At 67.0% G+C, this 56749-nt stretch carries 52 protein-coding genes and 1 pseudogene (1 of these 53 cut by a window edge); 12 read left to right on the top strand and 41 right to left on the bottom strand.

Translation table 11 applies throughout. The features are described from left to right. From ACPYOD_RS05505 to ACPYOD_RS05460, 10 genes are all read right to left on the bottom strand, one after another. Positions 1-781: the 5' portion of a GNAT family N-acetyltransferase gene (locus ACPYOD_RS05505; RefSeq protein ID WP_481300722.1), read on the bottom strand. It extends 353 nt beyond the left edge of the window; only the first 781 of its 1134 coding nucleotides appear in the window; the start codon lies at positions 779-781; its stop codon lies beyond the left edge, outside the window. Then, the gene (locus tag ACPYOD_RS05500) at positions 778-2325 is read right to left on the bottom strand and encodes an oligosaccharide flippase family protein (protein WP_481300721.1); all 1548 of its coding nucleotides are present in this window, start codon (positions 2323-2325) and stop codon (positions 778-780) included. The genes ACPYOD_RS05505 and ACPYOD_RS05500 overlap by 4 nt, the downstream gene beginning before the upstream one ends. Beyond that, positions 2322-3854, bottom strand: a complete 1533-nt coding sequence (locus ACPYOD_RS05495) for an AGE family epimerase/isomerase (RefSeq protein WP_481300720.1) — start codon at positions 3852-3854, stop codon at positions 2322-2324. Before ACPYOD_RS05495 ends, ACPYOD_RS05500 begins: the two co-directional genes overlap by 4 nt. Before the next feature lie 260 nt (positions 3855-4114). Further along, entirely contained in the window at positions 4115-5119 is a 1005-nt protein-coding gene (gene galE / locus ACPYOD_RS05490) for a UDP-glucose 4-epimerase GalE (protein WP_481300719.1), read from the bottom strand. Then, the gene (locus tag ACPYOD_RS05485; protein ID WP_481300718.1) at positions 5116-5949 is read right to left on the bottom strand and encodes a dienelactone hydrolase family protein; all 834 of its coding nucleotides are present in this window, start codon (positions 5947-5949) and stop codon (positions 5116-5118) included. The genes galE and ACPYOD_RS05485 overlap by 4 nt, the downstream gene beginning before the upstream one ends. After that, the gene (locus tag ACPYOD_RS05480; RefSeq protein WP_481300717.1) at positions 5946-6722 is read right to left on the bottom strand and encodes a serine aminopeptidase domain-containing protein; all 777 of its coding nucleotides are present in this window, start codon (positions 6720-6722) and stop codon (positions 5946-5948) included. The genes ACPYOD_RS05485 and ACPYOD_RS05480 overlap by 4 nt, the downstream gene beginning before the upstream one ends. 2 nt (positions 6723-6724) lie before the next feature. Further along, positions 6725-8095 carry an outer membrane beta-barrel protein gene (locus ACPYOD_RS05475; protein WP_481300716.1) on the bottom strand — a complete coding sequence of 457 codons (1371 nt, stop codon included), beginning with the start codon at positions 8093-8095 and terminating at the stop codon, positions 6725-6727. Positions 8096-8136: 41 nt separating this feature from the next. After that, positions 8137-8901 carry a CpsD/CapB family tyrosine-protein kinase gene (locus ACPYOD_RS05470; RefSeq protein WP_481300715.1) on the bottom strand — a complete coding sequence of 255 codons (765 nt, stop codon included), beginning with the start codon at positions 8899-8901 and terminating at the stop codon, positions 8137-8139. 2 nt (positions 8902-8903) lie between these two features. Then, complete coding sequence (locus ACPYOD_RS05465) at positions 8904-10436, bottom strand: XrtA system polysaccharide chain length determinant (protein ID WP_481300714.1); 1533 nt, start codon at positions 10434-10436, stop codon at positions 8904-8906. Between the two features lie 36 nt (positions 10437-10472). Continuing rightward, positions 10473-11096, bottom strand: a complete 624-nt coding sequence (locus tag ACPYOD_RS05460; protein ID WP_481300713.1) for an XrtA/PEP-CTERM system exopolysaccharide export protein — start codon at positions 11094-11096, stop codon at positions 10473-10475. A gap of 157 nt (positions 11097-11253) precedes the next feature. Here ACPYOD_RS05460 and ACPYOD_RS05455 point away from each other — a divergent pair, with 157 nt between their 5' ends. Further along, on the top strand, positions 11254-11964 hold the full coding sequence (locus ACPYOD_RS05455) for a YdcF family protein (protein ID WP_481300712.1): 711 nt from the start codon (positions 11254-11256) through the stop codon (positions 11962-11964). 36 nt (positions 11965-12000) lie between these two features. Here ACPYOD_RS05455 and ACPYOD_RS05450 read toward each other — a convergent pair whose 3' ends face one another. The 4 genes from ACPYOD_RS05450 to ispG form a co-directional block, all read right to left on the bottom strand. Then, positions 12001-12315 carry a hypothetical protein gene (locus ACPYOD_RS05450; protein ID WP_481300711.1) on the bottom strand — a complete coding sequence of 105 codons (315 nt, stop codon included), beginning with the start codon at positions 12313-12315 and terminating at the stop codon, positions 12001-12003. Between the two features lie 69 nt (positions 12316-12384). Further along, positions 12385-12738 (bottom strand): hypothetical protein, encoded by a 354-nt coding sequence (locus ACPYOD_RS05445; RefSeq protein ID WP_481300710.1) that lies wholly within the window; start codon positions 12736-12738, stop codon positions 12385-12387. 79 nt (positions 12739-12817) lie between these two features. Further along, on the bottom strand, positions 12818-13648 hold the full coding sequence (locus tag ACPYOD_RS05440; RefSeq protein ID WP_481300709.1) for an aldo/keto reductase: 831 nt from the start codon (positions 13646-13648) through the stop codon (positions 12818-12820). Between the two features lie 75 nt (positions 13649-13723). Next, positions 13724-14983 carry a flavodoxin-dependent (E)-4-hydroxy-3-methylbut-2-enyl-diphosphate synthase gene (gene ispG / locus ACPYOD_RS05435; protein ID WP_481300708.1) on the bottom strand — a complete coding sequence of 420 codons (1260 nt, stop codon included), beginning with the start codon at positions 14981-14983 and terminating at the stop codon, positions 13724-13726. Between the two features lie 39 nt (positions 14984-15022). Between ispG and ACPYOD_RS05430 the strand changes: the two genes are divergently transcribed. After that, the gene (locus ACPYOD_RS05430; protein WP_481300707.1) at positions 15023-16501 is read left to right on the top strand and encodes a phospholipase D-like domain-containing protein; all 1479 of its coding nucleotides are present in this window, start codon (positions 15023-15025) and stop codon (positions 16499-16501) included. Here the strand turns inward: ACPYOD_RS05430 and ACPYOD_RS05425 are convergent, their stop codons facing one another. Genes ACPYOD_RS05425 through ACPYOD_RS05415 form a run of 3 tightly spaced genes read right to left on the bottom strand, consistent with a single transcriptional unit; the run spans position 16502 to position 18878 of the window. Next, positions 16502-16792 carry a DUF6587 family protein gene (locus ACPYOD_RS05425; RefSeq protein WP_481300706.1) on the bottom strand — a complete coding sequence of 97 codons (291 nt, stop codon included), beginning with the start codon at positions 16790-16792 and terminating at the stop codon, positions 16502-16504. Next, positions 16789-18636 (bottom strand): ferrous iron transport protein B, encoded by a 1848-nt coding sequence (gene feoB, locus ACPYOD_RS05420; protein ID WP_481300705.1) that lies wholly within the window; start codon positions 18634-18636, stop codon positions 16789-16791. Before feoB ends, ACPYOD_RS05425 begins: the two co-directional genes overlap by 4 nt. Then, on the bottom strand, positions 18633-18878 hold the full coding sequence (locus ACPYOD_RS05415; RefSeq protein WP_481300704.1) for a FeoA family protein: 246 nt from the start codon (positions 18876-18878) through the stop codon (positions 18633-18635). Before ACPYOD_RS05415 ends, feoB begins: the two co-directional genes overlap by 4 nt. Positions 18879-18984: 106 nt before the next feature. Here ACPYOD_RS05415 and ACPYOD_RS05410 point away from each other — a divergent pair, with 106 nt between their 5' ends. Together ACPYOD_RS05410 and dacB are read left to right on the top strand one after the other, a co-directional pair. Continuing rightward, positions 18985-19770 (top strand): enoyl-CoA hydratase-related protein, encoded by a 786-nt coding sequence (locus tag ACPYOD_RS05410; RefSeq protein ID WP_481300703.1) that lies wholly within the window; start codon positions 18985-18987, stop codon positions 19768-19770. Between the two features lie 44 nt (positions 19771-19814). Beyond that, on the top strand, positions 19815-21212 hold the full coding sequence (gene dacB, locus ACPYOD_RS05405) for a D-alanyl-D-alanine carboxypeptidase/D-alanyl-D-alanine endopeptidase (RefSeq protein WP_481300702.1): 1398 nt from the start codon (positions 19815-19817) through the stop codon (positions 21210-21212). 15 nt (positions 21213-21227) lie between these two features. Here dacB and ACPYOD_RS05400 read toward each other — a convergent pair whose 3' ends face one another. Then, positions 21228-21713 (bottom strand): glutathione peroxidase, encoded by a 486-nt coding sequence (locus ACPYOD_RS05400; protein ID WP_481300701.1) that lies wholly within the window; start codon positions 21711-21713, stop codon positions 21228-21230. Between the two features lie 83 nt (positions 21714-21796). On the opposite strand from ACPYOD_RS05400, the gene ACPYOD_RS05395 reads away from it, so the two are divergent. The 3 genes from ACPYOD_RS05395 to ACPYOD_RS05385 all read left to right on the top strand — a co-directional run bounded on the left by ACPYOD_RS05395 (position 21797) and on the right by ACPYOD_RS05385 (position 24365). Further along, positions 21797-22801, top strand: coding sequence for a methionine ABC transporter ATP-binding protein (locus ACPYOD_RS05395; protein WP_481300700.1), 1005 nt, complete (start codon positions 21797-21799; stop codon positions 22799-22801). After that, positions 22798-23472: a methionine ABC transporter permease gene (locus tag ACPYOD_RS05390; RefSeq protein ID WP_481300699.1), complete on the top strand. Its 675-nt coding sequence runs from the start codon at positions 22798-22800 to the stop codon at positions 23470-23472. The genes ACPYOD_RS05395 and ACPYOD_RS05390 overlap by 4 nt, the downstream gene beginning before the upstream one ends. 80 nt (positions 23473-23552) lie before the next feature. Continuing rightward, positions 23553-24365, top strand: coding sequence for a MetQ/NlpA family ABC transporter substrate-binding protein (locus ACPYOD_RS05385; protein WP_481300748.1), 813 nt, complete (start codon positions 23553-23555; stop codon positions 24363-24365). On the opposite strand, the gene lpxK is transcribed toward ACPYOD_RS05385, so the two are convergent. The 10 genes and pseudogenes from lpxK to ACPYOD_RS05335 all read right to left on the bottom strand — a co-directional run bounded on the left by lpxK (position 24335) and on the right by ACPYOD_RS05335 (position 36610). After that, on the bottom strand, positions 24335-25336 hold the full coding sequence (lpxK, locus tag ACPYOD_RS05380; protein WP_481300698.1) for a tetraacyldisaccharide 4'-kinase: 1002 nt from the start codon (positions 25334-25336) through the stop codon (positions 24335-24337). The two genes, ACPYOD_RS05385 and lpxK, sit on opposite strands and share 31 nt — an antisense overlap. A 4-nt stretch (positions 25337-25340) precedes the next feature. Next, positions 25341-27116, bottom strand: a complete 1776-nt coding sequence (msbA, locus tag ACPYOD_RS05375) for a lipid A export permease/ATP-binding protein MsbA (RefSeq protein WP_481300697.1) — start codon at positions 27114-27116, stop codon at positions 25341-25343. Then, on the bottom strand, positions 27113-27541 hold the full coding sequence (locus ACPYOD_RS05370) for an ExbD/TolR family protein (RefSeq protein WP_481300696.1): 429 nt from the start codon (positions 27539-27541) through the stop codon (positions 27113-27115). The genes msbA and ACPYOD_RS05370 overlap by 4 nt, the downstream gene beginning before the upstream one ends. Positions 27542-27545: 4 nt before the next feature. Continuing rightward, positions 27546-28205, bottom strand: a complete 660-nt coding sequence (locus tag ACPYOD_RS05365) for a MotA/TolQ/ExbB proton channel family protein (RefSeq protein WP_481300695.1) — start codon at positions 28203-28205, stop codon at positions 27546-27548. Positions 28206-28420: 215 nt separating this feature from the next. After that, positions 28421-31762: a GH92 family glycosyl hydrolase gene (locus ACPYOD_RS05360; RefSeq protein ID WP_481300694.1), complete on the bottom strand. Its 3342-nt coding sequence runs from the start codon at positions 31760-31762 to the stop codon at positions 28421-28423. A gap of 91 nt (positions 31763-31853) precedes the next feature. Beyond that, the gene (locus tag ACPYOD_RS05355) at positions 31854-34097 is read right to left on the bottom strand and encodes a DNA internalization-related competence protein ComEC/Rec2 (protein ID WP_481300747.1); all 2244 of its coding nucleotides are present in this window, start codon (positions 34095-34097) and stop codon (positions 31854-31856) included. A gap of 174 nt (positions 34098-34271) precedes the next feature. After that, entirely contained in the window at positions 34272-34853 is a 582-nt protein-coding gene (locus ACPYOD_RS05350; RefSeq protein ID WP_481300693.1) for a hypothetical protein, read from the bottom strand. A gap of 107 nt (positions 34854-34960) precedes the next feature. Further along, on the bottom strand, positions 34961-35164 hold the full coding sequence (locus tag ACPYOD_RS05345; RefSeq protein ID WP_481300750.1) for a hypothetical protein: 204 nt from the start codon (positions 35162-35164) through the stop codon (positions 34961-34963). A 309-nt stretch (positions 35165-35473) separates the two neighbouring features. Then, a pseudogene (locus tag ACPYOD_RS05340) lies at positions 35474-35839 on the bottom strand (histone H1-like repetitive region-containing protein); the annotation flags it as partial. A gap of 165 nt (positions 35840-36004) precedes the next feature. Further along, positions 36005-36610: a rhomboid family intramembrane serine protease gene (locus tag ACPYOD_RS05335; protein WP_481300692.1), complete on the bottom strand. Its 606-nt coding sequence runs from the start codon at positions 36608-36610 to the stop codon at positions 36005-36007. Positions 36611-36737: 127 nt separating this feature from the next. On the opposite strand from ACPYOD_RS05335, the gene ACPYOD_RS05330 reads away from it, so the two are divergent. Both ACPYOD_RS05330 and ACPYOD_RS05325 read left to right on the top strand, forming a co-directional pair. Further along, positions 36738-37613, top strand: coding sequence for a PhzF family phenazine biosynthesis protein (locus ACPYOD_RS05330; RefSeq protein WP_481300691.1), 876 nt, complete (start codon positions 36738-36740; stop codon positions 37611-37613). A gap of 2 nt (positions 37614-37615) precedes the next feature. Continuing rightward, on the top strand, positions 37616-38071 hold the full coding sequence (locus ACPYOD_RS05325; protein WP_481300690.1) for a YaiI/YqxD family protein: 456 nt from the start codon (positions 37616-37618) through the stop codon (positions 38069-38071). A 122-nt stretch (positions 38072-38193) separates the two neighbouring features. Here ACPYOD_RS05325 and ACPYOD_RS05320 read toward each other — a convergent pair whose 3' ends face one another. The 4 genes from ACPYOD_RS05320 to ACPYOD_RS05305 form a co-directional block, all read right to left on the bottom strand. After that, positions 38194-39051, bottom strand: coding sequence for a dimethylarginine dimethylaminohydrolase family protein (locus ACPYOD_RS05320; protein ID WP_481300689.1), 858 nt, complete (start codon positions 39049-39051; stop codon positions 38194-38196). Positions 39052-39113: 62 nt separating this feature from the next. Further along, complete coding sequence (locus ACPYOD_RS05315) at positions 39114-39395, bottom strand: hypothetical protein (RefSeq protein WP_481300688.1); 282 nt, start codon at positions 39393-39395, stop codon at positions 39114-39116. 89 nt (positions 39396-39484) lie between these two features. Beyond that, the gene (locus ACPYOD_RS05310) at positions 39485-40363 is read right to left on the bottom strand and encodes an NAD(P)-dependent oxidoreductase (protein WP_481300746.1); all 879 of its coding nucleotides are present in this window, start codon (positions 40361-40363) and stop codon (positions 39485-39487) included. A 21-nt stretch (positions 40364-40384) separates the two neighbouring features. Then, on the bottom strand, positions 40385-41560 hold the full coding sequence (locus tag ACPYOD_RS05305; protein ID WP_481300687.1) for a BaiN/RdsA family NAD(P)/FAD-dependent oxidoreductase: 1176 nt from the start codon (positions 41558-41560) through the stop codon (positions 40385-40387). An 81-nt stretch (positions 41561-41641) separates the two neighbouring features. On the opposite strand from ACPYOD_RS05305, the gene ACPYOD_RS05300 reads away from it, so the two are divergent. Further along, positions 41642-42124, top strand: a complete 483-nt coding sequence (locus tag ACPYOD_RS05300) for a YajQ family cyclic di-GMP-binding protein (RefSeq protein WP_167122272.1) — start codon at positions 41642-41644, stop codon at positions 42122-42124. A 93-nt stretch (positions 42125-42217) separates the two neighbouring features. Here the strand turns inward: ACPYOD_RS05300 and ACPYOD_RS05295 are convergent, their stop codons facing one another. From ACPYOD_RS05295 to ACPYOD_RS05280, 4 genes are all read right to left on the bottom strand, one after another. Continuing rightward, positions 42218-45232, bottom strand: coding sequence for a ligand-binding sensor domain-containing protein (locus tag ACPYOD_RS05295; protein ID WP_481300686.1), 3015 nt, complete (start codon positions 45230-45232; stop codon positions 42218-42220). Positions 45233-45305: 73 nt separating this feature from the next. Further along, a complete protein-coding gene (locus ACPYOD_RS05290) occupies positions 45306-46853 on the bottom strand; it encodes a putative bifunctional diguanylate cyclase/phosphodiesterase (RefSeq protein WP_481300685.1) in 1548 nt (515 codons plus the stop codon). Positions 46854-47137: 284 nt separating this feature from the next. Beyond that, positions 47138-49189 (bottom strand): alpha/beta hydrolase family protein, encoded by a 2052-nt coding sequence (locus tag ACPYOD_RS05285; protein WP_481300684.1) that lies wholly within the window; start codon positions 49187-49189, stop codon positions 47138-47140. 76 nt (positions 49190-49265) lie between these two features. Continuing rightward, complete coding sequence (locus ACPYOD_RS05280) at positions 49266-49556, bottom strand: GNAT family N-acetyltransferase (RefSeq protein ID WP_481300683.1); 291 nt, start codon at positions 49554-49556, stop codon at positions 49266-49268. A 148-nt stretch (positions 49557-49704) separates the two neighbouring features. Between ACPYOD_RS05280 and ACPYOD_RS05275 the strand changes: the two genes are divergently transcribed. Beyond that, on the top strand, positions 49705-50664 hold the full coding sequence (locus tag ACPYOD_RS05275) for a CorA family divalent cation transporter (RefSeq protein ID WP_481300682.1): 960 nt from the start codon (positions 49705-49707) through the stop codon (positions 50662-50664). A 249-nt stretch (positions 50665-50913) separates the two neighbouring features. Next, complete coding sequence (locus tag ACPYOD_RS05270; RefSeq protein ID WP_481300681.1) at positions 50914-51984, top strand: GGDEF domain-containing protein; 1071 nt, start codon at positions 50914-50916, stop codon at positions 51982-51984. Between the two features lie 92 nt (positions 51985-52076). Here the strand turns inward: ACPYOD_RS05270 and ACPYOD_RS05265 are convergent, their stop codons facing one another. The 5 genes from ACPYOD_RS05265 to ACPYOD_RS05245 all read right to left on the bottom strand — a co-directional run bounded on the left by ACPYOD_RS05265 (position 52077) and on the right by ACPYOD_RS05245 (position 56692). Next, positions 52077-52700, bottom strand: a complete 624-nt coding sequence (locus tag ACPYOD_RS05265) for an alpha-ketoglutarate-dependent dioxygenase AlkB family protein (RefSeq protein ID WP_481300680.1) — start codon at positions 52698-52700, stop codon at positions 52077-52079. Between the two features lie 7 nt (positions 52701-52707). Then, positions 52708-53238, bottom strand: coding sequence for a superoxide dismutase [Cu-Zn] SodC (gene sodC / locus ACPYOD_RS05260; protein ID WP_481300679.1), 531 nt, complete (start codon positions 53236-53238; stop codon positions 52708-52710). A 70-nt stretch (positions 53239-53308) separates the two neighbouring features. Then, on the bottom strand, positions 53309-54007 hold the full coding sequence (locus ACPYOD_RS05255) for a pseudouridine synthase (protein ID WP_481300678.1): 699 nt from the start codon (positions 54005-54007) through the stop codon (positions 53309-53311). Then, on the bottom strand, positions 54004-55062 hold the full coding sequence (locus ACPYOD_RS05250; protein WP_481300677.1) for a class I SAM-dependent methyltransferase: 1059 nt from the start codon (positions 55060-55062) through the stop codon (positions 54004-54006). The genes ACPYOD_RS05255 and ACPYOD_RS05250 overlap by 4 nt, the downstream gene beginning before the upstream one ends. A 76-nt stretch (positions 55063-55138) precedes the next feature. Then, positions 55139-56692: a protein adenylyltransferase SelO gene (locus ACPYOD_RS05245; RefSeq protein WP_481300745.1), complete on the bottom strand. Its 1554-nt coding sequence runs from the start codon at positions 56690-56692 to the stop codon at positions 55139-55141. Positions 56693-56749: the final 57 nt, after the last annotated feature.

Below are 56749 nucleotides of genomic sequence, written 5' to 3'. Positions count from 1 at the left end.
ACACGACGTGGCCCACGAGGTGCCCCGCATCCGCGAGGCGCCTGAACAAGGCGATCCGTTCCGGTGCCTCCCAGTCGATGGGCAATTCGTCGTGATGCCAGGTACGCGCATAAACGATATTCATCAGCTGGCAGTACCGGGGCATGTCCTCGCCACGGTCGAATACGTGCAAGGCCGCGTCGCCACCCAGCTTGCGATAGGCGCGCCCCACCCGCTGCACCTGGTCCGCTCGCTTCTTCTTATCCATGGCCGCCAGCCATGCTTCCGACGACGACTGCGGATCGATCGACCAGTGCACCTGGTCGAGCAGGTTTGCGGATACGACGCGGAACCCGCCGTGGCCCGCGAGGGCGGAAGCGAACCGGTTCGGAACGTCCGTTTCCTGGATGCGAACGACGCGGATGTCCATGTCGCCGGCCAGTTGCCTGGTTGCCGCCAGTTCCACGGCGGCGCGTTCCACCTCGCCCGCGACCACGCCGCTGCCTAGCAGCCGAAGCGCCGCACCGCGATAGAGCTTCACTCGCCGCCCCGCCACGTCGAGACGTGCCGTATGGTCGATCGCCAGCAGCGGCAGGTACCCTGCCACCTGCCCATGTCCGTCGCGAACGACGACAACGTGCGGAACGGTGCCGTCCCGCCGGCTTTCCACTTCGAAGGCGACCCAGTCCGGATGCTGCACGACACCGCTTGCGGCACCGGGAAGCCCGGCCACCTGAGCGAGTTCGTCGCGCATGGCGTGCAACGCCTCAAGCGTAGGGAGCGTGGAACAGACGTAGGTCATGGGGCGGCCTTGGCCACGGGCGGATGGATGAATTCGAGGATGCGGACCAGCACTCGCCCCGGCGGTCCGAGCCTGCGGCCGATGCCGGTCATGAGTTGGAAGTCGTCGCCTGACCAGTAGCGCACCAGCGCGCTCCCCGGTACGTATACGGACACGAACACCGCCGCGCCGACGAGGAACCCGAGGCGCGACGGTGTCGCCTCGGTGACCGCCCATGCGGCCAGCGTGGCGACGAGTCCCACCGCGAACAGCCGCGACATGGCGGCGACCGGCAGGCCGCCGCTGGTGGCCTTGCGCAGGTAATGGATGGCGAGCGCCATTTCGACGATGCGGGTACCGGCATAGGTGAGCACCGCGCCGGCAAGGCCGAGGGTCGGCACCAGCGATATACCGAGCACGGCATTGGCGACAAGCGCCACGACGGCGATGCGGATACGGTCGTCCTGCCGGTCGACCACCGTCTGGAACGCCGCGATGCCGTTGCCGATCAGCAGCAGCCCGCCGAGCACAAGCGTCGCCTCGATCGCCGGGATGGCGTCGACATAACGGGTGCCGTACATGAGCCGCACGATCTCCGGCGTCGTCACCAGTCCCAGCCCCGCAATGGCGATGCCCACCGCCCAGTAGAACCTCGTGGCCTCGGAAAGGAAGCGGGCGGCGCGCGCGGTGCCGCTCTCTCCATAGGTTTTCGCCATGTACGGCAACAAGGTGGAAGTGAGCCCGACCGAGAACAGCTGCACGGCACCGCGCGTGAGCGTACCCGCGATCGCGAAATAACCGACCGCCACCGATCCGGTGAAGGTCGTGAGCAGGAAAACCTCGATGGTGCCGGCCCGGAACGAACTCATGAGGACCAGCGCCGCGGTGAGACGCAGGTGCCGGTTCACACGCACGGCCACGGTGGGCGGAATCGGCCCGCTTGCATACGGCCGGCAGCAACGCCGGTACGCAATGCGGTTGATGAGGTTGAGCAGCAGGCACGCGACGGCGAACAAGGCGACGAACGAGACGAGATCGGCATGCAAGACCATGGCCGCGAGCACGAGCAGCATGCCCACGATGCCGCCGATCACGGTGGCGATCGCTTCCGGTTCGAAGCGTTCCTGCCCTTTGCCGACGGCGACGAGCATGGCGTAGTTGGCCTTCGCGACGACGGCCACGACCACCAGTCCCATGATCGGCAACAGCGAGTCGTTCCATTCCGTGGGACGGAACAGCCAGCCGACCATGACGAACAGGCCGATGACGACGGCGGAACTGATCGTCTGTATACGCGAGAAGCGGGCCGCGAGATGCGAGGCGAGCTCCGGATCGCCCATGCCGTCGGCCTCGGCGATGAACTTCGTCGAAGACGTGGTCAGCGCGTGGTTGGAACAGACGATGAGCCAGCCGCAGAGCCAGACCGTGAAGGCGTAGCGGCCGAAATCGGAGGGGCCGAGCGAGCGGGCGATCCACACACTCATCAAAAGGCCGAGCGCGTATTCGATGTACGTGGACACCGTGACGATGCCGACGCTGCGCAGGACGGCGAGGCGGCGGTTCATGGCGAGGCGCTCCCGAGGCGCTGGGTTCCTGCCTTCGCAGGAACGACGGCCAGGCCTGCACCCGACGGCTGCGCCATCATCCATTGCGCGACGCCGGCACCACGGTTGTTCCAGTTGAAGCGGCGAAGGGTATCGGCGATGGCGGCGCATGCAGGGTTGTACGACGACGCCAGGACCGCGAAGCGCTTCTTCAGGGCCGCCGCCCGCGCCGGATCCCGCTCGAAGTACCATGCCGCGGCCACAGGCAGGCCCAGTTCCACGGTGTGTCCGTCGCTGTACCAGCCTTCCGATTCCTGGATCTTCATCAACGCAGGCGCTTTCGCCTGCGACGAGGACCAGTACCAGGCGATCTGCCCGCCCGGGCCGGAACAATCGTTGCGCCAGTCGTGCGGAGGCGCAAGAAGCTCAGCATCGATCCATCCATGGCGTTCAAGGTACTGGCCGAAGTCGGCGACCATGCCGGGGATGCGCGCGTCCGCCGTGACCAGCCACGCGTGCCACAGGCCGTCGACGATGTTCTCGCTCATCCACGGCGACGCGCCGCGCACGTCGTCCTTTCCGCCGGGGTCGTTCTCGTGCACGTTCCAGCTGTTGCGCCACGAGCCGTCGTCCCCGAGCCCGTCGGGGTTATGGCGCTGGTGCTCGTAGAGCCAGCCCACCCGCGCGTCGATGCGCTGGCGATAGCGTTCGTCGCCGGTGAGTTCGTATGCGGCCACCGTCTCGACCAGACCCAGTCCTGCAAGCCGTTCGGTGAAATAGTCCTTGGGATGCCGGTACGGACCCGGCGACGCATTCCAGCCCCCGGTGTTCCAGAGGTCCGCCATTTTTTCCACCGTGGCGCCGTCGTGCATCGAATCGTCACCGGTCAGCGCGACGGCGAGCAGGATCGGTTCGATGTACACATACTTGACGTCGCATGGCTTGCCATCGGGCAGCCAGCCGCCGCCGCACGATGGGCTCACGGGAATCCCATCGCGCTTGATGCCGGCCATGTACCAGCGATAGCTGGCTTCCGCGGCCTCGAGGTAGTCTGCGCGGCCCGTGCGTACATAGGCCTTGAACAAGGTCGACGGCCTGTCGAAAAGCCAGGCGGTCGTGTCGTTCGTCGGCATGGCCTGCGCCCAGCGGAATTGGGCATCCACGTAGCGGGCATAGGGCTCGTTGCGCGAAGCCACGGATTGGGGTCCGGCGATGAGCGATGACGTGAGCCATTCGGGTGTGAGGGACGCGATCGCCACGGGCTTGCCGTCGACGAGTCCTTCGCCAAAAGGCCAGCCCGCGGTGTTCTTGGTGCGCGGTGCATCGAATGCGAAGTAGTAAGTTCCCGGCGCGCCATGGAATTGCACGCGTACGGCACGAAGGCTGTCGTCGCGGAAGTGCCACGTCAGCATGGGCTTCACGGCCACGGCCACCTCGTCGCCGTGTGCGTCGAGCAGGCGCACGTGCGATGTGTCGCGCAGCAGTCCGGGCGGGAGTGGGATGCCGATCGTCACGGCGAGGCTGTCGCCTTTGCCGGCGGCCGGGCGCATGACTTCCACTTTGCGGGCGGAACGGGAGTCTGGGACCTGGGGGAACCCGGCGATCGGCTGGGGAATCGCCGCTGAAGCGGCTCCCACAGCAGCCACGGCGGCGCTGCCTTTTGTCGGGAAGGTGGCGAGAGCCAAGGCGAGGAGGCAACCCGGGACGATGAGGATGTGGCGAACGAGCATCGGCGAATCGGAACGAAAGGAGGTTTCCACATCGCGCAGCAACTTTCTGCGTTTACGGACACGGGCTGGAAAGTGCGAGTTCATGCCACCGACACGGCCGGGAGGCGGGTGTTCACGAGATGACGCTCCCAGGACAACGCGGTGCGGACGATAACGTCCAGGTCGTCATAGGACGGCCGCCAGCCGAGCACATCGCGAAGACGGTCGCTGCGGGCGATCAGCTTGGGAATGTCACCAGGCCGGCGCGGCAGCTCCACGACATTGAGGCGATGACCGGCCGCCTGCGCTACAGCCTCCACCACTTCGCGCACGCTATAGCCGTGTCCGTAGCCGCAGTTGAGGGTAAGCGATTCGCCACCTTTCCGCAGGTGGTCCAGCGCGCGCAGATGGGCGGCAGCAAGGTCTTCCACGTGAATGAAGTCGCGCACACCCGTGCCATCCGGCGTGTCGTAGTCCGTGCCGTAGATGGCGATGGAAGCACGCTTGCCCACCGCATGCTCGCAGGCCACCTTGATCAGCAGCGTCGCGTGCGGCGTCGAATGGCCGATACGCCCGGACGGATCGCAGCCGGCGACGTTGAAATAGCGAAGGATCACGTGGCGCATCGCGCCTGTCGCGCACCAGTCGCGCAGCATCGTTTCGGACATCAGCTTGGACGTGCCATACGGGTTGATCGGACACGTGGGTGTGTCCTCGTCCGCCACTCCCGCCTCGGTTGTGCCATAGACCGCCGCGGTGGACGAGAAGATGAACTTGTCGATTCCCGCCGCCGCACAGCAGGCGAGGAGGTTACGCGTGTTGCAGGTGTTGTTCCCGTAGTACTTCAACGGGTCGCTCACCGATTCCGGCACCACCGTGTGGGCCGCGAAGTGCATCACGGCATCCACCCGGTGGGCTTCCAGTACACGCGACACCAGGTCGATATCGCCGACGTTGCCCTCGACGAACGCCGCGCCCCGCACCGCTTCCCGGAAACCCGTGGAGAGATTGTCGATCACCACCACGCGGTCGCCGCGCTCGACCAGTTGTTGCACCGTGTGGCTGCCGATGTAACCGGCGCCACCCGTGACGAGTACCGAAGTCATGCGAGCCTCCCGGCGGTGGCCGGTGGAAAATTGCGGACGAGCCAGCCGCCGATGCCGTCGAGCAGGCGGGCGCGGTCGCCGGTGAGGATGTAGGTGTGGTCGGTTTCGGCGACGTACCGGGTGGTCACGGCCGGATGGTCCATGACGCGACCAAAGCATTCGCGAAACTGCCGCACATGGTTGAAGTAGTTGCTGATCCCGCCTGAGTAGACGAGGTAGAGCTTCATGCCGCGCTCCACCATGCCGGTGAAATCCGCGATCACCTCTTCCCGCGGCGCGGCCGCCACGGCGAATACGGGCTCCGATGCGGCGCGCTCTGCTCCGGCACCAGGCCTGCGCAGCAGCAACCGCGCCCAACGGCCGGGATCGACCAGGCGCGGAAGGTAATGGCGCAGCTTGTATCCGAGCGTGCGGTAGGCGTAGCCGTCGAGGAACACAGCGCCGGAAACGCGCGGATCGGTCGCGGCCACGATGTGCGCGTTCTGCGCACCGGAGCAGAGTCCTACCAGTACAAAGCGGTCGCAGCCCGCGCGCTCCTTCAGCAGGTTCATCGCATCGTCCAGGTCGGCACAGACCTGCTGCGCGCGCGTCTGGCCACCGCCCGTAGCGGTGCTGTCGCCCAGCGTCGAAAGATCGAAGCGCAAAGTCGGATAACCGGCCTCGTTCAATTGCCGCGTCAGTTCCACGTGCAGGCGGAAGGGGCCGATGCGATGGACGAGCCCCGCATTCAGCACGATCACTCCGGTCTCGCCGGTCGATTCCTCCGGCACGCCGGCGATGCCGACGAGGTGACGGCCTCGGCCGAAGCGATGGGCTTCCTCGCGCATCATGCCGTCTCCTGCAAGCGGCCGCGCACGGCCTGGATCACCGGTTGGGAAAGGATGGCGGTCTCCAGGCGGCGCAGGTCGTTCCACGGCGTGGGCGGGGCGATGCTGGCGACCTTGCCACGCGGGGTGGCGATCCCTTCCCATGCGGAAGACCCCTTCTCGCCGAGGGAGTCGAGCACCATCGTCGGCACGGTCGCCGAACCGATGCGCAGTGCGTTCAACTGATGGCGCAAGCGGTCGCCGATGTCGAAGCCTAGCCATTGCTCGGCCACGTCGGCGTGACTGCGCGGCCGTGTGAAGCGGTCCGCGTCCTCGCGCAGGGCGGCCTGCATCGCGTCGAGTGCCGACACGTAGTCGCCCCCGTCCAGAACGGGATCCCACGCGATCACTTCGCCGAAACGGGCACCCTCGGCGGCGCACATGGCGACAGTCGCGCCCAGGCGGGCACCGAAGGCCACGATGCGGTCCGCACGCGCACGCGCTCGCAGTTCAGACGCAGCCTCGACGGTATCGGCAACGCAACGCTCCCAATCGACCGCGGCCGTGGCACCCGCCGAATCGCCGGTGCCGTGGTAATCGAAGCGCAGCACGGCCAGCCCCTGACTCGCCAGAGCTTGGGCCAGTTGCCGATAGATCCGATGGCAGCGGATCAGGTCCTGTCCGAGCGGCGCGCACATCAGCACGGCCCGGCGCGCCGGCAATTGTGGCGCGTGGTACATCCCGAAAAGGCTGCCGCCGGGACCGAAGAAAAAAGGAAGTTCGGCGTCGGGCCGCATGCTCATCTCCGATACACCACGCCGACGAAGAAGCTCGTTGCCCGGTAGTCCTGGCCCGCGGCGTTGCTCGTGCGCTTTTCCCGTGCGACCGAGAACTGTCCGCTCCAATGGCGGTTCCATTGCCGGGTGAGGTTCAGGCCGAACCGCACGGTGGTGTCCTTGCGGTCCACCGTTTCGTAGTTCAGTTTGTCCGCCGTGGCGAATCCGCTCAGCGTGAGCGTCGGACGGATGCGATAACCGATACCGACGGTGAGGCCGCGATCGTTCTGGTCGAAGGTGGGATCCTCAACGTAACGAAGCTTGCTGTACGCAGGCGCCACGGTGACAGTGAGCCGCTCGCTGCGCCAGTTCCACGTGGCGTCGAAGCGGCGCTCTTTGTAGACCTGCGACCCGATGACGACGCTTCCGGTACCGATGCCCGCGCCGACCGTGCCGCTGCCCAGGCCGCCGGTGCCGGCGAACGGATCGATCGGCTCGGTGCCCACCGCTGCGATGCCCGCCCCGAAAGCGCCGGGCGTGGTGATGATGTCCTGCGCCGCATCGGCGTACTGGTAGGCACCGGACACGGTGATGGAATTGCGCAGCGTGGGCTCCCAACCAAGGCGCAGCCGCACCAGCGGTGCGGAGTTGGTGCGGCCGTTATCGAATTCCAGCCGGCTGCCGCCCACCAGTACGTCCGCATCGAAATGCGCCAGCGTGCTGGTGTAGCGCACGAAGGCTTCCTTACGGTCGTAGTCCGCGTTGGTGTCCTGGTTCTGGTTGTCGAAGTTCACGCGCTGGAACTCGACGTTGCCGGAAATCGTGTCGGTGGGGCTCAAGTCCCGGAAGACACGAAAGGCCGCGAGGCCTCGCGACGAGTCGAAGTCGTCCACTTTCGATGCGTAGCTGTTGATATAGCGCAGTTCGAACTGGCCGCGCGCGGACTGCCCGAAGCGCATGCGCAAGGTCGGGCCCATCACCAGCACGTTCGTCTGCTGCTGGTTGTCGGGCGAATCGCTGGCCAGCTGATCCACGGGCTGCACGCCCGCATAGTCCTCGACCGAGAAGTCGAGGCGGTCCTGCATGATCGTCCAGTTGCCCTGCCCCGCCAGCTGCGTCTGCAACTGGGAGTCGAAGTGGTTCTGCAGGTATTTGCGGTATTCGACGGTGCCCGCCACGTTGGCCTGGAAGGTCGAACCCATCTGCGTGAACTGGAATGTGCTGCCCGGCGTCAGCACGTTCTCGCTGACCGGGTTGTCCGACGACAGCGCGATGTTGTTGCTGCGCTCGATACCGGCGTAAAGCGTGTAGTTGAGCGTGCCGGCCAGCACCATCGAGGGTGCCGTCGCGAGTCCGACTACGATGGCACAGGCAAGCCTGGACGACGACGACATGATCCCTCCCCTGTGCCCCCGGTTCCCAGGGAGCCGCGCGCTCAAGGCGACTGGTTGAACACCACCCCGGCGAGTTTCGCGGGGTCGAAATTGGCGACGGCCTGGTTGATCGAGGCGGGCGTATCGCGCCCGTAGCCGGCCACCAGCACGACGAAATCAGCAAGGTCCGAGAGGATGCGCGCATCCGGCGAGCCCTTGACCGGTGGGCCGTCGAGGAACAGGTAGCGGTCGGAGTAACGGCAGCGCAGCGAATCGAGCACCGCACGCATGCGGAACGACGAGAAATACTCGCTGCTGTTCTCGCGCGACCGGCCCGACGGAATGAGACGAAGACGCGGCACGCCGGTGGGATACATGATCGACGCGATACCCCGCGACGGATGTTCGAGGAAATCGATCAGGCCCCCGGTTCGCGGTTCCACGCCGAAGGCCTTGTGCTGGTTCGGGTAGCGGAGATTGCAATCGATCAGCAGGCTGGTCTTCGACTCATCGAAAGCGAATGCGGTTGCAAGGTTGCGTGCCACGAAGCTGCCGCCGGAGCGCGGGCTGACCGCGACCACCAGCGTGACGAAATTGCTCTCGCCGGCCATCTCGAGCAACCGCGTGCGGATGCCGCGGAAAGCGTCGGATTGCTGGCGGACGGATTCCTCGCGGTGGATGAGCCGCTTCCGTTCGCAGTCAATCGGGGCCAGCGTGCTGCCCTCCTCGCGCATCCTGGCGATGGAATGGCCCGGCGTCGCTTGCTCGCCGTGGCGGGTGGCGACCACGTCGCCCAGTTCGATGTTGTCAGCGGCCATCTTGTTCATCGTCAACCCTTGATCCTCAGCCAGAACACCAGGAGGTAGACCGCTCCGACGCCCGCGACGATCATGGCGAGCATCGTGTTCTGCAGGTGCTCGCGGCGCCGGTCGCGCGGCGTGGGATAGAACGGAACGCTCGCCAGGATCGGGAAACCCGTGGCGCGCTCCAGCTGCGCCACGGAGCGCACGCGTGGATCGAAACGGGCCACGGCGAAGAGCAGCCCGAACGGTACGGCCAGCGACAATGCGAGACCGGCCAGGCCGAAGTGCATGAAGCGCAGGCCGGTGGGCACCAGCGGCATGACGGCGGGGTTCTGCACGAGGAAGGTCAGGCCGCGCTGCTCGGCGTCGAGGTTCATCGACACGCGGGCGTTCTCGCGGCGCTTCAGAAGATCCTGGTAGACATCGCGGTTGACGGTGTAGTCACGAGTAAGCTCAGCCGTGACGTTCTCCGAATTGGCGATGCGCTTGCTGCGCTCCAGTTCCGCCTGCAGCATCGCCTCGCTGGCCGATACACGGGCGGCACTGGCGGCGGCATCGCTGCGAATGGCGGCAAGCTGAAGGCGCATCTGCTGGTAGACGGGATTCATGGTCACGGCGTGGTCCAGCGGCATGGCGCCACCCATCACGCGCTGCGCGCTGGCAGCCTGCGCCTGCTTGCGCAGGTCCTCGATCTGGTGGCGCAGGCGGACCACGTCCGGGTATTCATCGGTGTAGGTAAGGCGCAGGGTGTCCAGCTGGCCTTGCAGGTCGGCAAGCTGCGTCTGGTAGATGCCCCCTACTGTCTGCACCGCGTTGACCTCGGATTCGCCACTGAGTTGCGACGAGAGCACCCCGGCCTGGGACTGCTTTTGCATGTAGTCCATGCGGTTGTTTTCGATCTGCGTGCGCAACTGGCCGATGCGCGCGTTGGTGTCGGTTTCGCTTCCGGGCCGGGCATCGGCATTGGCGTCGCGATACGCCTTGAGCTTGTCTTCCGCGTCGGTGAGCTTCGTGCGGTAGGCCTCGACCTGGCTGTTGATGAACTCGTACGCTTCGCGGCTCTCGCGCTGCTTGGAGGCGAGGCTCTCGCTGATGAACAGCTGGCCGAACGCGCGGGTGACCTCGAAGGCGCGCTTGGGATCGGAATCGAAGTAGCTGATCGTGATGAGATTGTCGCGGTTGTTGGCGATCTTCGTCCGCGCCTTGATGCCCTCGACGATCTTGTCGCGCTCCAGCGGCGAGGGGTTGCCCGCCAGCCAGCCGCCCGTCTTCAGCACTTCGTCGAGCACCTTGCGGCTGAATATCACGTCGCGTGCAATGCCTGCGCGGTTCTTGTTGCCCGTGGCTGCCGCCGCGCCTTCCATCAGGGGCGTGATGATGCTCGCTTCCTGGGCAAGGATCGTCGTGGATGCTTCGTATTTCTTGGGCCACACCGTACCGACCGCCAGCGCCGCGAGTGCGATCGCCGCGAACATCACGCCCATCGCGATACGCCGCCTGCGTGCTTCGCCCACGAGTGCGGGCAGGATGCCCGAGAAAGGAACGAGTTCGCCGCTCATCGAATTACCCCTTGCGTCCGCCTGCGGCGGAGTCGGTCAGAATGCACGCTGCGGAACGGTGATCACGTCACCGGGCTGCACCGGATAGTTGTTCGCCAGGTCGCCCTGCTGGAGGATCTTTTCCAGCCGCACCGCATAGGACTGCGTGGTGCCGCCACCGTCGCGGCGATAGAGTTCGGTGCGGTCCGGTGCGGCGAATTCGGTCGTGCCGCCGGCGGCAAGCACCGCGTCGAGCACCGTCATGCCCTGCCGGTAAGGAATGGAGATGGGACTGCGCACGGCGCCCGTGACGCGAACGCGCGACAGGTATTCGTGGCTGCGCAGCGCGGTGAGGATCACCGCCACCTGCGGGTCACGGATGTATTGCGCGAGCTTCTGCTGGATCTCGGCGCCTACCTGTTCGGTGGTACGCCCACCCGCGGGAACATCGCCGACGAGCGGCACCGTGATCTTTCCATCGGGTCGTACCGGCACGCTGACGCTGAGGTCGGGGTTGTGCCAGACCGTGACCTGGAGCTGGTCGTCCACACCGATCAGATAGGCGTTCACCGCCTGGCTTTCCGCCGCGGCCTTCGGTGGCGGCGACGTGCTTCCGCCGGTGGCGCATGCGCCCAACAGCAGCGTGGCGGCGAGTGTGGCAACGCGATTCCAGACCTTCATGATGAACACCCGCCCCTGTGACTTCGTCGAGCGGTATCGTCATTTCAATATCCTTCGGCGTCCATTCCAACAGCCCGCCTATGCCATTCGACCGACGGCGTCCGGGTGCGCTTTGCGCCATGCTGGACACTCGTTCCGGGGCGCTCGAGGCACGCGTTTGACCGAGTTGCTCGACATGGCGGAAAGGCTCACGCATCCGGCGGTGCAATCGCTGCTGCTGGGCGCGCTGTCGCTCGCCCTGGTGTTTCGTCGACGGGCCGGCTTGGCGGTGTGCGCTGGCGTGCTGGCGGTGGCCTGGCTGTGGATGGCCTCCACGCCCGCCCTCGCGCTCACGCTGCGGAACACACTGGCGGTCACTGGCGAGACGGAGCCCGTCCATGCGGATGCCATCGTCGTGCTTGGGGGCGAAACGCTTCCGCGCGTGGCCTGGTCGCGCGTGGAGACGCGCGCTGGCAAGGGCCTGGCCCTATGGCGTGGTGGATACGCGCCACTGCTCGTGGTATCCGGCAGCGACCAGGCACGCACGTTGGCGGAAGGCTACGCCGCCGCGGGTGTGCCGGTACGCGACATCCGCGTGGAAACGCAAAGCCGGAACACGCATGAAAACGCGCGGAATTCAGCCGCCATCCTGGCCGCCGGCGCAGCGTCGGACATACTGCTGGTGACCTCCGCCATGCATATGCGGCGGGCGGCGGCATCGTTCCGGAAGTTCGGCATCAAGGTATCGCCCGAGCCCACCGACGATGCTTACCGTGCGTTGCTCGGTGCGCCCGCCTGGCTGCCTCGCCGCGATGCCCTGAGCCTCACGGCGCAGTGCCTGCGCGAGCGGATAGCCCTTTGGGTCTATCACCTGCGCGGCTGGATCTAGCGGCGCAAAAGATCGCGTTGCCGACCGCGCCCTGAGTTACGGGTCGTCGGTCTCGATCTGCAGCGACGTCTTCCCGTCGCGCCGGATCAGCCCCGGACCGAACTGCACGACCTTATCGTCCTTCAGGACGACCGTGTAATCCTTGTGCGAGAAGGAGAAGCGGCCCGGCCGGCGGTCGAGCCAGCTGAGCACTTCGTATCCGACGATGGTTCGGTCGGAGTCGGGACGGCCCAGCCGGTCGATCACTTCGTCGCGGGGCGTGCCCACGTTCAGCCGGGCGATCTTCGCCGCCATGCCCTGACACCCCGCGAGTCCGGCCACCAGGACGGCCACGGCGATCGCTCGTTTCATCCTCACCCCCGCAAGGGACTGCATCCGGGCGATGGTAGCAAATACATGCGACCTGCCCGCGCCGCGCCCTCAGCGTGTCGTCGCCGGTGCCGGCGAAGCGGGCTTCTGGCCCACCGGTTTGCCATGCGGGTCGACGAGGTGGCCCTGCGCGTCCCGGCTCTGGTCGTTGGCGTCCTGTACGCGATTTGTGACACCGGGCCGGCCGGGTTCCACGGGCGCGAGCCCGCGCTCGGTGGCGCCCGCATCCGACGCCGGGTTCACCGGTGCCGCAGCCGGGTTGCTCCGGACCGATGACGGCGGCGCCGGCAGCGGCAACGGCTTATTCGCAGGGTCGGCGGCCTGTGGCCGGCTCGGGGTGACCTGCGCTGCGGCACAAGGCACAGCGGCCAGGACCAGGACGATGGCGAAGATGGACGGACGCATGATGGCTCCGGTTGCGGCGCGACGGCGGCGCTTTGGAACCGACGCTACCGCCCGCCGTGTGAAGAAGGCATCTGCCGGGTCAATTCAGTTCGTCCGGGTGCGGGCCCATGCGGTTGCCGGCGTCCAGCCCGTCGATGGCCTGCATATCCTCTGCCGACAGTTCGAAATCGAACACGTCGATGTTGGAAACGATGCGTTCGGGCGTCGCCGATTTCGGGATCACCATGTGCCCGGACTGCACGTGCCATCGCAGCACGACCTGCGCAGGCGATTTGCCGTACTGCTTGCCGATGCGGACGAGGACCGGATCCTTCAGCAGCTTGCCGCCCTGCCCGAGCGGACTCCACGCCTCCGTCACGATGCCGTGCTTCGCATGGGCGGCGACAAGGTCGCGCTGGGCGAAATCCGGATGCAGCTCGATCTGGTTCACCACCGGCACGACACCCGTTTCGCCGATGATGCGATCGAGGTGTTCCGGCTGGAAATTGGAGACGCCGATGGAGCGGATGCGGCCTTCCTCGCGCAAGCGAATGAATGCCTTCCAGGTATCGAGATAACGATTCTTCTTCGGCGTTGGCCAGTGGATCAGGTACATGTCGAGGTAGTCGGTGCCAAGGCGCTCCATGCTGTCGTCGAAGGCACGAAGCGTCTCGTCGAATCCCTGGTGCGCGTTCCAAAGCTTGGTGGTGAGGAAGATGTCGCCCCGCGCCACGCCCGAGCGTTCCATGCCCTGCCGCACGCCGCGTTCGTTGCCGTAGATCGATGCCGTATCGATGGATCGGTATCCCGCAGCCAAGGCATGGGCGACCGCCTCGGCGGTTTCGGCGTCGGGAATCTGGAACACACCGAAGCCGAGCTGCGGAGCGGTGTGGCCATCGTTGAGGGTGATGAGCGGAACCTTCACTGCCATGGGGATCTCCGGGTCTGGGCCACCCCCGATAGTCGCCATGGCAGCGCATGCTTAATGTGATGGGTAGCCGGCTGGTCAGTCGCCGCGCGCGGCGTAACGGGTTTCCACGTAATTGTCGAGAATGGCGACGAATTCTTCCGCGATACGGTCGCCGCGCAGCGTCATGGCCTTTTCGCCGTCGATGAACACCGGCGCCGACGGCGCCTCGCCGTTGCCCGGCAGCGAAATGCCGATGTTGGCGTGGCGCGATTCGCCCGGCCCGTTCACCACGCAACCCATGACGGCGAGGGTGAGGTTCTCGACACCGTCGTATTTCACGCGCCACAGCGGCATCTTCTCGCGCACGTGGCCCTGCACGGTTTTCGCCAGTTCCTGGAAGAACTCGCTGGTGGTGCGGCCGCAGCCCGGGCAGGCCGTGACAAGGGGCGTGAAGGCACGCAGGCCCATGGTCTGCAGGAGTTCCTGCGCGACGATCACTTCCGTGGTGCGCGATTGCCCCGGTTCGGGCGTGAGCGAAATACGGATGGTGTCGCCGATGCCCTCCTGCAGCAGCACGCCGAGCGCGGCGCTGGATGCGGTGATCCCCTTGGAGCCCATGCCTGCCTCGGTCAGCCCCAGGTGCAGCGCGTAGTCGGCACGCCGGGCAAGGTCGCGATACACGGCGATGAGTTCCTGCACGCCCGAGACCTTGCAGGACAAAATAATGCGGTTGCGTGGCAACCCGAGGTCCTCGGCGCGGGCCGCTGAATCGAGCGCCGAGCGGATCAGCGCCTCGCGGGCGACGTGACTGGCGTCCCAAGGGTTCGCCCTGCCCGCGTTCTCGTCCATCAGCGCGGCGACCATGGACTGGTCGAGCGAACCCCAATTGGCACCGATGCGCACCGGCTTGTCGTAGCGGATCGCCATCTCGATGATCGAAGCGAACTGGGCATCCTTCTTCTTGCCGAAGCCCACGTTGCCGGGGTTGATGCGGTACTTGGCCAGCGCCTCCGCGCACGCCGGCTCGCCTTCGAGCAGCTGATGGCCGTTGTAGTGGAAGTCGCCGATGAGGGGCACCGACACCCCCATCATGTCGAGCCGCTCGCGGATGCGCGGCACCGCGGCGGCGGCCGCGGGCGTGTTGACCGTGATGCGCACCATCTCGGAGCCGGCACGGGCCAGTTCGGCCACCTGCTTCGCGGTGGAGGCCGGATCTTCCGTGTCCGTGTTGGTCATCGACTGCACCACGATGGGCGCGCCGCCGCCCACCTGGACGCGGTCGATCAGGACGCCCGTGCTGGGGCGGCGTGCGCCGGCTTCCGCGGGGCGCGGGCGGCTGGAGAGGTCTTCGGTCATAGCGAGGATTTTACCGCATATCCCCCTAAACTACGGAACATGAACGTTCGCCACAGTGCCACCGGTTTCTCGAATCGCCTGTTCGCCGAGCAGGCGCTGAGCCGCAGCGCGGGCGCGCCCCTCATCGGGGGCAACGCCGTCGAACTGCTGATCGACGCCCGCGCGCATTTCGACGCATGGCTCGCGGCCATCGCCTCCGCCCGGCGCCACGTGTTCCTCGAGAACTACATCGTTCGCAACGACGCCATCGGCCACGCGTTCCTCGACGCCCTGGTGGAGCGGGCAAGAGCCGGCGTCTTCGTCGCCGTGATCGCGGACTGGGCCGGCTGTCTGGGCCAGTCGCGGTCGTCGTTCTGGAACCCGTTGCGGCAGGCCGGCGGCCACGTGCGCATCTACAATCCGCCCCGCCTCGGCAGTTCGTTCGGCTGGGTGAGCCGCGACCATCGCAAGGTGCTGGTGGTGGACGGCGAGGTCGGCTTCCTGTCGGGGGTCTGCGTCAGCGAGAAATGGCTGGGCGATCCGGCCCGCGACGTGCCGCCCTGGCGAGATACGGGCGTGATGCTGCGCGGACCGGCCGTCGCCGAAATCGAGCACGCGTTCACCGACAGTTGGCGCGAAACCGGCGAGCCGTTGCCGGAAGACGAACGCCTGTCGCCGCCGGTGTCCTTGCCCGAGGCCGGGAACGTTTCGCTGCGCGTCATCGCCACGCACCCGAGCACGGCGGGCATGTACCGCCTCGACCAGATGGTGGCCGCGATGGCCACGCAAACGCTGTGGCTCACCGACGCCTACTTCGTCGGCGTGGCGCCGTATGTGCAGGCGTTGTCGGCCGCCGCACGCGACGGCGTGGACGTGCGCCTGCTGGTACCCGGCAGCAGCGATATTCCCATGGTGGCGAGCATGTCGCGCTCGGGCTACCGGCCGTTGTTGAACGCCGGCATCCGCGTATTCGAGTGGAACGGCTCCATGTTGCACGCGAAAACGGCCGTGGCCGACGGCCGCTGGGCGCGGGTCGGGTCGTCCAACCTCAACATCGCCAGCTGGCTCAGCAACCGCGAGATCGACGTGGCGATCGAAGACGCCGGCTTCGCGGGCCAACTCGCGGCGCAATACGAAGCGGACCTCGAAAACAGCACGGAGATCCTCCTGCGCGGCAGGCGCAGGCGCACCGGCAACGAGCGCATGCGCAGCCGGTCGCCCCGCCCGCCCCGGCCACGGCGTGCGGGCGGCAGTTCCGGCCGTGCCGCAGCCGGTGCGTTGCGCATCGCCAATACGGTCGGCGCGGCGATCACGCAGCACCGCGTGCTGGGGGACACCGAGACCGGGCCCATTCTCGCGGGCGCCGCAACGGCCCTGGCAATCACTGCCATAGCGGTCATCTGGCCCGCGGCGATCGCATGGCCGCTGGCACTCCTGGGGGCGTGGTTCACGGTGAACCTCTTCGTGAACTGGTGGACGCTCAGGCAGCGCCGCACGCAGCCCGGGCAAGCACCGGGCGACGATTCCACATCGGAATAGCTAGCCGCGCGTCTTGAAATGCAGGGGTTGCGCCTCGGCGCGCGGGGCCGCGGGGCCGCAACTGTTGCACGAACCGCAGCCATCGCCGCAGCTGCCGGTTGCGGTCGCCGGCTGCAGCTTGCGGCCAAGGAAGCGGGAAGCGGCCGGACGCCCTTCCCTGTTCAGGCTGGCCGACATACGCGCCAACAAGCGGGCCGACGTCTTCGGCAAGAGCTTGCGGAAGGCGATCAGCGCGCTCGTCGCGACGACGATGGCGATGATCGCGCCCTGTATCACGTCGAATGCGTTCACGAGAGCGCCCTCGCGATCTGGTAGGTAGCCAGCGAGGCGAGGTAAGCCAGCCCGAACAGGTATCCGGCGGCCACGGCCACGTTGCGCCATGAATTGGTCTCGCGGCGGATGACGGCGAGCGTGGACATGCACTGCGGGGCGAACACGTACCAGGCAAGCAGCGACAACGCCGTGGCCAGCGTCCACTGCTGCGCGATCACCGGCCCCAACTGGGAAGCGAGCGCATCGTCGCTGCCCGACATGGCATAGACCGTGCCCAGCGCTGCGACCGCCACTTCGCGAGCGGCAAGACCCGGCACGAGGGCCACGCAGATCTGCCAGTTGAAGCCGATCGGCGAGAACACGTATTCGAGCATGCGCCCCAGGCGCCCGGCGATGCTGTAATCGATGGCCGGTTGCGTGGCACCGGGCGGCGGCCCCGGGAAACTGGAGAGGAACCACAACAGCACGGTGAGCGCGAGGATGATGCCGCCCACCCGCTTCAGGAAGATCATGGCGCGTTCCCACAGGCCGAGCGCGATATCGCGCACGTTGGGAAGGCGATAGGACGGCAATTCCATGATGAGCGCGTGCTCGCTCTTGTCCTTGCGCAGCCGCTTCATCACGAAGGCCACGCCCAGCGCGCTGAAGATGCCGGCGAAGTAGAGCGTGAACAGCACGATGCCCTGCAGGTTGAACACGCCCCACACGGTGCGGCTGGGAATGAACGCCGCGATGAGCAGCGTGTACACGGGCAGCCGCGCGGAACAGGTCATCAGCGGCGCCACGAGGATCGTGGTGAGCCGATCGCGCGGGTCCTGGATGCTGCGCGTGGCCATGATGCCGGGGATGGCGCAGGCGAAACTCGACAGCAGCGGAATGAATGCGCGGCCGGTAAGGCCGACGCGGAACATCATGCGGTCCAGCAGGAAAGCCGCGCGCGGCAGATAGCCCGACTCTTCCAGCACGAGGATGAAGAGGAAGAGGATGAGAATCTGCGGCAGGAATACCAGTACCGCGCCCAGCCCGGCGAAGAGGCCGTCGTTGAGCAGACTATGCAGGGCGCTGCCTTGCGGCAGGAAACCCGTGACGAAGCTGCCGAGCGCCGCGATACCGGCTTCGATGGCGTCCATCACCGGCTGCGCCCAGGAGAACACCGCCTGGAAGATGAAGAACATGAGCGTGGCGAGGATCGCCAGGCCAAACACCGGGTGCAGCGCCCAGCGATCGATGGCATCGTCGATGGCCACCGTGTCGCGCGGCAGCGTGACCGTGTCGGCGAGGATCGCGCGAACCTCAGCATGCAGTGCCTCGACACCGGCAGCGTCGATCGGCGCGGGCACGATGTCGGGCACGGTGGCATCGATGCGCTCGATGAGCGCCTTCGCCCCACCCCGCTTCACCGCGATGGTTTCGACGACGGGCACGCCGAGCCGCTGCGAGAGGCGCGCCACGTCGATGACGATGCCGCGCCGGCGGGCCGCGTCCATCATGTTCAACGCGAGAACCACAGGCCGGCCCAAGCGGCGTACCTCGAGCACGAAGCGAAGGTGCAGCCGCAGGTTCGTGGCATCGGCCACGCAGACGATCAGGTCGGGAGCGGCCTCGCCCGGATAACGCCCGTGGCAGACGTCGCGGGTAATGGCTTCGTCGGGGCTGGTGGCGTCGAAGCTGTAAGCGCCGGGAAGGTCGAGGACATGCAGCGTACGTCCGGAAGGCGCCACGAAACGGCCTTCCTTCCGTTCCACCGTTACGCCGGCGTAGTTCGCCACCTTCTGCCGGCCGCCGGTGAGCTGGTTGAACAGCGCCGTCTTGCCGCAGTTGGGATTGCCCACCAGGGCAATGCGCAGGGCGGCGGCGCTCATGCCGCACCGCCCACGGAGACTTCTACCCGGGCCGCTTCGGTCTTGCGGAGCGCGAAGCGTGTGCTGCCGATCTGGATCAGCAGCGGATCGCCACCCAGGGGGCCGCGGGCTACGAGGCGAACCGGTTCGCCCGCGACGAAGCCCAGGTCGCGCAAGCGCTGCGCGATCGGGTCGGCGGGATGGGCATCGGTAACTGACTGGACCACGGCTGGGGCACCTTTCGGCGCGTCTGAGAGGCGCACAGGGGTTACTCAAATAAGAACTGTTCGCATTATATGCCTTTACCGGGAGGGCTGCATCCAATCCCCTACCCCGTATGATTCCCGGCTTCCATCAGGAGTTTCCGCCATGTCCGCCGTCGAACTGGTCCGCAAGGGTGTCGTTGCCCATCTCGTCATGAACCGGCCCGAGGTGCACAACGCCTTCGACGACGCCCTGATTGCCGATCTGACCGCCGCGCTCGACCGCCTGGAAGCCGACGACGGGGTACGCGCGGTGGTGCTGACGGGCGCCGGAGCAAGCTTTTCCGCCGGGGCCGACCTGCGCTGGATGCGCGGCATGGCTGCCGCCTCCGAGGACGAAAACCGCGACGATTCGCTACGGCTCGCGACACTCATGAGGCGCCTGCAATTTCTTGCGAAGCCGACGATCGCCCGGGTGAACGGCGCGGCGTTCGGCGGCGGCGTGGGCCTAGTGGCCTGCTGCGACATCGCCATCGCCGCCGAGGGCGCGAAGTTCGCGCTCTCCGAGGTGAAGCTCGGCCTCGTGCCGGCGGTCATCTCGCCGTACGTGGTCGCGGCAATCGGCTTGCGCCATGCACGCCGGCTGTTCCTCACGGGCGAAGCGTTCGGAGCGAATGCGGCCCTGCGCATGGGGCTGGTGCATGAGGCCGTGCCTGACGGCGAACTCGACGCCGCCGTCGACCGCGTGACCGGCCTGCTGGCGAAGGGCGGCCCCGTAGCCCAAGGCGAGGCCAAGCGGCTCGCGCTGAGCATGGGGGGCATGACGCCGGAGCACATGGAGCGTATCGACGCGGAAAACGCCGCGCTGATCGCGCGCCTTCGGGTCTCGCCAGAGGGACAGGATGGCCTCTCGGCGTTTCTCGACAAGAGCCAACCCTCGTGGTTGGCCTGAACGCCCACTCCGGCCCGATGTCACGATGTGTTGCGACATGCCTGGTGCTGCTGTCGTCCGTTGCGCAGGCCGAGACCGTCGGCGCACGACTGGACCGGCACCTCGCCGATGCTCGCTTCGCCGCGGCTTCCTGGGGTGTCTCGGTCGTATCGCTCGAGGACGGGCGCACCGTGTACGCCCACGATGCCGGCCGGCTCATGCTTCCGGCCTCCACGGCCAAGCTCTATACGGCGGCGTTCGCCCTGGACCGCCTCGGCCCGGATTTTCGTGCGCACACCGATGTGTTGCAAAGTGGCGACCTGCGCAAGGGACGATTGCGCGGCGACATCGTGCTTCGCGGCGGCGGCGATCCCACATTGTCGGGTGACGCGTGGGCGAACAGCCTTGCGGCGGCGCTGCGCGAACACGGTCTCCGTCGTATCGACGGCGCCGTCATCGGCGACGACACCGTTTTTGCCGGGCCGCCCATCGGCGCGGGCTGGGAAGCCTCCGACCTTCAGGAACCCTATGGCGCTCAGGCCGGCGGACTCGACATCGATGAGAACACGATGGCCGTTAGCCTTGCCGCGCGTCGCGTCGAAGTGCGCCCTGGCGATGCGGCGGTCACCATCGCACTCGACGCGATGCCCGCGAAAGCGCCCGAGTTTTACAGGCCCCCGGGCTCGGACACGCTCCACGTCATCGGCATGGATGAGGATGGTTCCGCCCCGCGCACGTCGCGCATCTCCATGCCGGACCCCGCCCTCGTCGCCGCACGACGGTTGCAATCGGCATTGGAGCGGCAAGGCATCCGCGTGGATGGCGAAGCGCGCAGCGTGCGTTGGCCCGTGCCCTCGCCGGGGGGCGAATCGATCGCCTCATGGCCGTCCCCACCACTGCTCGAGATCCTGCTCGAGGGATTGAAGCGATCGCAAAACCTCTACCTGCAGAGCGTGTTCCTCATGGCCGGGCGTGCCGCGCAAACGCGTGACGCGATGCCCGTGGCCGACCATGCGGAAGATCGCGCCGCCACCGCATTATCGAAGTGGCTGGCGCCTCGGGGCATCGGTCCGACATCCGTCGCGATGGTGGAAGGGACCGGCCTCTCGCGCCACGATCTCACCACTGCTTCGGCGTTGACGCAGCTGCTCACGACGATGGACGCTTCGCCGGGCGCCGATGCGTGGCGCGGCTTGCTGCCGGTCGCCGGCGTCGATGGAACGCTCGCACACCGCATGCGCGGCACTGCGGCGGAAGGCAATGTAATCGCGAAGACGGGCAGCATGAGCTACGTGAATGCGCTCGCCGGCTATGTGACCACGAAGGCGGGCCAGCGCCTTGCCTTCGCGATCATTCTCAACAACTACCGGCCGCCGCCGCAAAGCGCGGAACCTGTCCGGCCGGCGTCGGCGGAGGTGGATGCGATCGCGGTGATGCTCGCCGAAACCGCGGAGCGTCTTTGAGCGTGCTTCCGAATATCAAGCACCAACCACGGCAGGCAGGTCTTTCCCGATCTTCGCCGGCGTATCCGTGGGCGCATAGCGTTCGACCACGTGTCCCTCGCGGTCGACGAGGAACTTCGTGAAGTTCCACTTGATGCCCTCGGTGCCGAGCAGCCCCTTCTTCTGCGACTTCAGCCAACGATACAGCGGGTGCGCTCCTTCGCCGTTCACCTCGATCTTGGCGAACATGGGAAAGCTTACGCCGTAGTTGAGCGAACAGAAGTTGCGGATGTCTTCCTCGTTGCCCGGCTCCTGGTGGCCGAACTGGTCGCAGGGGAACCCGAGAACCTCGAAGCCCTTGGCGTGCCACTCCTTCTGGAGAGCCTCAAGGCCTTCATACTGGGGCGTGAAGCCACACTTGGAGGCTACGTTCACCACCAGCAGCGCCTTGCCGCGAAATTCGGCCAGCGAGCGCTCCTTGCCGTCGATGTCCCGGGCGGAAAAATCGTAGATGCTGGCCATGCGTGGCGTCCAAGGAATGAGGTGCGGCCAGTCTACCCCGCTTCCGCTAAGATGGCCGTCTTTCCGGCCGAGAGCCCACGCCCGTGATCCGTTTTGCTGCCGCGTCCAAGTCCTATGCCGTGGACGGCGTGCCCATTCCTGCCCTGCACCCGGTCGACCTCGACATCGAAGCGGGAGAGATCTTCGGCATCATCGGTCATTCCGGAGCAGGCAAATCCACCCTGCTGCGCCTGGTGAACCTCCTGGAACGCCCGACCGCGGGCAAGGTATTCATCGACGACCGCGACGTCACCGATGTGCAAGGTGCCGAACTGCGCCGATTGCGCTCCGGTATCGGCATGATCTTCCAGCACTTCAATCTGCTCGCCTCGCGCACGGTGGCCGACAACGTCGCTTTTCCGCTTCGGCTCCAGGGCGACATGAGCGATGCCGACATCGCCGCACGCGTGGCCGAGTTGCTGGACCTCGTCGGGCTCGCGGACCATGCGTGCAAGTTCCCCGCGCAGCTGTCGGGCGGCCAGAAGCAACGCGTGGGCATCGCGCGTGCGCTGGCCAGTGGCCCGCGCATCCTCCTCTGCGACGAGGCCACCAGCGCGCTCGATCCGCAGACGACGGCGTCGGTGTTGGAACTGCTTGCCGACATCAATCGCCGCCTCGGCCTCACCATCGTGCTGATCACCCATGAGATGGACGTGATAAGACGCATATGCGACAGGGTGGCCGTGCTCGACGCGGGCCATGTCGTGGAGATGGGCACCGTCGCCGACGTCTTCCTCCATCCGCAGCATCCGACCACGCGGCGCTTCGTGGCCGAAGCCGACCACCGCGAAGGCAGCGGCCCGGAATTCCCGGGCATCCGGGGCACGCTGTATCGCCTTTCCTTTCGCGGTGACGCCACCTATTCGCCGCTTCTTTCGCGCGTGGTTCGCGACACCGGCGTCGAATACAACCTCCTGTCCGGCCGCGTCGACCGGATCAAGGACACACCCTATGGGCAGCTGACCCTCGCCATGCACGGCGAGCGTGTCGCCGACGCCCTGGCGCAGATCCGCGCGGCGGGTGTCGACATCGAGGAAGTGAACCCATGAGCCCCTTGCAAACGTTGTTTCCCAACATCGACTGGCCCGAAATCGCACAGGCGTGCCTGGACACGCTGCTGATGCTCGGCGGCTCGCTCGCGTTCACCATCGTCCTTGGCCTGCCGCTCGGCGTCTGCCTGTTCCTCACCGCACGAGGCCAGCTGCACGCGAAACCCAGGCTCTACGCTGTCCTTTCCTTCGCCGTTAACGTGTTGCGCTCGATCCCGTTCATCATCCTGATGATCCTGCTGATTCCCGTGACCCAGGCGATCACCGGCGTGAGCATCGGCATCCGTGGCGCCATCGTTCCGCTGGTAATCGGCGCGGCACCGTTCTTCGCGCGCCTGGTCGAAACCGCCCTGCGCGAGGTGGACCGCGGCGTCATCGAGGCCAGCCAGGCCATGGGTGCCACCACGGCGCAGATCGTGTCGCGTGTGCTGCTGCCGGAAGCCCGGGCCGGCCTCATCGCCAGCACGACCGTCACCGCGGTGGCCCTCGTCGGTTACACCGCGATGGGCGGTATCGTGGGCGCCGGCGGACTCGGCGCCCTCGCCTACCAGTACGGCTACAACGGCTACAAGCCGGACTACATGCTCGTGACCGTCGCGCTGCTCGTGGTGCTCGTGCAGGTACTGCAGTCGGTGGGAGATCGGCTGGTCGGCCGCTACAGCCGACGCTGAACGGACGTCCGGCCGTCTTTTTGCATCCGGTGGTATGGACGTCTATGCTGTCGCACCGCAACATCACCACCGGACGCCCCATGAAGAAGTACGTGCTGCCCCTCGTCTCCGCGCTCGCCGTGCTCGTGGCGGGCTGTTCCGGTGGCCAGGGCAATGGCAGCCAGGGCGGTGCGGAAGCCCCGCTCACGGTGGCGGCCACGCCGGTGCCGCATACGGAAATCCTCAAAGAGATCAAGCCGCTGCTCGCGAAGCAGGGTGTGAACCTTGAGATCCGCGTATTCACCGACTACGTGCAGCCGAACATGCAGGTAGCGCAGAAGCAGCTGGACGTGAACTTCTTCCAGACGGGCCCCTACCTCGACGCCTTCAACAAGGAGCGCGGCACCAACCTGGTAAAGGTGGTGGGTGTGCACATCGAGCCGTTCGGTGCGTATTCGCGCAAGTACACGTCGATCGACCAGCTTCCCGATGGCGCCAATGTGGTCATTCCGAACGACCCCAGCAACAACAGCCGTGCGCTGCTGCTGCTTGCGAAGCACGGTCTCATCACGCTCGCGAACCCGGACGACCGCCTCGCCACGCTGAAGGACATCACCGGCAACCCGAAACACCTCAAGTTTCGCGAACTGGAAGCCGCCATGCTGCCGCGCGTGCTCGGCGAAGTGGACCTCGCCCTCATCAACACCAACTACGCGCTGGCGGCGAAGCTCAACCCCGTGAAGGACGCGCTGTTGATCGAGGACAAGGAGTCGCCCTACGTGAACTTCCTGGTCTCGCGGCCGGACAACAAGGACGATCCGCGAGTGCAGAAGCTGGCGGCCGCGCTCACTTCGCCAGAAGTCAAGGCATTCATCGAGAAGACCTACGGCGGCGCCGTGCAACCGGCGTTCTGATTGCGGATGCGCGCTGCCACCGCGTCGTAGAACGACTCCGCCAGCACCGCGCGCACGGGCACGCGCCACCAGTTAGGGCGCGCGAAGGAACGGCACTTCACCGCATCCTTGTCGGTCATCAGTACCGGACAGCCATCGGCGAAGGTGAAGTCGTCGCGGGTGAAAGCATGATGGTCCGCAAAGGGATGGCCGTGCACCGCGATGCCATGCGCGGCCAGGCTGGCGAAGAAGCGCGCCGGGTTGCCGATGCCGGCAACGGCATGTGCCGGGCGACCCGCGAAGTCGGATAGCGGCGCCTCAAGCGACGGGTCATGCATGTTCACGGCCGTGCCGCCTTCGAGCGCCATCGCGATCTCGCCGGAACCTGGCGTACCGCCGTTGACCACCACGAAATCCACTTCCGCCAGCCGGCTGGCGGGTTCGCGCAGCGGCCCCGCAGGAAGCAGGTGCCCGTTGCCCAGCCGGCGCTCGCCATCCACGACGCAGATCTCGACGTCTCGTCCGAGGCGGTGGTGCTGCAGGCCGTCGTCGGCGAGCACCAGGTCGCACCCCGCGTCAATGAGGAGGCTGGCGGCTTCGGGGCGCGCGCGGCCGATGGCGACGGGAACACCGTACTGCCGGATGAGCGCGGGCTCGTCGCCCACGCGGGCCGGATCGTCGTCACCGGTCAGGAGATAAGGGCCGCGTTCGCTTCCGCCGTAGCCGCGGCTGACCACGCCCGGGACAAAGCCACGCTCGGCCATGGCCCTTGCAAGGGCGACGATCAGCGGCGTCTTGCCGGTGCCGCCGACGGTGATGTTGCCCACCACCACGACGGGCACGGGCAGGCGCACCACGGCGGATGGATCGGTTTGGAAACGGCGGGTACGGTTGGCCACGACATGGCGATACAGCAGCTCCAGCGGACGCGTCCACCACGGCGGACTGCCGCCGCCGTACCAACGACGCTGCAACGAGGCGCCCAGGGCCATGGCCTCAGCCCGCCGCAGCCTGCTCGTGGAATTGCATGCGGTGCAGCGCTGCGTATTGGCCACCCTTGTCGAGCAGTTCGCGGTGCGTACCGAGTTCGATGATCTTGCCCTGCTCCATCACGGCGATCTGGTCGGCGTGTTCAATGGTAGACAGGCGATGGGCGATCACCAGCGTGGTGCGGTCGCGCATCAGCCGCGTGAGGGCGTCCTGGATCAACCGCTCGGACTCGGTGTCCAGTGCACTCGTGGCCTCATCGAGCACCAGGATCGGCGCGTTCTTCAGGATGGCCCGGGCGATGGCGAGACGCTGGCGCTGCCCGCCGGACAGCGAATTGCCGCCCTGGCCGATGCGGGTGTTCAACCCCTCGGGCAATCGTTCGATGAACTCCATGGCGTTCGCGGCCTGTGCCGCCGCCACGATGTCCGCCTCCGACGCGCCTGACATTTCGCCATACGCGATGTTGGCGGCGACCGTGTCGTCGAACAGCACCACGTGCTGCCCCACCCAGGCGATCTGCCGGCGCAGCGAGGCCAGCGTGTACTGCGCGTAATCGCGGCCGTCGATCAGGATGCGCCCTTCGGTCGGCTCGTAGAACCGCGGCAGCAGGCTCACCAGACTGGACTTGCCGCTGCCGGAGCGACCGACCAGGGCGGTGACCGTGCCCGGCGCGCAGACGAGGTCGACGCCGCGGAGGGCCGCATGGTTGTTGCGTTCGTAGACGAGCTTGACGTTCTCGAAGCGGATGTCGCCTTTCGTGCGTCCGAGGTCTTCCGTGCCGTGGTCCACTTCGGGCGGTTCGTCGATGATCGCGAACAGGTCTTCGGCCGCGCTCACGCCCTTCTGCAGGTTGGACTGGATGCCGGCGAGGCGCTTCAGCGACGGCAGCATGCCGCCCATCGCGGTCAGCACCGCGGTGAATACGCCCGGCGTGATGGTTTCGATAACGCCGGGACGTGTGCCCAGGAATACGAGCACCGCCAGCGCCACGGCGCCCACCGTCTGAATCGTGGCGCTCGAAGCCGCGCTGGTGGCCGAAACCTTCAGGTTCAGGCGACGCTGACGGTCGGCGATCTCGTGGAAACGGTCGCCTTCGCGGGCCTGTCCGCCATAGATACGCACTTCGCGATTGGCGGCGACGGCCTCTTCGACCGCACTGGTGACGGTACCCATGTTGCCCTGGATGCGCTTGCTGATCTTGCGGTAGCGCCGGCTGATCACCGTGACGATCACCACCACGCAAGGCACCAGCACGAGCAGCGCCATCGCGAGGTATGCGCTCTGGTAAAGCATGACCGCGAGCAGGCCCACCACGGTGAGCCCTTCGGTGACGGCGACCTTGAGCGAATCGGACGATGCCGCGGCCACCTGCTCGCTGGTGTACGTGATGCGCGAGATCTGCTGGCCCGACGGCTCCTTGGCGAAGAACGTGGACGGCAGGCGCAGGTACGCGGCGAACACGTCGATGCGGATCGCCTGCACCACGTTACGGCCCACGTAGGCAATGCCGTAGTCCGTACAGTACGACGCCACGCCGCGCACGGCGAAGATGCAGATGATCCAGATCGGCATCCAGAAGATGGTGTGCGGATCGCGCGCGATGAACAGGTTGTCGATCAGCGGCTGCAACAGGTTGGTGAACAGCGACAGGCAGGCGGGATCGATGACCATGCCGATGATCGCGATGATGCCCGCCGTGCGGAACCGCTTCGTATAGCCGAGCAGGCGCTTGTACGTGCGCCAGGTGCGCACGTCCCAGACGGTAACCTTCTGCGTGCTCACTTGCCCGCCGCCGCCTCGGCCGGCGTGGTGGCGATCGACAGCCGGGTGAAACCGAGCTGCCCGAGGGCGTCCATGGCGCGCACCACGTTCTGGTGCGGTGTCATGGCGTCGGCGCGGATCACGACGATCCTGCCGCGATCCGGACCCGCCACGCGTTCGATGGTGGACTTCAGGGGTTCGATGCCTTCACCCAGCACTTCGTCGCTGCCGACCGCGTAATGGCCGTCGCGATCGACGACGACGGTCAGCGCGTTGTCGGTGGCATCGCGGGCCTCGCTGTCCGCCTTAGGCAGGTTGACCTTGAGCCGCGAGTGCTCGATGAAGGTGGTGCTCAGCACGAAGAACATGAGCAGCGTAAGGAGGACGTCGATGAGCGAGATGACGTTGATCTCGAAGTCGTCCTCGCGACGGGAGCCGATGCGCATGGGATCAGCCGGCCTGCGTGGCCGCCGCTTCCGTCGCGGCGGTACGGCGGCGCGGCGCGGGGCGCGGCGCCGACAGGTCGTCGAGCAGTGCCGTGGCTTCCTTCTCCATCTGCACCACGTAGCCGCCGACCTTCGAGCGGAAGTAGCGGTGCAGCACATAGGCGGGAATGGAGACGATGAGGCCGAAGGCGGTGCAGATGAGCGCTTCGCCGATGCCGCCCGCCATCTTGGTCGGATCGCCGATGCCCCCCGCCATCACGTTCAGGAACATGCGGATCAGGCCGATGACCGTGCCGAGCAAGCCGAGCAGCGGGCCGATGAGGGCGATGGTGCCCAGGGTGTTCAAGTAACGCTCCATGCGGTGCACCACGTGGCGCCCGGTGTCCTCGATGCGTTCCTTGATGAGTTCGCGCGGACGATCGCGCACGGCCAGCGCGCCTGCGAACAGTTCGCCCAGCGGCGAGCCCTTTTCCAGCGCGGCGAGGTGGGCGGCGTCCAGCTTGGACGAGCGGGCCCATTCGCGGACTTCCGCACCCAGCCCCGGCGGCAGCACGGCCGCCCGGCGCAAGGCCCAGAAGCGTTCCAGCACGATCGCCAGTGCCGCCAGCGAACAGATCAGGATCGGCGCCAATGCCCAGCCGCCAGCCAGAAGAATCTCGAGCACGTGAACCCCGGAGCTACGAAAAAGTCAGAGCGGCATGATAGCAGGGCCGGCCAAGGGGACTGAGCAGCCAGTCGCAGCCCCGCGCCTTCCAGCCATGCGAGGAGCCCCTTCACTCGTCTCCAGCCATGTGGGAGCCGCTTCAGCGGCGATCCCGCGGCAGCGGGCAAGGCCGCCGCGAGCGTCCTTCGCCGCCGAAGCGACTCCCACACGAGCCGTCAGCGCGCGAGGAGCTCCAGTTCGCTCACGGCCCCTGGGCCATCGGACTCGAGAACCAGGCGATAGCGCTTGTACGACGCCGGCTTGGCGACCGCGAACGCGCGCGTCTGGCGATGCCACGGGAAGCGCTCGTCATGGCGTTCGTCGAGGGTCGTCCACTGCTTGCCATCGGCCGACCCTTGCAACGTCCAGCCGGATGGCGCCGGCAGCGACGCGCCGGAGGTGATGGTGTACATCGCCACGTTCGCGGGCTGGTCGAGGCGGTAATCGATCGTCGTCTTCCCCTTCGGCAGGGCGAACTCAGTGGAGGAGTCGTTATCCGCAACGGCGGCCAGCTTCGCGTCGCGATGGCCGCCGAAGGTGATGCCTTCGACTCGGGTCACGTCACGCAGCGGCGCCGGCTTCTGCCCTTCGGCCGTGATCGAGGCCGGCAGGGCGTCGGGGCCGGTGCCCCACTTCGACGGCTCGGCACCCATGACGAAGTCCAGCGTGGCGCCTTTCGCCAGGAGTTCGTGCGGCAGTGTCAGCTTGTTCCACGGCTGGCCATTCACCTGCAACGACTGCACATAGCGGTTGGTGTCGCTGACGCCCGGTGCGCGGATGTCGATCTTCGCGCCGTTCTCGAGCGCGATCGTCATGTGCGGGAAGTGCGGCGCGCCGATGACGTACTCGGGCGTGCCCATGCGCAACGGATAGAAGCCTGCCGCGGCGAAGAGCCACCACGCGGACATCTCGCCGTTGTCCTCGTCGCCCGGATACCCCTGGCCGATCTCGCTGCCCACATACAGGCGGGAGACCGCATCGCGCAGCTTGTCCTGCGTCTTCCAGGGCTGGCCCGCCTCGTCGTACATCCAGATGATGTGGTGCGAGGGCTGGTTCGAATGGCCGTACTGGCCCATGCGCACGTCGCGCGCTTCGAGCATCTCGTGGATCACGTCGCCGTAGTCGCCCACCTCGAACTTGCCGGGGGCGGAGAAGAACGCGTCCAGCTTGGCGGCAAGCGCATCGCGGCCACCGTACAACCCTGCCAGTCCGGCGCCATCCTGTGGTGCGTGGAAGGCCATGTTCCAGGCATCGGTCTCGGTGTAGTCCCCACCCCAGCGGATGGGGCTGAAATCCTTCGCGGTCCAGCGCCACTTGCCAGCCGGATCGCGGGCGACGAAGAAGCCCACCTCGGGCTCGAAGAGGTTGGTGTAACCCACCGCGCGCGAGCGATACCACGCGGCATCGTCGGCATAGTTGCGGTACCCGTCGCCGGATACCGGCGCCTTCATCAGCGCTGCCGCGAGGTTGCCGATGGCGAAATCGTTGATGTAACCGTCCATCGACCAGGAGAGGCCTTCGGCCACTTTGTCGTCGGTATAACCGTTGAACAGCGAGCGCTCGATGCCCTTGCGGCCGGCGCCCTTCACGTCGCTGACGCTGGAGGCGTTGCGGATGGCCGACTGGTAGAACGACGCCACGTCGAAATTGCGCACGCCCTTCAACCAGGCGTCCGAGAAGGCCACATCCGAACTGGTGCCCACCATGAGGTCGGCATAACCGGGCGATGTCCAGCGCGCGATCCAGCCGCCGTCGCGATACTGCTGTACGAACCCGTCGATCATCTGCCCCGCTTCCGTCGGGGTGAACAGCACGTACGCCGGCCATGCCGTGCGATAGGTGTCCCAGAAACCGTTGTTGACGTAAGGCTTGCCGTCGACGATGCGCGCGCCGGTATGCGTGTCGGTGTTCTCGCCGACGGGCGCCGAGAACGGACTGGCGTACTTCCACGCGGGGTTGTCCTTGCTGCCCGTGTTCTCGTACGCCCGGTTCGGATACAGGAACAGGCGGTACAGGTTGGAATAAAGAATGGTGCGCTCGTCACGCGTGGCGCCTTCCACTTTCACCATGCCCAGGCGCTCGTCCCACGCCTTGCGGGCCCGATCGCGTACGCTGTCGAACGTGTCGTTCGCGGCGATTTCCTGCGCCAGGTTCGCCTTGGCCTGGTCGACACCGATCAGCGACGTGGCGATACGCATCGTGACCGTGCGGTTGGCCTTCTTCGCTGTGTCGAAGCCGAACCAGGCCGATGCGGCGTCGCGCTGCTCGCCGGTGAGGCGGCCGCTCTCGGCCACGGGCTTGTCGAACTCGGCGTAGAAGAACAGGCGCGTGGCGCCCGTGGACAGGCGGCTCTTCACGTCCGACCAGCCCTGGATGCTGCGGCCGGCGGGATCGAGCGTCACCGACGCGTCGCCGTTGAGGTTGTCGAACACGAGCTGGGCGCGATTGCCGGTGAAGGTGAAGCGGAACATCGCCGCATGGTCGGTCGGCGTGATTTCCGTGGCGATGCCGTTGTCGAAACGCACGCTGTAATAGTCCGGATGCGCCACTTCGACATCGTGGCCAAACGCGAGGGCCCGCGTTTCCCGCTTCAGCGGCGGCGCACCCGAGGCCACCTGGGCCGGCATCACCTGGAAGGTCTGGCGCTCGCCCATCCACGGGCTGGGCTCGTGCGACAGGCCGAACGCCTCGATGCGTGGGCGATTGTCGTCGCCGTTGCGCTCCTGGTACTGGTAGATCCAGTTCGAGCCGGCGTTGGTGGTGGGCGTCCAGAAATTGAAGCCGTGCGGCATGGCCACCGCGGGGAAGTTGTTGCCGCGCGAGAAGTTGGCGTTCGCGTTCGAGCCGCGGCGGGTGTCCACGTAGTCGGTGGGATGCGTGCTGGCGAGGTCTTTCACCACACCGATGCGCACGTCGTCGAGATAGCCCTCGAAGGTCTTGCCGGCCGGCGCGTCCGCGACCAGTTCGATACCGCGCACGCGCCGGCCCTTGGCGATGGCGCCGAGATCCACGCTCACGTAGTTCCACTGGTCCGGATAGAGCACCCGCCCTTCGCCCTGCCCCTTGGCCGTGGCCGGCACGCGGTGCTGGTCGCGCGCGCCAGTGGCCGACAGGCGCGAACCGTCGTCGAAGACCACATCCACGCTGACGTAATTGGCGGGATTGGCAAGATCGTCCTTGTTCGAGCGAGGGAAGACCAGCCAGGAAAGCGTCGTGCCTTCGGTGACGCCCACATCGGTGTCGAACAGCTTGGCCACCGCCGGGCTGCCGTTCGCCGTGCCGCCATAGCGGAGCGAATGGGTGCCGGTGAAACCGACGTTCGCCTTCGCCGTGAGTACGGCCTCCGGCGGCGGGCCGCCCACGACGCGAACGTCGAGTCCACCGGCGCTTTTCGCCGGCATCTGGGGTTCGCCCTGCTCGAAGGAGGCGTCGAATCGCTGGGTGGCCGCGAGGGCCGCGCCGGTGACGAGGATGGAGGACAGCGCCAGCGCCAATCCCGACTTTTTCCAAACCTGCATCGATCCCGTCACGCTCGTCCCCTTCGATTGCGGAAACGGCATTTAAATCGTTCTAAATTCGAGATGTCAAATGCAGCGCAGCAAGTGCCGGTCATTCGCGCCAGTAGCGCGCCGCCGGCCGCCGCCACTCGTGCACCACGCGCGGCAGACCTTCGGCGGGAAAGTCCACGCGGATCGCGCCGCTGCGCGCGGTGACGTAAACGTCCGCACCCATCGCGGCATGCCGGTCCACGATGCTCGGATGCGGATGGCCGAAGCGATTGCGCCAGCCCGCCGAAGCGATCGAGATCGTCGGCTTCACGGCCGCAAGCCACGATGCGTCCGACGAATGACGGCTCCCATGGTGCGCGATGGTGGTCACCGTCGGGAGCGTCGAACCCAGTTCCGCAGTTGCCATGCGGCGTTCCGCACCATTGCCGATATCGCCAGTGAGGACGACGCGGCCTCCGGTGCCTTCCACCGCCAGCACGCACGAGCGGTCGTTCGAGGCGGTCTTGCGACCCCGCGATAGCGGCACCTCGATGAAACGAAAAACCACGCCGTCCCAGGACCACGGAGCCTGCGCCGTGCAGGGCGACGACGCGAAACCCAGGCGACCGGGCTCGCCGGACAGTCGCATTGCCCTCGGATAGCGCGAAGCAACGGAAGCGGCACCGCCCGCATGGTCGCTGTCGCCGTGGCTGATCACCAGCCGGTCCACCGGCCCGATGCCGAGCGCGGCGATCGCGGGCAGCACGACACCGGCGCCTGCGTCGCGGCCACCGGCATAAGCCGGGCCTGCGTCGTACAGCAGCGTATGCGAGCGCGTCCGTACCAGCACCGCCAGCCCCTGCCCCACGTCCAGCACCCACACGCGAAAGGCACCCTGCGACGGCGAGTCGCGCGAGGGCGCGATCAGCGGCAGCAACAGCAGGGCACCGCAGCCGCGCAGGGGCACACCGCGCGGAGCGAACAGCCACGCCGCTCCCACCGTCGCCAGGACGGTGGTCGCCACGACTCCTTCGGCCACGCCGATGGTAGCCATGGGGGCCCGGCCCAGGACCTCGAGCAACCGCCAGAGATGCGAAAGCACCCAAGCCGCGGGCAGCAGGAACCACTGGGCCAACGCCGGAATTCCCAGGAGTGCGCAGCCGATCAAGGTCAGCGGCACCACCACGAAGCTCACCAGCGGTGCCGCCACCAGGTTGGCGGCGAATCCCACCAGCGACGCGCTACCGAAGAACCAGAGGCACAGCGGAAGCAAGGCGATGCTCATGGCGGCCTGCGCACGCAGGAGTTCACCCAACCGCCCGCGCCATCCCGCGGCCTTCGGCGCAACGCAGAGCATCAAGAAGCCGACACCCGCGAACGAGAGCCAGAAGCCGGCGGAAAGCACCGATAGCGGATCGAACGCGAGGACGGCGAGCGACGCCACGGCAAGCAAGGGAGCGCCGCTCGTCCTGCGACGGCAGCATGCCGCGATGACGACGACCGCGATCATGATCAGGCTGCGGACGGCAGGTAGCCCAAGCCCTGCGAGCACTGCGTAGACGCCCGCCACGCCCAGCCCCGACAGTGCCTGGGCGACCTGTCGCGGGAAACGCAGCGCGAGGCCCGGGAACAGCGCATAGAGCAGCCGGCCCAACAGCGCTCCGCCACCGGCGGCGATGCCTATGTGAAAGCCCGAGATCGCCATGAGGTGGGAGACGCCCGTCGTACGGGCGGTATCCCAATCGGACGCATCGAGCCCCCGCGTGTCTCCCACGGCCAGCGCCTTGAGGATACGTGCACGACGGTCGCCGACCGCCGCATCGAGCGCTTTCGCGATGCGCGCACGCCATCCGTCTGCGCACACGGCGGCCGACAGCCGGCGATTGGCCGGTGCGGCGCGCACGTACCCGGTCGCGGCTATGCGACGCTGCAACGAGGTGCGTTCGGCATCGGCCGGCCCGGGATTGAGGACCGCACGCGGGCGGCGCAGGCGAACGGTAAGCTGCCAGCGTTCGCACGGCGCCGGAGCGGAGGCGCTGCGATACCAGGTAAGGCGCAACGGCCCTCGCGGCATGCGCGCATCCTCGCGCCGCCGGTCGGGAACGAGAACGAAGGAAACGTCCGCACCCTGTCGCCGCGGCAGGTCGACGACGCGTCCGATGACGACGACATCCGCAGCGTCCAGCGACGCCGGCCACCGCGCCTGCATGGCAAGGGAGGACTGCACGATCGTCCACGCCGCGAAGAACACCGCCACCGCGGCCAGCCGCGCAACGACACACCGGACAAGCAGGAGTGCGAACGTGGCCAGGACGCAGGCCACCGCCGAACCTTTCCAGGATGGCAGCGTAGCGAGGCCTTGCACCGCCGTGCAGGACACGAGGGCAACGGCGGCCACGGAAACGGGGGAAAAACGAATGCGCAAAGGATGGAGGCGAGGATGGCGAGGTCCTCGGCCAGCCTAAGCGTGGCGCCTGCCTGCGTGGGCCACGACGCGTCGTGGGTTATTGCGGCAAGAGCATGCGGCTCTTGCCGCCAGTCAGTCGGTGGTGCTGCGGAACCGGCTGCGATCGCGGCCGGTTCCGGCCGGGCGATTCACCGGTGCGGAGCGTGGCGTGGCCGATGGTTGCGGACGATGGTCGCCGCCCCTGTCCCCGCCGCGCCAGCCGCCTTGCGGGCGGTCTCCGCCGCCCTGCCATTGACCGGTTGCCGGACGGCCCGACGAAGGACGATCGCCGCCACGATCCGGGCGGCCATCGCCTCGCCAGTTTCCCCGCACATGGTCGTTGTCACGACGGTCGTTCCAGTTGTGGCGGTCGTGCCAGTCGCCGCGCGGCGGCGGATGTCCGTGCCAGTCGCCGCGACGATAACGCCGGCCGTCGTATCCGTCGTATCCGTCGTACCAGACCGTGCCGACGCTGAGGCTCGAATAACAGCAGCCCGGGCCATAGTCGTAATAGCGATAGCCCGGCGAGTACGCGGGCTCGACGACGGTTTCTTCGCCGTAGTAGGCGTCCGCCCCCGTGCCGTTTCGCACATATCCGTAGTCAGGGTCGTAATAGCATCCGGCGAGCGGCAGGCAGGCCGCTACCGCCAGAATAAGCGAATGCGCTAGACGCATGACGAACCTCCGTGGGGACGATTCGGACACTGCGCTCGCCCGATTGAATGGCCGCTAAAAAGAAAGGGCCGCGCGAGGCGGCCCTTTCCTTTCATTCAGCTTTCACGTCAGCCCTTGCTCTTCTGCTGATCGCCGCGTTCGTGCGCCATGTTCGGCTGCGACGCTTCGGGCGAGGGCACCTTCGGCGCCGGGTTCGATCCGCCTGGCGTCACGTCCGGCGTGCCCGCGGCATGCTGGTCGCCCGCAGGCCAGTTCGGCGGCTGCCGGTCGCGCTCGCGCTTGGCATCAAGCAGCGCCTGGATGTGGGCCACCGCTTCTTCCTGGGTGATGTGCTGCACCGGCGCGTCATTCGTGCTTGCGGAAACCTGGCGGCGTGCCGGCTTCGGCGTCGATGCCGGTTTCGCCTTTGCCACTGCGGGAGCGGCGGACGTCTTGCGGACCGGGGCTTTCCGCGTAGCGGCCGTGCCTGTCGTCTTGCGTACGGCGGCCTTCGGCGCCGCCTTCTTCACGGCGGATTTGCCCGTGGCGGGCTTGCGTGCCGCACTCTTTGGCGTAGCGGCCTTCGTCGCCGCGCTCCGCCTGGCCGGTGCCTTGCTCGCCGAGGTGCGCTTCGCGGCGGCCTTCTTGGCGGAAGCCTTCTTGGCAGTGACGCGCTTGGCCGACGCCTTGCGTGCCGACGTGCGGGCGGCCGTCTTCTTCGTAGCGCCCCTCTTGGCCGCTGCCTTCTTTGCAGTGGTCTTCTTTGCAGTAGCCTTCTTGGCAGTCGCCTTCTTGGCAGTCGCCTTCTTCGCCGTGGACTTCCTCGCGGCGGATTTCTTTACGGCGGACTTCTTCGCCGCCGGACGCGCCGCCGTCTTGCGGGCAGTCTTCTTCGCGGGTGCCTTCCGTGCGGCTGCCTTCTTCGTGGAAGCCTTCCGGGCGGTCTTCTTCGCTGCCGTCTTTCGTGCCGCGGACTTCTTCGCGGCGGACTTTCGGGTCGTAGCCATGCGCTCATTCCTCCTGCGGTAGTAGCCGACGCGAACCGCCCCCCAGGGGAAACTCGCGTGCATGCCGGACGACGTTCAAGGTCGGTTGTTCGTTCCGGTCGCATGCATGATGTAACAGCTGTGAGCCGAAGTCACATAAAACTGTCGGCAAAATTCAGTTCGCCATCAGAAAAGCCTTGGCTGCGACAGCGAAGCGATGAAGTTCACCAGCACGCCCGGGCGCAATGCGATGGTGAACAACACGCCGTAGAGCGCGCCCCAGAGGTGCGCGCTGTGGTTGACGTTGTCGCCGCCGCGCTTGTCCATGTACACCGAATACACCACGAAAAGCACGGCATACAGGATCGCGGGCATCGGTATGACGATCAGGTAGATCTTCGCCCAGGGGGCCAGCAGGATGAAGGCGAAAAGGATCGCGGACACCGCGCCCGACGCGCCCAGGCTGCGGTATGCCGCATTGCGCCGGTTGGCCAGGTAGGAAGGCAGGATCGAGAACACGAGCGCGCCGATGTAGAAGGTGAGAAACCCCAGCGGGCCCATCGTGGCCGTGAAGAACTGCTCCATGATCCGGCCGGCGAAATACAGCGAGATCATGTTGAAGAAGAGATGGCCGCCATCGGCATGGACCAGCCCGTAGGTCACCAGCCGGTAGTACTCGCGGCTGCGGCTCAGGGCCGGGGGCCAGAGGATCAGGTCGTCCATCAGGCGGTGGTTGCGGAAAGCGACGATCGAGACCACACAGGTCGCGAGGATGATGAGCAACGTGATCATGCCTTGGAAAAGCGTCCTTACGCGTCGAGCCAGGGCGCATCTTCGCGTTATCCCGGAGCGTTGTCGAATGCCGCCGGCGCCCCGCGCGGCTATCATGTCGCCTTCCCCCGTCCCCCCGGTTCCATCGATGCCCCTCATTCGCTACAAGCAGCTCGACGTCTTCGCCGCCCGTCACGGCGGGGGCAATCCCCTTGGCGTGGTCGTCGACGCCACGGGTTGGTCCGACGCGCGCATGCAGCGCTTCGCCCACTGGACAAACCTCGTCGAAACCACCTTCCTGATGCCGCCGCGTGCCGCGGGCGCCGGTTACCTGGCCCGCATCTTCACCCCGACCAAGGAGATCCCGTTCGCCGGGCATCCCACCATCGGCAGCGCGCACGCCGCCCTGGACGCGGGCCTGGTGACGCCGGATGCCGCCGGCATCGTATGGCAGGAATGCGGCGCGGGCGTGCTGCCTATCCGTGTGGAAGGCAGCGGCCAGGCGCGCGAGCTGTTCGTGCAGGCGCCCAAGGCGCGCATCGTCGGCGACGCGTCCTGTGGCGGCGAGACCCTCTCCGCGGTGCTGTATGGCGTAAAGCCCGGCGCCCTCGCCCCGGCCTGCGTCGAGGGCGGCCGTCGCTGGTGGATCGCCGAATTCGCCGACGAGGCCGAACTGCGCGGATGGCGCCCCGACCATGCCGCCATCCGCGCGCTGGCGCTCGCCACAGACACCCTGGGCCTGTGCGTATTCGCGCGCTCAGCCGAGGGGCTGGCCGTGCGCGCCTTTCCCGCCGGCGTCGGCATCGTGGAAGACCCGGCCTCCGGTGCCGCGAACGGCCTCATCGCCGCCTATATCGCCGAACGCGACACGTCGGGCACGCTTGCGAAGGGCTACGTCGTGAGCCAGGGTCGCGAGGTGGGGCACGATGCCCGCATCATCATTCGCATCGACGGCGATGCCGTCTGGGTGGGTGGGCGCACGAACACCATCATCGACGGTTCAGTGGACTGGCAGGACCTCTGAGCATGCGGATCTGGGTCGACGCCGACGCCTGCCCCAACGTCATCAAGGACATCCTGTTCCGCGCCGCCGAGCGCGAGCAGGTCGAGGTGACGCTGGTGGCGAACCAGTGGATCCGCACGCCGGCGTCGCGCTTCGTGCGCTCCATCCAGGTACCCGGCGGTTTCGACGTGGCCGACGACGAGATCGTGCGCCGCGTGGAAGCCGGCGACCTGGTGGTCACGCAGGACATTCCCCTAGCGTCGTTCGCCATCGAAAAGGGCGCGCTGGCGCTGCATCCCCGCGGCGAGATGTTCACGAAGGACACCATCGCCGCGCGGCTTTCGATGCGTAATTTCATGGAGGAACTGCGCGGTGCTGGCGTGGACACCGGCGGCCCCGCCGCCATGCATCCACGCGACCGCCAGGCGTTCGCGAACGAACTCGACAAGTGGCTCGCCCGGCGAAAGAAAGCGTCGTAGAAGACACGCTCGCAAGAGTAGGCACGTTTTATGTGGGAGCCGCTTCAGCGGCGATGGGTGCTCACAGCAAGCTTGCCCGCTGCCGCGGGATCGCCGGCACAGCCGGCTCCCACAGTCCTCGGCTACGCCCCGGCGATTTCGTCCAACCGCAGGGTCAGGCACTTCGCCGCACCGCCGGATTTCATGAATTCGTCCAGTGCCACTTCCACGACCATGAATCCCGCGCCCTCCAGCCGCTCGCGCAACTCACCGCTGGCGCGGTTGAGGATCACCACCCGCCCCAGGTTGACCGCGTTGCAGGCGAATTCCAGTGCATCGTGCTCGCTTACCGCGATGCGCTGTCCGGGCGGTACGTGCTTTTCGATCAGGGCCAGTGCCGGCGGATCGAACGCGCCGGGGAAATAAAGCAGGTATCCGTTCGCCAGCGGGCAGAAGCACGTGTCCAGATGGTAGAAGCGCGGGTCGGACAACCTGAGCGGAAGTACCTCGATGTCGAGCAATCGTGTCAATGCCGGAGCGGCCTCGGCGTCGGAACGGTGGCCGTACCCCATCCACAGTCGCCGCGAAACGCCGCGGTCGAACAAGGCGTCGCCCGCACCCTCGAAGAACATGTCGTCAGGAAGCTCGACGATGTCGAATCCGTGCTGCGAGAACCAGGCCCGGTCGTGCGCTTCCTCGCCCTGCCGTTCCGGATAACGGAACCGGCTCGGCACGAAGGTATTGCCGAAGACCAAGCCCGCGTTGGCGGTGAACGGCATGTCCGGTAGCCCTTCCGCCGGAGGCTGGAGGGCTACATCGGCGTGACGCGACACCGTGTCGCGCAGTGCGTCCCATTGCCGGCGGGCCCGCTCGCTGGTGGTGTCATGGACGTGGTCGGTCATCCATGGATTGATGACGTAGCTGACCTCGAAGAACGTGGGTGCGCACATCAGCAGCCGAGGCACGGTGCGCTCGATCATCGGGGACGTCGTTTCTGCCATGGACGGCGCGCGCCTTTAAGGGATGACGAGACCCGATCATGGCAGAAAGTCAGGGGCGTTGGTCAGTGCAACCCGTCACAGATGGCGCTGACGGTTTCGGCGGAAAAGTGGAGTTCCTTCAGGGCCTCCTTGAGGGAGTCGCGCGAATTCACCTCGCTCTCGACCTGCTCACCCACGCTGCTGGGCGACACGTGCACGAAGGTCTTCCCGTCCTGGTAAGCGATGCCCTCGTCGTGGATATTCTGCCGGGTGAGCACCTTGAACGTGCCGTCGCCCGACTCCTTCACCGTGATCGAGCGGCCCTCGTGCTGCCCTTCGTACACCGTTTTCCAGCTTGCCGTCATGTTTCGACCCTCGTGCTGCACACAGCGTGCCTTCCGATTGTCGCGGATGTCCGGGACTAGCGATTGTGAAGAAGTGCTCGCGACGGGGACTATTCGACCCGCGCCCTTCGCGCCGCCACCTTCGCCAGGGCCGACCAATCGAGGTCGGCCTCGCCGGCCGCCAGGGCCTCGAGGAGCGTGTCGTGCAACACGCTGGCGAACGGCATGGGCACGCGTTCCGCTTCCGCGGCGGCGCGCGCGAGGCCGATGTCCTTGAAGCCCAGGCTCATCTTGAAGCCGGCGGGAGAATATTTCTCCTCCGCGATGAGGCCGCCATAGGTCTTGAAGACGGGCGAAGCGAAGAGGGAACCCGACATGACCTCCAGGAAGTCCTTCGCGGGCACCCCGTGCGCCCGGGTAAGCGCCGAGGCCTCGGCCATGCTCTCGATCGCCGACCCGATGAGGAAATTGCCGGCAATCTTCACGATGTTCGCGCGCACCGGATCGTCACCCATCGGCCAGACCTTGCCGGCCAGCGGTTCGAGCAGGGGCAGAACCTTCGCCATGGCCTCCGGCTTGCCGGCGGCGACGATGTTCAGTCCGCCCGATGCGGCCACGTCCGGCCGCCCGAAGACCGGGGCCGCGACGTAGTCCAGCCCGCGACGCTCGTGCGCCTCGACCAGCTCGCGCACCAGTGCCACCGAGAGCGTCGCATGGTTCACGTGCACGGCGCCCTTGGGCAGGGTGTCGAGCACGCCGCTTTCGAGGATCGCCTCGCGCACCGCGCTGTCGTTGGCGAGCATGCTGTGCAGGACATCGACGTTTTCGCCGGCCGCACGCGCATCGTTCGCGACGGTAGCGCCCTGCTCCCGCAACGCATCCGTCGCTGCCGGCGAACGGTTCCACACCTTTACAGCGTGGCCCGCCTTGAGCAGGTTGCCCGCCATGCCGGCGCCCATGGCGCCCAGACCGATGAAACCGATACGCATGCTGTTCATCACTTGCTCCGTTCAGACGGCCAGGCCGGCGGCATGACCGGAAGCCCAGGCCCATTGGAAATTGTAGCCACCGAGGTGGCCGGTAACGTCGAGCACTTCACCCACGAAGTAGAGGCCGGGCTGTCGCCGGGACATCATGGTCGACGACGAAACCTCGTCGGTGTCCACGCCACCGAGCGTGACTTCCGCCGTGCGATAGCCTTCCGTGCCGCTGGCCACCACGGGCCAGTCCGCCAACTGTGCGCCGATGGCGTTCAATTCCGCGTCTCGGTACTGGCGCATCGGCTTGTTCGGCAGCCAGACCTCACACAGGCGCTCGGCGAGCCGCCGCGGCAGGAGGCCGGACAGCACGGTTTTCAGTTCCGCTGCGGGGCGCTCCGCGCGCCCTTCGCGCAGCGCCTCGGCGGCGTCGCGGCCAGGAAGCAGGTCGATGCGCAGGTCCGTGCCGGGTTCCCAGTACGACGAGATCTGGAGGATCGCCGGACCGCTCAACCCGCGATGGGTGAACAGCATGGCATCGCGGAAGGCCGCCCCGTTCGCCCGCGCCTCCACCGGCAAGGCCACGCCGGACAGGCCCTCGAAACGTTCCTGGTGCTTGCCGCTCAGCGTCAGCGGCACGAGTCCGGCGCGAACCGGCAGCACGGCATGTCCGAACTGCGTGGCCACTTCGTAACCGAATCCCGTGGCGCCGAGGCTTGGAATGGACAGGCCACCCGTCGCCACCACCAGGGAGGCCGCCCGGACATGCCCCAGCGGCGTGTCGCAGGCGAAGCCGCCGGCCGCGGCGCGCAGGCGCGACACGGCACAGCCCGTTTCCACGCGAACGCCCGCGGCGGCGCATTCGTCCAGCAACATGCGCACGATCTGCTTCGACGAGTCGTCGCAGAAGAGTTGTCCCGGGGATTTTTCGTGCCACGCGATGCGATGGCGGTCCACCATCGCGATGAAGTCCCACGGCGTGTAGCGCGCCAGCGCGGACTTGCAGAAGTGCGGGTTCGCGGAAAGGAAGTTCGCGGGTGCGGTGGCCGTGTTGGTGAAATTGCAGCGGCCTCCCCCGGACATCAGGATCTTCTTCCCGGCCCGGTTCGCATGGTCGACCACCAGCACACGACGTCCGCGGCCGCCCGCGACGATGGCCGTCATCAGGCCCGCCGCGCCGGCCCCGATCACGAGGACGTCGTATTCCATGGTCCGCTTCCGCCGTGCAAACGCCCATGATACCGCCAGGGCCATTAGACTTGGCGGCCAGCCCTCGAAAGGATCACGACCATGCCCTCTTTCGACATCGTTTCCGAAGTCGACACCCACGAACTCACCAATGCCGTGGACCAGGCGAACCGCGAGGTGTCCACGCGCTTCGACCTGCGCGGCACGTCGGCGAAATACGAGCTCGACGACAACGTCATCACGCAGAAGGCCGACAACGAGTTCCAGCTGAAGCAGATGCTCGACATTCTGCGCGGCCGGCTCTCGGCCCGCCAGATCGACGTGCGGGCGATGGACGAGGGCAAGGTGGAAACCAACCTCGCCGAGGCCCGCCAGAAGATCACCATCAAGCAGGGCATCGAGCAGCCGGTGGCGAAGAAGATCGTGGCGAAGATCAAGGAGGCCAAGCTGAAGGTGGAGGCGCAGATCAACGGCGAGAAAGTCCGCGTCACCGGCAAGAAGCGCGACGACCTGCAGGCCGCGATGGCCCTCCTGCGCAAGGCCGACATCGAAGTGCCGCTGCAGTTCGAGAACTTCCGCGACTGAAGCTTGTGTGGGAGCCGCTTCAGCGGCGATGTCCAACTGGGACAAGCTTGCCCGCTGCCGCGGGATCGCCGCTGAAGCGGCTCCCACAGATTCTCACAACCCGGCGATGCGGCTGCGGTTGCGCCCTTCGTTCTTCGCCTCGTACAGCGCGTCGTCCGCCCGGCCCAGCAGGGAATTCAGGGACTCGGGTGCGCGCCACATGGCCACGCCGGCACTCACCGTGATGCGGATGCGGTAGTCGCCGTGCACCATCACCATCGCACCCAACGCGTGACGCACGCGTTCGGTGATGTCCAGCGCATGCTCGGCCAGCGCGCCCGGCAGGCAGAGGATGAACTCCTCGCCGCCGAACCGGCCTGCGAGATCGTCCGCCCGGCACATGGAGGAGATGACCCGCATCGTTTCGCGGATGACCGTGTCGCCGGCCAGGTGCCCGTACGTGTCGTTCACCTGCTTGAAGTCGTCGATGTCGATGAGCACCACGCTGAACGGAATGCCGTCGGCGGCCGCACCCTGGCGCACGCGCTCCGCCTGTTCGAGGAAGCGCCGCCGGTTCAACGAGCCGGTGAGTTCGTCGGTGCCGGCGAGGTGGTCGAGCCGCTCGTTCGCGGCCTTCAGGTCGCGCGTGCGGGCGTCCACCTGCGCCTGCAACTGTTCCGCCCGGCGGCGCAGGTACAGCGTGCGCAGGTACACCAGCCCGAAGAACAGCGCCACGCCGATGGCGATGCCCGCCAGCAGCGTCCACGGGCTTTCGTACCAGCGTGGCGTGACCACCACGCGCAGCGAGGTCTCGACGGTGCGGGCGTCCAGGCCGCGCATGGTGGCGCGCAAGCGCAGCGTGTACGTGCCGCTGGGCAGGTTCGTGTAGATCGCGGTCGGCGGGATGCCCCGGGGCACTTCGTTCCACGACGAATCGGTACCGTCCATGCGGTAGGCGTAGTGGGTTTCCATCGGCGCGCGGAAGTCGAGCAGCGCGAAATCCACCCGAAGGTTCCTGCCGCCGCTATCGAGGGACACGTCCCCGCCGTCGCCGGGAATCTCGCGGAGCGGCAGCGGCCGTTCGTTCACCGACACCTGCGTGACGGCCAGGCGCGGAGGACCCACCGCCGGCGCCACCCAGTACGGCCGAACCACTGTGAGTCCGCCCAAGCCGCCGAACATCAGTTCGCCGCCGGGGGCTTCGGCGGCGGCGCGATGGATGTAGCTGGGAATACGCAGCCCGTCGCGGATACCGAGGTCGGCCACACGATGGGTCGCCGTGTCCACCATCACCACGCCGTTCGCCATGGACGCCCAAACGCGATCGTCGTGGTCGACCAGCAAGGCGTTGATCTTCGTGTTCGACAGGCCCTCCCGTGCGCCTACCAGCCCGAAACGGAACGGCCCGCGCGGCTTGAACTCGTCGAGGTACGCGATGCCGCCGAACGTGCCCAGCCACAAGCGGCCGTGCGAGTCGAACGCCATGGAACCGGTGTAGTCCTGTGGCAGGCTCGTCGGATCGGCGGGATCGTGGCGCAGGTTCACGAAGCCCTTTTCGCCGTCGTAGGAAATGCTGATACCGCTGATCGTGGCGTACCACCAGGCGCCCGGCATGCGCACGATGTAGCGCACCTGATCGCCCACGAGGCTGTGCGGGTCGGCCTCGTCATGGCGCATCTGGATCAGCGTGCGGTGCACCGTGTCGTAACGGAACAGGCCGTCGTACCCCCCGATGAGGATGTCGTCGCCTTCGCGCTGCATCGACAGGATCAGGCGTCCGTCCAGGCTCGGGATCACCGAACTCTCGAGCGCGAACGTGTCGGGATCGATGCGCGAAATGCCTTGCGCGCCGGCCCAGATCGAGCCGTCGGGTGCGACCACGAAGGCCTGCACGTCGCGTTCCGCCTGTTCCCCGCCGAGCTGCAGGTGGCGCATCGTGCCCTTGGCCAGGTCGAGCACGTCGATCCTGCCCATGCCCAGCCCGAGCCATACGCGGCCGCGCGGATCGACGAAGATACCGTGCACGTTGGCGTTCGAGAGCGTGTGCGTTTCCAGCGGCGACGGCAGCACCGAGAACACCTTGCGCCCGTGCGGGTCGTAGTGCGCGGCCCCGAGTTCCGTCGCGACCCAGATGTTTCCGGCGGTGTCCTGGAAGATGTCGCGCGTGATGTCGCCCGGTAGCGACGAAGGCATGGCCGCATCGTGCGCGAGCGAACGCAGCCGGCCCGTGCCGAAGTCGTACGTGACCACCCCGGCGCCGTCCGTAGCCGCCCAGAGCACGCCTTGCGGCGTCTCGTGGAACGCGCGTACCGTGCGGCGCCGCGCCATGCCGTTCTTGCCGGAGAAGCCCGGCACGAGGTGCCCCTGCCCCTTCGCATCGATGTAGACGGCGCCGGACTGGCCCGTGCCGACCCAGAGCCGGCCGCGGCTGTCTTCCAGCAAGGCCCATACCTGGTCGTGGAGGATCTCGTCCACCTCGGGGTCGCTTGACCGCACGCGCTCGAAGTGTCCGCCGGGACGGCGCACGAAGAGGCCATTGTCGGCGCCGGCCCAGAGCCTGCCGGATTTGTCCTCGGCCACCACGAAGGTGCGCGCCATCATGTCTTTCGCGTCGCCCGGCAACGGCGACGCCCGGGTGATCTTCCCGCTGGCGAGTTCCAGGCGGTCGACACCGCCTTCGGTGGCGATCCAGAAGACGCCATGTTCGCGCGCCGGGGCGATGGCGAAAATCTTGCCGTCCGAGGTGCCGCCGGGGCCGATCGGATAGACGTGGAAGCGCATCGTGGAAGGGTCGAAGCGCACCAGCCCGCCAGCGTTGGTGCCGATGAGCAGCCCGCCATCCTCCAGCGGCACGAGGGCGCGAACGTAGGAATCGGGCAGCACGGCGCCCGCGTAGGAGTCCGGCTCCTGGCCGAACACCTGCATGCGGTAGCCGTCGTAACGGGCCAGCCCGCCGAACGTGCCGATCCAGATCAGGCCCCGGGTGTCCTGAACGATCGAGGTGGTGGTCGAATGAGGCAGCCCGTCGGCGACGCTGACGGTATCGAACCAGGCGGACTCGTAGACGGCCCAGGGATCGACAGCCGCGGACGGAGCCTGCTGGGCGTGCGCCGCCAGCGGCGCCAGCATGCAGCAAAGCCATCCTGCGAGGGCGAACAGACGTGCTCGGAAACGCGGGAGACGAGCGGGCCGCGGTTGGCGGTCAGCTCGCATAAGCCGGTGTCGGATCGAGGTACCGGACGAACGCGTCGGCGCTCATCGGCCGGGCGAAGAAGTACCCCTGCCCGATGTCGCAGCCGAGGTCACGCAGCCACTGCGCCTGCGCCTCGGTTTCCACGCCTTCGGCGATCGTGCGCATGTTCAGCTTCTTGGCGAGCCCCACGATGGCTTCCGTGATCTCGCGGTCGGCGAGGTTCGAGCTGCTGCCGCGTACGAAGGACTGGTCGATCTTGATCGTACCCACGGGCAGTTCGCGCAGGTGGCTGAGGTTCCAGTACCCCGCGCCGAAATCGTCGATCAGCAGGTCGAAGCCGTGCGAGCGGAGCTTCACGAGCTGGCGCATGGTCTCTTCCGGCTGACGCATGGCGGTGGATTCGGTGAGCTCGAAACGGATGCGGGTGGGATCGACCCCATACGACCGCACTGCGCGGTGCAGCGTGTCGACGAAGGCAGGACGGCTGAGTTCGTGCATGGACAGGTTGATGGCCACGTAGTCCACCACGGTGCCCGCCGCGTCCCAGGCTTGCAACTGGTTGAGCACGGCACGCAGCACATATTCGCCCAAGGCGTGGATGAGGCCGGAGCGTTCGGCGATGGCCACGAACACGGAGGGCGGCACGTCGCCCCGGACGGGATGCGGCCAGCGGGCCAGCGCCTCGACGCCGGCCAGCGTGCCGTCGCGCAGGTTGCGCTTGGGCTGGTATTCCACGGTGAGCTGGCCCGCCTGCAGGGCCTCCCGCAATTCCACCGTCAGGGCCAGGCGTTCGCGCGCCTGCTCGAGCATGCCTTCTTCGTAGAAGCGGAAATCGGCCTTGCCGGTTTCCTTCACCGCGTACATCGCGGCGTCGGCGTTGCGCAGCAGCGTCTCGGCCACCACGCCATTCTGCGGCGCCACGGCCACGCCGATGCTCGGACTCACGGCCACGAACTGCCCCGACACGTTCACGGGCTTGGAAACGAGGTCGAGCACCTTGCGGCAGACGCGAACGAGGTTTTCCATGCCGCCGTAGGCCTGCACGATCACCACGAACTCGTCGCCACCGAAACGGGACACCGTATCGCGCTCGCGCACGCTGCTGCGCAGGGACGAGGCCACGGCGCGCAGGAAGGTGTCGCCCGCCTCGTGGCCGAGGGTGTCGTTGATGGACTTGAAGCCGTCGAGGTCGATGAACATCACCGCCAGTGCCACGTTCGGCGCCGCCAGGGCCTTTTCCAGTTCGCGCATGAGGTAGGCGCGGTTAGGCAGGCCCGTGAGCGTGTCGTGGTAGGCATGGAAGGCCAGCGCCCGGCTGGCCTGTTCGCGTGGGTCTTCGAGCTTTGCGTGGAGGCGCCTGCGCTGGCCGATCAGCCACGCGATGACCGCAGCGGCCAGGGCGCAGACGACCACGAGGGCCAGCATCCAGCCGAGACCGGCGCCCACGGTACTGAAACCGGCGCAGCCGGGTATCTCGCCCGGCCCGAAGACGGACCAGTGCGCGCACTTCGACTCGGCAAGGTGCATGCCGATCTCGACGCTACGATGTGTCAGCACACCACGCTCCGGCCCGGCTCAGGGGACACGTCGCCGGCCAGCATGGACAGCAGCCGGCCCACGGATTCAACGAAATATCCAAGGACGCCGCGGACCCCAGGAAAAGATCGGGCGCGATGCCACTTGTCCATCGGTTTATCGGCCACAACCGCCCCCGACTTTAGCTCCTCGCGACGAATTGTCCCGGCGTCTTCCGCGGAATGAGACGACCGGCCCTTCACGCATGATGCTGCCTCGGTGGAAAAACGCAATCCACCGGGCCGCGCAGCCCGGCCAGCGGGTGCTCAGCCATCCTTCCCCGAGAGGTAGCGGTCGAACCAGGACAGGGCCCGGGCCAGCACGTCGCGGCGGTTGGCATCGCGCGCAAAACCGTGGCCCTCGCCCGGATAGACCACCAGGGACGTGGGCACGCCCTGGGCCCGCAGGGCGTGCCAGAACTCGAACGACTGCGGCGCCGGACACTCGGCATCCCGCTCGCCCACCACGATCAGGGTCGGGGTCTTCACTTCCTTGATGAAGTTGATGGCCGAGCTCTTCGCGTACACCGCCGGGTTGTCGTAGACGGAGGCCCCGAAGAAAGGCTTCATCCACTGGTCGATGAGGTTCTGGCCGTAATAGCTCTGCCAGTTCGAGATGCCGGCGCCCGCGACCGCCGCGCGGAAGCGCCCGGTCTGGGTCACGCCGAACATGGTCATGAAGCCACCGTAGCTCCAGCCGGTGAGGCCGAGGCGCTTGTCGTCCACGGGGTGGTTCTTCTCGATGACGTCCACGCCGGCGAGCACGTCGCGCATGTCGCCATAGCCGAAGTCTTTCCGGTTGGCCTGGACGAACGCCTCGCCCTGGCCGTAGCTGCCCCGGGGGTTGGGCATGAAGACGAAATACCCCAGCGCGGAGAACGGCGCGCCGCCGTACCCAACGCCGGGCCAGCGCGGCGACACCATGGAAGCCGGGCCCCCATGGATGGAGACGATCATGCCGTAGCGCTTCGACGGGTCGTAGTTTGCCGGATACAGCAGCCAGCCCTGGACGTCGTGCCCCTCGTTCGTCCAGGTGATCGATTCGGCTTTGCCCCAGGACGGCTTCAGACCGGCGTTGAACGACGTGACCGCCTTGGGCGTGGCGCTGCCGTCCAGCGTGGCGACCTGCACTTCCGGCGCCTTGTCGAACGAACTGGCGGCAAACGCGGCCTTGCCGGCGTCGGCGCTCAGGGAGAGCGACATCGAGAAGCGGCCGTCGCCGACGGTCATCGGTGTTTCGAACAGAGTGGTGGCCTTCGCACCGCCTTCGGCGAGCGCGTAACTGGAGACGCGGCTCATGCCCGCGGCATGTTCGGCAACCAGCAGGCGGTCCGGGCCGGTCCAGGCGAGCCATGCCGGCGTGGTATGGATGCCCGGGGTGACGTCGACGGGTTCGCCGCCTGCGGAGGCGACCGTCCAGATGTCGCCGCCATTGGAACCCTGGTCGCTCATGAGGCCACCGACGAAGGCAATGCGCGATCCGTCCGGGGAAAAGCGCGGCACGGCCATCTGCAGGTCTTTCAGGGGACCGCTGAGCTTCACCGTGTCGACGAGGGCGACCGCCTTCGCGCCGGCGGTGGCCGGTTGCGCATAGAGCTTGGCCACCCACCAGTTGTTGTCGCCGGGAGGCGGAGCCGCGACGTACGTGATGCGGTCGCCGGTGGGCGAGAAGGAGAATTCGTAGACATGCAGTTCGTCGGGGGTAAGCGTATGAACGGCACCGCCCGCGAGGTCGACTGTCGCGACCTCCTGAACCTCGATGCCTTCGACACCGATCTCGCCAAGCTGCGGCTTGGCCGCTGCCGTGGCGCTGGCACGGCGCGTGGCGTTCGGCACGTAGAGGAAGCCGATGGCTTTCCCGTCCGGACGCCATTCAAGGCCTTGCACGTAGCCCTTGAGATGGGTGACGCGCTTCGGTGCGGTCTTGGCCGCCACGTCCACCACGCTGATGTCGTTCTGCCTGCCCTCCTCCACGCCGGGCGCCTTGCCCGCGCAATCGGAGAGGAAGGCCAGGCGACGGGAATCCGGGGCCCAGGTGGCTTCCGTCTCGCTGCACCCCTTCGTCGCGGTGACACGGCGGGCGTTGCCGCCGTCCACGTCGGCCACCTGCAGCACCTGCTTGCCGTCCGTCTTCACCGTCCAGGCCAGGTGCTTCGCGTCGGGCGAGATCGACACCGACTCGATCGACCGCACCTTGCCCAGGGCTTCCAGGATCGTCGCTATCCGCGGATCCTCGGGTGTCCTGGCCGGGAAACTGCCCGCATGGGCGGCACCCGCGCAGGCAAGCACGACGGCGGCGGCGATCCACTTCGTACGCATGGGTGACCCTGGTCTGTGTGCGAAGCGTGAAACCTAACACGGACATGAAGACACGTGCAGGGTGGCGCTTCGCATTTCACGCCAGCAGGTGTGCGTACTCCGGATTCCGCTTGAACCACGTGGCCGCGTAAGAACATGCGGGGCGAATCTTCCACTTGTTCTCCTGGGCCACCTGTACCGCGAAGCGCGTGAGCAGGTTCGCAATACCGCGGCCGCCGACAGGATCGGGCACGCCGGTGTGGGTGATGATCATGACGTCGTCCTCGAGGACGTAATCCACTTCGCAGTGATGGCCGTCCACCACGACCGAGAACTCGTGCTTCTTGCTGTCGTGGATGATTTCGAGGGGTTTGGCGACATCGCTCATGGGGGTTCTCCGTCGGGACCTTCGAAGCATGCGCGTTCCGGCCCCCCGGTGGGAAGACTCGATATCGTCAAACAGGTCGCCTCTGCACTTCCCACACTAAGCGCAGGCGTAAACTGCCTGCGCATTCAAGCCGAGGACAAGTCCCCACGTGCTGATCATTCACGAACACGGCCACCGAGGCCAACCCGTCCAGTGGACCAAGGGCATGGCCAAGCCGGCCACGCCCATCTGGATCGACCTCCTCGATCCCAGCGAAGACGAACGCCGCTGCGCGGCGGAGATTACCGGGCTGCGCGTACCGGAACGCGGGGACATCGTCAGCCTCGCGCTGTCCAGCCGCATCCGCACCGACGACGACGCGATGTATCTCTCCATCCCTTATTTCGCGGATACCGGCAACAACCACGCGGCGCCGGTGGGGATCGTGGTGACGCACCACGTTCTCATGACCCTGCGTTTCGAGGCATCGCCGGCTTTCGACCTCGCCAGCGAAAGCTGCGAGTCGCATCAGTGGGAATCCAGTGCCGACGCGCTGGCGACGCTGATCGAGGCCATCGTGAACCTGGCCGCCAAGCGCATGGAAGACGTTTCGGCCGACCTGAAGAAGTTGTCGGACCGAATCTTCACCCGTACCCGCGTCGGCACCCCCGCCCTGCGCAACTGCATGCTGGAGGTCGGCCGCCTGGAGGGTGAGCAGGCCCGGAACCGCTCGTCCATGCTCGGCGTGCAGCGCATCGTGTCCTTCGTTCGCGCGAAGAAGCCGGAATGGATGTCCGACGACGTGGAGCTGCGGCTTCGCGTGGTGGACCACGACCTGCGCACCCTCGACGAATTCGACGACCAGGTCACCAACAAGCTGCAGTTCCTGCTCGACGCCAGCCTGGGCTTCATCAGTACCGACCAGAACCACGTGATGAAGGTGCTCACGGTTACCTCGGTGGCGACCATCCCACCGGTGATCCTGGCGGGCGTCTGGGGCATGAACTTCAAGCGGATGCCCGAACTGGACTGGACCTACGGCTACCCCATGGCGATCGCGGCCATCCTGCTCAGCATCCTGCTGCCCGTGCTGTTCTTCAAATGGCGCGGCTGGCTCGAGGGCGATTGAACCCCTAGCGTATTCGTTCACATTTGTGAAGCTACGCAACTGCGACTGGCTTCACATTTTTTTACATCCCACCGCTTTCCCCCTAAAGTCGGCGCCTTTCCGGCCGACACACCCTTTGTGGGTCCTCGCGCCGGATCGCCGGACAGACACACAGGGCCGCCGTCGTGGCGGCCTTTCTCGGGGGAGGAAGGGGTCGGTGCGAATCAGTTGTCCAAATCGCGACGGGTCGGCGGCGGAAAGCTCGCCGTCATGAAAGCTCCGTGGCACGCCCTTGTCGGCACGCTGCCCGAGTCCCGTCTGCTCGACTCGGTGGCGGAGTTCACCCATCACCGGGACATCGACGCCCTGGACCACAGCGTGGTGCTGTCGCTGGCCGAACTGGTGCCCGTCAGCAGCGTCACGCTGTGCAAGCGTGGCGAGGACCTGCAGCATCCGGTCGAGTCCATCGTGGTGTGTTCGCGCAAGGCCGACGGCGGGCTCGTGGTCGAAGCGATCGACCCCGGCCGCGAGGGCGACCCCATCGACACCATCGTGTGTGCCATGGAAACGCTGGAGCCGATCAGCGACGTGACCGAGGACGGCAGCAGCCGCCTGGTCATTCCCATCCAGCGCGAGCACGCGGCCATCGGCGCGCTCATGCTCGAAGCGCCCGATTCGCTGGACGAGGTCCGTTCGATGGTGGAGGGCTTCGCCCGCATCTACGGCAACTACATCGCCCTGCTCAACGAGAGCGAGCGCGACAAGCTCACCGGACTCTACAACCGCCGCAGCTTCGAGCAACGCCTGCAGCGGCTGCTCAAGCTCCAGCGGCAGCGGGCGCGATCCACCGCTCCGGACGGCAAGGAACAGCGCCAGTCCCCTGACAATGCCTCGCAGCTCTTCCTCGCCATCCTCGACATCGATCACTTCAAACGGATCAACGATACCTACGGGCACGTCTACGGCGACGAGGTGATCCTCATGCTCGCCCAGCAGATGCGCGCGAGCTTCCGCCAGGGCGATGTCCTCTTCCGCTTCGGCGGCGAGGAATTCGTGATGCTCATCGAGGCCCGCGACGAACAGGCGGCGCAAGCCGTTCTCGACCGGTTTCGGCAGTTCGTTGCCGGCCATGCCTATCCGCAGGTGGGCCACGTCACGGTCAGCATCGGCTTTGCGCGAATCACCGAGAACGACTACCCCGAGATCGTGCTCGACCGCGCCGACAAGGCCCTCTACTTCGCCAAGCAGAACGGCCGCGACAGCGTGTATGGCTACGAATCGCTCACCGCGCGCGGCGAACTGGCGTCGTCGGTGGCGCTCGGAAGCATCGACCTTTTCTGAGCATCCGCTGTAGGAGCCGTATAGCGGCGAGGGGAACTTACCTCGCGGCTTCATCGCTCCGCTGGTTTCTCGCCGCTATAGCGGCTCCTACATCACTTGGCCGGCTTGCGTGAGACGTAACGGCGGCCGCCGGCCTTGCCGCCCGGGCGCACGCGGAAGGCGAGGCTGATGCGCGGGCCTACGGCCGCTCGCGTCTTGGGAATGCCGTGGTCGTAGTGAAACTGAGTGGCGTAGCTCATCGTGAGCAGGCTGCCCGGCTCCATGTCGATATCGAAGGCGCGCTTCGGTGCCTCTCGTTCGCGCAACACCATGCGCCGCGTCGCGCCGAGGGACAGGAGGGCAATGGGCGCCCCTTCCGTCAGTTCTTCCAGATGATCGTTATGCGGCGCCACGCTGTCGCGGCCGTCGCGATAGAGGTTGAGCCCCACGGAGGTGAACGGTACCTGCGTATGCGCGATGACCTCCCTGGCCGCCTCGCCGAGCGCCGGCGGCAAGGTGGGGTCGTCGAGCGCGTAGTGCTGCACCAGCCGCGGTACGTCCACTTCGCGACCGTACATCGACCGCCGCTGGGCTTCCCAGGGAATGTCCGCCATGAGGCTGGCGAACCAGGCCGCCGCCCTTTCCTGCGGGATCAGGGCCGGCTCGTACGCGAAGCGCCCGTGCTCGTCGTCGACGAGCACGAGGGGCTCCGCGCGGAAGAGACCGGCCTGGGACATCGCTTCCTTACTTGACCACGCCGCAGGCGATGCGAGCACCGCCGCCGCCCAGTGCCTCGGGCGTGTCGGAATAATTGTCGCCGCCGGCGTGGATCATGAGGGCATGGCCCTTCAGGGTGGCGAGCGACTTGAGGCGCGGCGCGGTAACCGCCGTGGTATCGGTGCCGTCCGCACCCACGGTGATCTTCGGCAGGTCGCCTTCGTGGCCCGCCGTCGAGTCGGGGCCTTCATGCTTGCCTGTGTGCGCGGGATCGAAATGGCCGCCCGCGGCCAGCGCGGCGCCCTTCTTGCCGTCCTTTTCGCCGGGGTCGCAGCTGGGCTTCTCGTGCAGGTGGAAGCCGTGCTCGCCCGGAGGCAGGCTCTTCAGGTTCGGCGTGAACACGAGGCCCCCGGCACTTTCGGTCACGGTGACCGTGCCCACGGAAGCACCCGAGCCGGTCGCACTCACCATCTTCATCGGCACGGTTACACTCTTGTCGGCGGCCTGCGCGCCGGCGCAGACGAGCAGCCCGGCCATGGCTACGGCAATACGATTCATCGTGCACTCCTTGGGTTTCGAGGGAATCCCGATACTGCACCCAGGCCCGTGAAGCGTCCAGCCGGGCGGGTTACTCGAAAATGCGGGCGGTCTGCTTGTCCGTCAACTGGTGCCATTCGCCGCTGCGCAGGCCATCGAGCGTCAGGCCGCCCAGCGCCACGCGTTCCAGCGTCTCGACGTGGTTGCCGACCGCGGCGAACATGCGGCGAACCTGGTGATAACGGCCTTCGGTAAGGGTCAGGCGGGCGTGACGCGGGCCCAGCACATCCAGCGAGGCCGGTTCCAGCGGGGCGGTCTCCCCTTCCAGCATCAGCGTTCCTGCCGCGAACGTGGCGGCCTCGTCGCCGCGCAGATCGGAGGCCAGAGTGGCTTCGTAAACCTTACGCACCGACGCCTTCGGCGAAATGATCCGGTGCAGCAACTGGCCGTCGTCGGTGAACAGGAGCAGGCCCGAGGTGTCGCGGTCGAGCCGCCCCACAGTGGAAAGCACCGGGTTGCGCAATGCGAAGCGCGGGGGCAGCAGGTCGTAGACGAGGCGCCCGACGTCCTTCCGCGAGCAGGTGTAGCCGGTGGGTTTGTTGAGCATCAGCAGCATGCCCTGCGGCGGATCGAGCGGTTCGCCGTCGAAGCGCACGTCGGCGTGGTCCACCTTGTCATCGGCATATAACACCTCGCCTGCGGCGTCCGTCACCAGCCCTTCGCGGAACATCGCGGCGACCTGCTTGCGGCTGCCATAGCCGAGGTTCGCCAGGAGGCGTACGAGTTTCATCGGCGGGGCTCCGTGGCTTCGATCACCTTGAAGCCGTCGCGTTCGACGACCGTTCGCACGTCCGCGAAGCATGCGTCGAGGGTGGATTCGTAGGCGAGATGGCGGTTGGCGACCATCCAGAAGCTGCCGTGACCGGCCAGCCCCGCGGCAGCCGCCGCGATGAAGGCGCGCCCCAGCGACGGGTCGTCGGCGCGCCCCTGGTGGAATGGCGGATTGGCCACGACGACGTCGTAGCCGGTGTCGATACCGTGGGTGACATCGTGCCAGCGCACGCTGGTGCCCACTGCACGGCCAGCCCGTGCCATGGTCGCTTCGAGGTTCATCCGCGCGGGCTCGAGCGCGCGTGCTTCCGCTTCGTAAAGGTCCACCGCCGTGACGCCGCTGCAACGCGTGACGATCTCGCAGGCGAGATAACCGAATCCGGCGCCCAGGTCCGCAACACGCCCGGCGAGCGTGGTTGGCAACACGTCGGCAAGCAGAGCCGACGCGGTGTCCACGCGGTCCCACGCGAACAGCCCACGCCGCGTCGCGAAACGGCCGTCGAGCGTTCGCGTCGGCATGTCCAGCGCAAGCCATTCGGCAAGCAGCGATCCATCCGGCATGGCATTCGGCTGGGTCCAGAACACGCGACACTTGTGTTTCGAGAGGCATGCGACGCCACCGGCGAGAAGCGCCAGGTCGGCCTCCGCTGTCTTCGCGCCTTCCGCGTTGGGCACGCTGGCGACCACGATGCCGCCTTCGCCGACAAGCGACAGGGCATGCGCGAAGAGCGCACGCGACTCCTCGCGCTGGCGGGTCGGCAGCACCATCACCACCTGGAAACGACCTTCCGGAACCTCCGGCAGCACGGTGAATCCCGAGCGTGCCAGCGCATCCGCCGCCGGCTTGAACGACTGCTGCAACGTCCAGCCCGGACGGCGCCGCTCGCGCAGGGCGAAGCCGTCGCGTGCGCGCAGCATGAGCAGGTTTCCGTCCGCGGGCAGCGTCAGTTCGCCCGTGGCGAACGGAACGAACAGCGCATCGAGGGCGATATCGGAAGCGGAACCGGCGGACAACGCGGAGACCTTGGCAAGCGAAGGGGACCGACGATTCTAGCCCACCATGCGCGCCGCTCGCAGGGAAAGCCCCGGATCAGCTACTGCAGGAAAGCATCGAGCAACCCACGCGTTCCCGCGCCCAATCCGGCCGCCTTCCCGCCAGGTGCGCCCGTCCCGGCTGTTCGTCGTAGGGTCGCCGCAGCGTATCGAGCAGCTCGTGGACAGCCGCCTCGTCGCCCTGCTCCGCCTTGTCGATGGCCAACTGGGCCAGGTAGTTGCGCAGCACGTAGCGTGGGTTGCTCGCGTGCATCAACGCCAGGCGGCTTCCTTCCGTCGACTCGTCGGCGCGTACGCGCTCGGCATAGCGCCGCAGCCAGCTGGAAAGGGCTTCCTCCACCGCCACGCGCCCGGCGTCGTCATAGAAGGCATCGGCCACGCTGCCCACGTGGGGCGAGGCAAGGTCCACCGTCGCAAGGTCGCGATAGAAGATCGTCATGTCCATGCCGCCGGCGCGCAGCAGGCCGCGCAAGTCGGACACCAGGTCCTCATCGCCCGGCGCCGTCCGCGACAGGCCCAGCTTCGCCGCGGAGAACGCGGCGTCGGTGGCCTCGAAGGTTTCCACGTAACGGTCCAGCCCCGCCTGCAGCGGCGCCACGTCCGCGAACAGGGGGGACAACGCCTGCGCCAGCCGCTGGAGGTTCCAGTAGCCCACCTGCGGCTGCTGCCCGAAACGGTAGCGCCGGTGCATGCGGTCGGTGGTGTTGGGTGTCCAGTCCGGATCGAAATCGTCGATCCAGCCGTACGGACCGTAGTCGATGGTGAGCCCGAGTATCGACATGTTGTCGGTATTCATCACGCCATGAACGAAGCCCACGCGCATCCACTGGGCCATAAGCACAGCGGTGCGTTCGCAGACGTCCGCGAAAAAGGCGGCGTAGCGTTCGCCGGCCGGCCGTTCCACGAGATGCGGGAAATGCGTGGCAAGGGTGAAGTCCACCAGCCGCCGCAGCAGGTCGGTGTCCCCTCGCGACGAGGGCAGCTCGAACGAACCGAAGCGGATGAACGAAGGCGCCACGCGGCACACGATGGCACCCGGCTCGGGCGCCGGGTGTCCGTCGTACATCACATCGCGCACGACCGTCTCGCCGGTGCCGACCAGGGACAGCGCGCGTGTCGTGGGTATGCCCAGGTGGTGCATGGCCTCGCTGCAAAGAAACTCGCGGATGGACGAGCGCAGCACCGCGCGGCCGTCGGCCCCGCGCGAATACGGTGTGCGTCCCGCGCCTTTCAGCTGGATCTCCTGCCGGCCGTGCCCCGCCGTGACGACCTCGCCCAGGCCGATGGCTCGTCCGTCGCCGAGCTGGCCTGCCCAATGCCCGAACTGATGGCCGCCGTAGGTCATCGCATAGCCCGTCATGCCCGGCAGGCGCACATTGCCGGCGAAGACCTGGGCGAAGTCCGGCGCGTCGGTGGCGACACCCAGCATGCCAGCCACCTCGCCCGAGACGGCAATCGTTCGCGGGGCGGCCACCGGCGTCGGTTCGACCCAGGAGAACGCCGCGCCGGTCACCTGCCGCGGTACGTTCGACGTGTCGGGATCGGCGGGGAGTTCGCGTACGAAGGCATTGTCGAAACGAAGGTCGGTCATCCCCCGGATATCCGGGCGACGGCCGGCACATGCAAGGTTGGCCCCGAACTCGTGCAC

The sequence above is a fragment of the Luteibacter sp. HAY1-4A genome (assembly GCF_056755355.1).
This window is presented reverse-complemented; position numbering and strand designations above follow the sequence as displayed.

Bases quoted from the DNA above. Each gene is read 5' to 3' on its own strand.
- ACPYOD_RS05500 (WP_481300721.1), bottom strand. From the start codon at position 2,325: ATGAACCGCCGCCTCGCCGTCCTGCGCAGCGTCGGCATCGTCACGGTG.
- ACPYOD_RS05495 (WP_481300720.1), bottom strand. From the start codon at position 3,854: ATGCGCCCGGCCGCCGGCAAAGGCGACAGCCTCGCCGTGACGATCGGC.
- galE (WP_481300719.1), bottom strand. From the start codon at position 5,119: ATGACTTCGGTACTCGTCACGGGTGGCGCCGGTTACATCGGCAGCCAC.
- ACPYOD_RS05485 (WP_481300718.1), bottom strand. From the start codon at position 5,949: ATGATGCGCGAGGAAGCCCATCGCTTCGGCCGAGGCCGTCACCTCGTC.
- ACPYOD_RS05480 (WP_481300717.1), bottom strand. From the start codon at position 6,722: ATGCGGCCCGACGCCGAACTTCCTTTTTTCTTCGGTCCCGGCGGCAGC.
- ACPYOD_RS05475 (WP_481300716.1), bottom strand. From the start codon at position 8,095: ATGTCGTCGTCGTCCAGGCTTGCCTGTGCCATCGTAGTCGGACTCGCG.
- ACPYOD_RS05470 (WP_481300715.1), bottom strand. From the start codon at position 8,901: ATGAACAAGATGGCCGCTGACAACATCGAACTGGGCGACGTGGTCGCC.
- ACPYOD_RS05465 (WP_481300714.1), bottom strand. From the start codon at position 10,436: ATGAGCGGCGAACTCGTTCCTTTCTCGGGCATCCTGCCCGCACTCGTG.
- ACPYOD_RS05460 (WP_481300713.1), bottom strand. From the start codon at position 11,096: ATGAAGGTCTGGAATCGCGTTGCCACACTCGCCGCCACGCTGCTGTTG.
- ACPYOD_RS05450 (WP_481300711.1), bottom strand. From the start codon at position 12,315: ATGAAACGAGCGATCGCCGTGGCCGTCCTGGTGGCCGGACTCGCGGGG.
- ACPYOD_RS05445 (WP_481300710.1), bottom strand. From the start codon at position 12,738: ATGCGTCCGTCCATCTTCGCCATCGTCCTGGTCCTGGCCGCTGTGCCT.
- ACPYOD_RS05440 (WP_481300709.1), bottom strand. From the start codon at position 13,648: ATGGCAGTGAAGGTTCCGCTCATCACCCTCAACGATGGCCACACCGCT.
- ispG (WP_481300708.1), bottom strand. From the start codon at position 14,983: ATGACCGAAGACCTCTCCAGCCGCCCGCGCCCCGCGGAAGCCGGCGCA.
- ACPYOD_RS05430 (WP_481300707.1), top strand. From the start codon at position 15,023: ATGAACGTTCGCCACAGTGCCACCGGTTTCTCGAATCGCCTGTTCGCC.
- feoB (WP_481300705.1), bottom strand. From the start codon at position 18,636: ATGAGCGCCGCCGCCCTGCGCATTGCCCTGGTGGGCAATCCCAACTGC.
- ACPYOD_RS05410 (WP_481300703.1), top strand. From the start codon at position 18,985: ATGTCCGCCGTCGAACTGGTCCGCAAGGGTGTCGTTGCCCATCTCGTC.
- ACPYOD_RS05400 (WP_481300701.1), bottom strand. From the start codon at position 21,713: ATGGCCAGCATCTACGATTTTTCCGCCCGGGACATCGACGGCAAGGAG.
- ACPYOD_RS05390 (WP_481300699.1), top strand. From the start codon at position 22,798: ATGAGCCCCTTGCAAACGTTGTTTCCCAACATCGACTGGCCCGAAATC.
- ACPYOD_RS05385 (WP_481300748.1), top strand. From the start codon at position 23,553: ATGAAGAAGTACGTGCTGCCCCTCGTCTCCGCGCTCGCCGTGCTCGTG.
- lpxK (WP_481300698.1), bottom strand. From the start codon at position 25,336: ATGGCCCTGGGCGCCTCGTTGCAGCGTCGTTGGTACGGCGGCGGCAGT.
- ACPYOD_RS05370 (WP_481300696.1), bottom strand. From the start codon at position 27,541: ATGCGCATCGGCTCCCGTCGCGAGGACGACTTCGAGATCAACGTCATC.
- ACPYOD_RS05360 (WP_481300694.1), bottom strand. From the start codon at position 31,762: ATGCAGGTTTGGAAAAAGTCGGGATTGGCGCTGGCGCTGTCCTCCATC.
- ACPYOD_RS05350 (WP_481300693.1), bottom strand. From the start codon at position 34,853: ATGCGTCTAGCGCATTCGCTTATTCTGGCGGTAGCGGCCTGCCTGCCG.
- ACPYOD_RS05335 (WP_481300692.1), bottom strand. From the start codon at position 36,610: ATGATCACGTTGCTCATCATCCTCGCGACCTGTGTGGTCTCGATCGTC.
- ACPYOD_RS05330 (WP_481300691.1), top strand. From the start codon at position 36,738: ATGCCCCTCATTCGCTACAAGCAGCTCGACGTCTTCGCCGCCCGTCAC.
- ACPYOD_RS05325 (WP_481300690.1), top strand. From the start codon at position 37,616: ATGCGGATCTGGGTCGACGCCGACGCCTGCCCCAACGTCATCAAGGAC.
- ACPYOD_RS05320 (WP_481300689.1), bottom strand. From the start codon at position 39,051: ATGGCAGAAACGACGTCCCCGATGATCGAGCGCACCGTGCCTCGGCTG.
- ACPYOD_RS05315 (WP_481300688.1), bottom strand. From the start codon at position 39,395: ATGACGGCAAGCTGGAAAACGGTGTACGAAGGGCAGCACGAGGGCCGC.
- ACPYOD_RS05310 (WP_481300746.1), bottom strand. From the start codon at position 40,363: ATGCGTATCGGTTTCATCGGTCTGGGCGCCATGGGCGCCGGCATGGCG.
- ACPYOD_RS05305 (WP_481300687.1), bottom strand. From the start codon at position 41,560: ATGGAATACGACGTCCTCGTGATCGGGGCCGGCGCGGCGGGCCTGATG.
- ACPYOD_RS05300 (WP_167122272.1), top strand. From the start codon at position 41,642: ATGCCCTCTTTCGACATCGTTTCCGAAGTCGACACCCACGAACTCACC.
- ACPYOD_RS05295 (WP_481300686.1), bottom strand. From the start codon at position 45,232: ATGCTGGCGCCGCTGGCGGCGCACGCCCAGCAGGCTCCGTCCGCGGCT.
- ACPYOD_RS05285 (WP_481300684.1), bottom strand. From the start codon at position 49,189: ATGCGTACGAAGTGGATCGCCGCCGCCGTCGTGCTTGCCTGCGCGGGT.
- ACPYOD_RS05280 (WP_481300683.1), bottom strand. From the start codon at position 49,556: ATGAGCGATGTCGCCAAACCCCTCGAAATCATCCACGACAGCAAGAAG.
- ACPYOD_RS05270 (WP_481300681.1), top strand. From the start codon at position 50,914: ATGAAAGCTCCGTGGCACGCCCTTGTCGGCACGCTGCCCGAGTCCCGT.
- ACPYOD_RS05265 (WP_481300680.1), bottom strand. From the start codon at position 52,700: ATGTCCCAGGCCGGTCTCTTCCGCGCGGAGCCCCTCGTGCTCGTCGAC.
- sodC (WP_481300679.1), bottom strand. From the start codon at position 53,238: ATGAATCGTATTGCCGTAGCCATGGCCGGGCTGCTCGTCTGCGCCGGC.
- ACPYOD_RS05255 (WP_481300678.1), bottom strand. From the start codon at position 54,007: ATGAAACTCGTACGCCTCCTGGCGAACCTCGGCTATGGCAGCCGCAAG.
- ACPYOD_RS05245 (WP_481300745.1), bottom strand. From the start codon at position 56,692: ATGACCGACCTTCGTTTCGACAATGCCTTCGTACGCGAACTCCCCGCC.